This window comes from Streptomyces sp. NPDC002838 (genome assembly GCF_040295365.1).
Classification (GTDB): domain Bacteria; phylum Actinomycetota; class Actinomycetes; order Streptomycetales; family Streptomycetaceae; genus Streptomyces.
In genome coordinates, this window is record NZ_JBEOVF010000001.1 from 156470 (window position 1) to 211592 (window position 55123).

At 70.9% G+C, this 55123-nt stretch carries 55 protein-coding genes and 3 pseudogenes (1 of these 58 only partly in view); 32 read left to right on the forward strand and 26 right to left on the reverse strand.

All coding sequences use genetic code 11. From position 1 onward, the window contains the following. The first annotated feature begins 37 nt into the window (after positions 1-37). Entirely contained in the window at positions 38-673 is a 636-nt protein-coding gene (eda, locus tag ABT063_RS00715) for a bifunctional 4-hydroxy-2-oxoglutarate aldolase/2-dehydro-3-deoxy-phosphogluconate aldolase (RefSeq protein ID WP_351054880.1), read from the forward strand. On the opposite strand, the gene ABT063_RS00720 is transcribed toward eda, so the two are convergent. From ABT063_RS00720 to ABT063_RS00730, 3 genes are read right to left on the reverse strand one after another with little or no spacing between them, the layout of a single operon-like run. Next, complete coding sequence (locus ABT063_RS00720; protein WP_351054881.1) at positions 648-1994, reverse strand: bifunctional RNase H/acid phosphatase; 1347 nt, start codon at positions 1992-1994, stop codon at positions 648-650. The genes eda and ABT063_RS00720 overlap by 26 nt on opposite strands. 12 nt (positions 1995-2006) lie before the next feature. After that, a complete protein-coding gene (locus tag ABT063_RS00725) occupies positions 2007-2750 on the reverse strand; it encodes a zinc ribbon domain-containing protein (protein WP_351055223.1) in 744 nt (247 codons plus the stop codon). Next, positions 2747-3610 (reverse strand): Nif3-like dinuclear metal center hexameric protein, encoded by an 864-nt coding sequence (locus tag ABT063_RS00730; protein ID WP_351054882.1) that lies wholly within the window; start codon positions 3608-3610, stop codon positions 2747-2749. The genes ABT063_RS00725 and ABT063_RS00730 overlap by 4 nt, the downstream gene beginning before the upstream one ends. Positions 3611-3797: 187 nt before the next feature. Between ABT063_RS00730 and ABT063_RS00735 the strand changes: the two genes are divergently transcribed. Together ABT063_RS00735 and ABT063_RS00740 are read left to right on the forward strand one after the other, a co-directional pair. After that, positions 3798-5018, forward strand: a complete 1221-nt coding sequence (locus ABT063_RS00735; RefSeq protein ID WP_351054883.1) for a hypothetical protein — start codon at positions 3798-3800, stop codon at positions 5016-5018. A 96-nt stretch (positions 5019-5114) separates the two neighbouring features. Then, positions 5115-5270 (forward strand): hypothetical protein, encoded by a 156-nt coding sequence (locus ABT063_RS00740; RefSeq protein ID WP_351054884.1) that lies wholly within the window; start codon positions 5115-5117, stop codon positions 5268-5270. Positions 5271-5333: 63 nt separating this feature from the next. Here ABT063_RS00740 and ABT063_RS00745 read toward each other — a convergent pair whose 3' ends face one another. From ABT063_RS00745 to chsH3, 3 genes are all read right to left on the reverse strand, one after another. Continuing rightward, positions 5334-6272, reverse strand: a complete 939-nt coding sequence (locus ABT063_RS00745; RefSeq protein WP_351054885.1) for a 3-oxoacyl-ACP reductase — start codon at positions 6270-6272, stop codon at positions 5334-5336. 9 nt (positions 6273-6281) lie between these two features. Beyond that, positions 6282-7358 (reverse strand): Zn-dependent alcohol dehydrogenase, encoded by a 1077-nt coding sequence (locus tag ABT063_RS00750; protein ID WP_351054886.1) that lies wholly within the window; start codon positions 7356-7358, stop codon positions 6282-6284. Positions 7359-7419: 61 nt separating this feature from the next. Continuing rightward, positions 7420-8277: an enoyl-CoA hydratase ChsH3 gene (chsH3, locus tag ABT063_RS00755; RefSeq protein WP_351054887.1), complete on the reverse strand. Its 858-nt coding sequence runs from the start codon at positions 8275-8277 to the stop codon at positions 7420-7422. A gap of 377 nt (positions 8278-8654) precedes the next feature. Here chsH3 and ABT063_RS00760 point away from each other — a divergent pair. Continuing rightward, positions 8655-8840: pseudogene (locus ABT063_RS00760) on the forward strand (response regulator transcription factor); the annotation flags it as partial. Positions 8841-8864: 24 nt separating this feature from the next. Here the strand turns inward: ABT063_RS00760 and ABT063_RS00765 are convergent. The 3 genes from ABT063_RS00765 to ABT063_RS00775 are packed head-to-tail and all read right to left on the reverse strand — an operon-like array spanning position 8865 to position 11701. Continuing rightward, the gene (locus tag ABT063_RS00765; RefSeq protein WP_351054888.1) at positions 8865-9680 is read right to left on the reverse strand and encodes a hypothetical protein; all 816 of its coding nucleotides are present in this window, start codon (positions 9678-9680) and stop codon (positions 8865-8867) included. Then, the gene (locus ABT063_RS00770; RefSeq protein WP_351054889.1) at positions 9680-10219 is read right to left on the reverse strand and encodes a SigE family RNA polymerase sigma factor; all 540 of its coding nucleotides are present in this window, start codon (positions 10217-10219) and stop codon (positions 9680-9682) included. The genes ABT063_RS00765 and ABT063_RS00770 overlap by 1 nt, the downstream gene beginning before the upstream one ends. 51 nt (positions 10220-10270) lie before the next feature. After that, positions 10271-11701 carry an MFS transporter gene (locus ABT063_RS00775; protein WP_351054890.1) on the reverse strand — a complete coding sequence of 477 codons (1431 nt, stop codon included), beginning with the start codon at positions 11699-11701 and terminating at the stop codon, positions 10271-10273. A gap of 243 nt (positions 11702-11944) precedes the next feature. Between ABT063_RS00775 and ABT063_RS00780 the strand changes: the two genes are divergently transcribed. The 10 genes from ABT063_RS00780 to ABT063_RS00825 all read left to right on the forward strand — a co-directional run bounded on the left by ABT063_RS00780 (position 11945) and on the right by ABT063_RS00825 (position 21426). Next, entirely contained in the window at positions 11945-13687 is a 1743-nt protein-coding gene (locus tag ABT063_RS00780; protein WP_351054891.1) for an MFS transporter, read from the forward strand. Positions 13688-13855: 168 nt separating this feature from the next. Next, a complete protein-coding gene (locus ABT063_RS00785; protein WP_351054892.1) occupies positions 13856-14839 on the forward strand; it encodes a helix-turn-helix domain-containing protein in 984 nt (327 codons plus the stop codon). Positions 14840-14955: 116 nt separating this feature from the next. Then, positions 14956-15444, forward strand: coding sequence for an RICIN domain-containing protein (locus ABT063_RS00790; protein ID WP_351054893.1), 489 nt, complete (start codon positions 14956-14958; stop codon positions 15442-15444). A gap of 68 nt (positions 15445-15512) precedes the next feature. Continuing rightward, positions 15513-16025, forward strand: a complete 513-nt coding sequence (locus ABT063_RS00795) for an RICIN domain-containing protein (RefSeq protein WP_351054894.1) — start codon at positions 15513-15515, stop codon at positions 16023-16025. After that, complete coding sequence (locus tag ABT063_RS00800) at positions 16013-17161, forward strand: sialidase family protein (RefSeq protein WP_351054895.1); 1149 nt, start codon at positions 16013-16015, stop codon at positions 17159-17161. The genes ABT063_RS00795 and ABT063_RS00800 overlap by 13 nt, the downstream gene beginning before the upstream one ends. 105 nt (positions 17162-17266) lie before the next feature. Further along, positions 17267-17917, forward strand: coding sequence for a class I SAM-dependent methyltransferase (locus ABT063_RS00805; protein WP_351054896.1), 651 nt, complete (start codon positions 17267-17269; stop codon positions 17915-17917). Between the two features lie 22 nt (positions 17918-17939). Continuing rightward, positions 17940-18902, forward strand: a complete 963-nt coding sequence (locus ABT063_RS00810) for an N-acetylmuramoyl-L-alanine amidase (protein ID WP_351054897.1) — start codon at positions 17940-17942, stop codon at positions 18900-18902. Between the two features lie 164 nt (positions 18903-19066). Further along, positions 19067-19891 carry a hypothetical protein gene (locus tag ABT063_RS00815; RefSeq protein WP_351054898.1) on the forward strand — a complete coding sequence of 275 codons (825 nt, stop codon included), beginning with the start codon at positions 19067-19069 and terminating at the stop codon, positions 19889-19891. Positions 19892-20021: 130 nt separating this feature from the next. After that, entirely contained in the window at positions 20022-21032 is a 1011-nt protein-coding gene (locus tag ABT063_RS00820; protein WP_351054899.1) for an LLM class F420-dependent oxidoreductase, read from the forward strand. Positions 21033-21132: 100 nt separating this feature from the next. After that, on the forward strand, positions 21133-21426 hold the full coding sequence (locus ABT063_RS00825; RefSeq protein WP_351054900.1) for a hypothetical protein: 294 nt from the start codon (positions 21133-21135) through the stop codon (positions 21424-21426). 4 nt (positions 21427-21430) lie between these two features. Here the strand turns inward: ABT063_RS00825 and ABT063_RS00830 are convergent, their stop codons facing one another. The 3 genes from ABT063_RS00830 to ABT063_RS00840 are packed head-to-tail and all read right to left on the reverse strand — an operon-like array spanning position 21431 to position 24656. Continuing rightward, positions 21431-22501, reverse strand: a complete 1071-nt coding sequence (locus ABT063_RS00830) for a prenyltransferase/squalene oxidase repeat-containing protein (RefSeq protein WP_351054901.1) — start codon at positions 22499-22501, stop codon at positions 21431-21433. Then, positions 22498-23232 (reverse strand): class I SAM-dependent methyltransferase, encoded by a 735-nt coding sequence (locus tag ABT063_RS00835; RefSeq protein WP_351054902.1) that lies wholly within the window; start codon positions 23230-23232, stop codon positions 22498-22500. The genes ABT063_RS00830 and ABT063_RS00835 overlap by 4 nt, the downstream gene beginning before the upstream one ends. Further along, positions 23226-24656: a glycosyltransferase family 4 protein gene (locus ABT063_RS00840; protein ID WP_351054903.1), complete on the reverse strand. Its 1431-nt coding sequence runs from the start codon at positions 24654-24656 to the stop codon at positions 23226-23228. The genes ABT063_RS00835 and ABT063_RS00840 overlap by 7 nt, the downstream gene beginning before the upstream one ends. 234 nt (positions 24657-24890) lie before the next feature. On the opposite strand from ABT063_RS00840, the gene ABT063_RS00845 reads away from it, so the two are divergent. Next, a complete protein-coding gene (locus ABT063_RS00845) occupies positions 24891-25562 on the forward strand; it encodes a TetR family transcriptional regulator (RefSeq protein ID WP_351054904.1) in 672 nt (223 codons plus the stop codon). Between the two features lie 301 nt (positions 25563-25863). Here the strand turns inward: ABT063_RS00845 and ABT063_RS00850 are convergent, their stop codons facing one another. Beyond that, positions 25864-26097, reverse strand: coding sequence for a ferredoxin (locus ABT063_RS00850; RefSeq protein WP_351054905.1), 234 nt, complete (start codon positions 26095-26097; stop codon positions 25864-25866). A gap of 3 nt (positions 26098-26100) precedes the next feature. Next, positions 26101-27576 (reverse strand): aldehyde dehydrogenase, encoded by a 1476-nt coding sequence (locus ABT063_RS00855; RefSeq protein WP_351054906.1) that lies wholly within the window; start codon positions 27574-27576, stop codon positions 26101-26103. A gap of 188 nt (positions 27577-27764) precedes the next feature. On the opposite strand from ABT063_RS00855, the gene ABT063_RS00860 reads away from it, so the two are divergent. Then, positions 27765-28790, forward strand: coding sequence for a Strvi_7410 family MBL fold metallo-hydrolase (locus ABT063_RS00860; protein ID WP_351054907.1), 1026 nt, complete (start codon positions 27765-27767; stop codon positions 28788-28790). Positions 28791-28900: 110 nt separating this feature from the next. After that, on the forward strand, positions 28901-29242 hold the full coding sequence (locus tag ABT063_RS00865) for a hypothetical protein (protein WP_351055247.1): 342 nt from the start codon (positions 28901-28903) through the stop codon (positions 29240-29242). 21 nt (positions 29243-29263) lie between these two features. Here ABT063_RS00865 and ABT063_RS00870 read toward each other — a convergent pair. Beyond that, positions 29264-29916 (reverse strand): annotated as a pseudogene (locus ABT063_RS00870) (phosphotransferase); the annotation flags it as partial. Between the two features lie 309 nt (positions 29917-30225). Between ABT063_RS00870 and ABT063_RS00875 the strand changes: the two are divergent. From ABT063_RS00875 to ABT063_RS00900, 6 genes are all read left to right on the forward strand, one after another. After that, a complete protein-coding gene (locus ABT063_RS00875) occupies positions 30226-31446 on the forward strand; it encodes an SCO2321 family membrane protein (RefSeq protein ID WP_351054908.1) in 1221 nt (406 codons plus the stop codon). Next, the gene (locus ABT063_RS00880; protein WP_502990726.1) at positions 31443-32072 is read left to right on the forward strand and encodes an SCO2322 family protein; all 630 of its coding nucleotides are present in this window, start codon (positions 31443-31445) and stop codon (positions 32070-32072) included. Before ABT063_RS00875 ends, ABT063_RS00880 begins: the two co-directional genes overlap by 4 nt. Then, on the forward strand, positions 32062-33207 hold the full coding sequence (locus tag ABT063_RS00885; protein WP_351054909.1) for an energy-coupling factor transporter transmembrane component T: 1146 nt from the start codon (positions 32062-32064) through the stop codon (positions 33205-33207). The genes ABT063_RS00880 and ABT063_RS00885 overlap by 11 nt, the downstream gene beginning before the upstream one ends. Next, a complete protein-coding gene (locus ABT063_RS00890) occupies positions 33204-34907 on the forward strand; it encodes an ABC transporter ATP-binding protein (protein ID WP_351054910.1) in 1704 nt (567 codons plus the stop codon). The genes ABT063_RS00885 and ABT063_RS00890 overlap by 4 nt, the downstream gene beginning before the upstream one ends. Further along, complete coding sequence (locus ABT063_RS00895) at positions 34904-35728, forward strand: ECF transporter S component (RefSeq protein ID WP_351054911.1); 825 nt, start codon at positions 34904-34906, stop codon at positions 35726-35728. Before ABT063_RS00890 ends, ABT063_RS00895 begins: the two co-directional genes overlap by 4 nt. A gap of 349 nt (positions 35729-36077) precedes the next feature. After that, positions 36078-36512, forward strand: coding sequence for an aggregation-promoting factor C-terminal-like domain-containing protein (locus ABT063_RS00900; protein WP_351055225.1), 435 nt, complete (start codon positions 36078-36080; stop codon positions 36510-36512). Between the two features lie 107 nt (positions 36513-36619). Here ABT063_RS00900 and ABT063_RS00905 read toward each other — a convergent pair whose 3' ends face one another. From ABT063_RS00905 to ABT063_RS00920, 4 genes are all read right to left on the reverse strand, one after another. Continuing rightward, complete coding sequence (locus ABT063_RS00905; protein ID WP_351054912.1) at positions 36620-37474, reverse strand: carbohydrate ABC transporter permease; 855 nt, start codon at positions 37472-37474, stop codon at positions 36620-36622. Between the two features lie 2 nt (positions 37475-37476). Further along, positions 37477-38466, reverse strand: coding sequence for a carbohydrate ABC transporter permease (locus ABT063_RS00910; RefSeq protein WP_351054913.1), 990 nt, complete (start codon positions 38464-38466; stop codon positions 37477-37479). A gap of 278 nt (positions 38467-38744) precedes the next feature. Beyond that, entirely contained in the window at positions 38745-40088 is a 1344-nt protein-coding gene (locus tag ABT063_RS00915; protein WP_351054914.1) for an ABC transporter substrate-binding protein, read from the reverse strand. Between the two features lie 101 nt (positions 40089-40189). Continuing rightward, entirely contained in the window at positions 40190-41209 is a 1020-nt protein-coding gene (locus ABT063_RS00920; RefSeq protein ID WP_351054915.1) for a LacI family DNA-binding transcriptional regulator, read from the reverse strand. A 182-nt stretch (positions 41210-41391) separates the two neighbouring features. Between ABT063_RS00920 and ABT063_RS00925 the strand changes: the two genes are divergently transcribed. From ABT063_RS00925 to ABT063_RS00935, 3 genes are all read left to right on the forward strand, one after another. After that, positions 41392-42744, forward strand: a complete 1353-nt coding sequence (locus ABT063_RS00925) for a glycoside hydrolase family protein (protein ID WP_351054916.1) — start codon at positions 41392-41394, stop codon at positions 42742-42744. Between the two features lie 42 nt (positions 42745-42786). Then, positions 42787-43176 carry a VOC family protein gene (locus ABT063_RS00930; protein ID WP_351054917.1) on the forward strand — a complete coding sequence of 130 codons (390 nt, stop codon included), beginning with the start codon at positions 42787-42789 and terminating at the stop codon, positions 43174-43176. Positions 43177-43267: 91 nt separating this feature from the next. After that, complete coding sequence (locus ABT063_RS00935) at positions 43268-44458, forward strand: serine hydrolase domain-containing protein (protein WP_351054918.1); 1191 nt, start codon at positions 43268-43270, stop codon at positions 44456-44458. 5 nt (positions 44459-44463) lie between these two features. Here the strand turns inward: ABT063_RS00935 and ABT063_RS00940 are convergent, their stop codons facing one another. After that, the gene (locus ABT063_RS00940) at positions 44464-44895 is read right to left on the reverse strand and encodes an ATP-binding protein (RefSeq protein WP_502990727.1); all 432 of its coding nucleotides are present in this window, start codon (positions 44893-44895) and stop codon (positions 44464-44466) included. A 92-nt stretch (positions 44896-44987) separates the two neighbouring features. Here ABT063_RS00940 and ABT063_RS00945 point away from each other — a divergent pair, with 92 nt between their 5' ends. Together ABT063_RS00945 and ABT063_RS00950 are read left to right on the forward strand one after the other, a co-directional pair. Further along, positions 44988-45836 (forward strand): helix-turn-helix domain-containing protein, encoded by an 849-nt coding sequence (locus tag ABT063_RS00945; RefSeq protein WP_351054919.1) that lies wholly within the window; start codon positions 44988-44990, stop codon positions 45834-45836. After that, positions 45796-46077, forward strand: a complete 282-nt coding sequence (locus ABT063_RS00950; RefSeq protein ID WP_351054920.1) for a DUF397 domain-containing protein — start codon at positions 45796-45798, stop codon at positions 46075-46077. Before ABT063_RS00945 ends, ABT063_RS00950 begins: the two co-directional genes overlap by 41 nt. On the opposite strand, the gene ABT063_RS00955 is transcribed toward ABT063_RS00950, so the two are convergent. Further along, on the reverse strand, positions 46061-47230 hold the full coding sequence (locus ABT063_RS00955; RefSeq protein ID WP_351054921.1) for a steroid 3-ketoacyl-CoA thiolase: 1170 nt from the start codon (positions 47228-47230) through the stop codon (positions 46061-46063). The genes ABT063_RS00950 and ABT063_RS00955 overlap by 17 nt on opposite strands. A gap of 251 nt (positions 47231-47481) precedes the next feature. Between ABT063_RS00955 and ABT063_RS00960 the strand changes: the two genes are divergently transcribed. Continuing rightward, positions 47482-48717, forward strand: a complete 1236-nt coding sequence (locus ABT063_RS00960; protein ID WP_351054922.1) for a cytochrome P450 — start codon at positions 47482-47484, stop codon at positions 48715-48717. Here ABT063_RS00960 and ABT063_RS00965 read toward each other — a convergent pair. After that, the gene (locus tag ABT063_RS00965) at positions 48697-50757 is read right to left on the reverse strand and encodes a bifunctional glycosyltransferase 87/phosphatase PAP2 family protein (protein ID WP_351054923.1); all 2061 of its coding nucleotides are present in this window, start codon (positions 50755-50757) and stop codon (positions 48697-48699) included. The genes ABT063_RS00960 and ABT063_RS00965 overlap by 21 nt on opposite strands. Positions 50758-51082: 325 nt before the next feature. Between ABT063_RS00965 and ABT063_RS00970 the strand changes: the two genes are divergently transcribed. Further along, positions 51083-51754 (forward strand): O-methyltransferase, encoded by a 672-nt coding sequence (locus ABT063_RS00970; RefSeq protein WP_351054924.1) that lies wholly within the window; start codon positions 51083-51085, stop codon positions 51752-51754. Between the two features lie 47 nt (positions 51755-51801). On the opposite strand, the gene ABT063_RS00975 is transcribed toward ABT063_RS00970, so the two are convergent. Next, positions 51802-52194 carry a hypothetical protein gene (locus ABT063_RS00975; RefSeq protein WP_351054925.1) on the reverse strand — a complete coding sequence of 131 codons (393 nt, stop codon included), beginning with the start codon at positions 52192-52194 and terminating at the stop codon, positions 51802-51804. Positions 52195-52274: 80 nt separating this feature from the next. Here ABT063_RS00975 and ABT063_RS00980 point away from each other — a divergent pair, with 80 nt between their 5' ends. Continuing rightward, complete coding sequence (locus ABT063_RS00980; protein WP_351054926.1) at positions 52275-52685, forward strand: DnaJ family domain-containing protein; 411 nt, start codon at positions 52275-52277, stop codon at positions 52683-52685. 54 nt (positions 52686-52739) lie between these two features. Here ABT063_RS00980 and ABT063_RS00985 read toward each other — a convergent pair whose 3' ends face one another. Continuing rightward, a complete protein-coding gene (locus ABT063_RS00985) occupies positions 52740-53369 on the reverse strand; it encodes a hypothetical protein (protein WP_351054927.1) in 630 nt (209 codons plus the stop codon). A 5-nt stretch (positions 53370-53374) separates the two neighbouring features. Then, a complete protein-coding gene (locus tag ABT063_RS00990) occupies positions 53375-54079 on the reverse strand; it encodes a hypothetical protein (protein ID WP_351054928.1) in 705 nt (234 codons plus the stop codon). Between the two features lie 224 nt (positions 54080-54303). Between ABT063_RS00990 and ABT063_RS00995 the strand changes: the two are divergent. Beyond that, positions 54304-54663, forward strand: a pseudogene (locus ABT063_RS00995) (GNAT family N-acetyltransferase); the annotation flags it as partial. Here ABT063_RS00995 and ABT063_RS01000 read toward each other — a convergent pair. Continuing rightward, a protein-coding gene (locus tag ABT063_RS01000; protein WP_502990728.1) for an MDR family MFS transporter crosses the window boundary here: on the reverse strand, positions 54656-55123 show its final stretch. The gene runs 1593 nt beyond the window's last position; only the last 468 of its 2061 coding nucleotides appear in the window; its start codon lies off the right edge, out of view; it ends in the stop codon at positions 54656-54658. The pseudogene ABT063_RS00995 and the gene ABT063_RS01000 sit on opposite strands and share 8 nt — an antisense overlap.

Here is a 55123-nt window from a genome sequence, read left to right on the forward strand (position 1 = left end):
TTTGCGCAGGCTGCGCACCGGCGGGCAGGATAAGGCCATGACCTCATCCCTGCTCGATCTCGCTCCCGTCCTCCCCGTGGTCGTCGTCGAGGACGTCGCCGACGCCGTGCCGCTCGCCCGGGCGCTGGTCGCGGGCGGGCTGCCCGCGATCGAGGTGACCTTGCGGACGCCGGCCGCGGTGGACGCGATCCGGGCGATCGCGGCGGAGGTCCCGGACGCGGTGGTCGGTGCGGGCACGGTCGTCACGCCGGCGCAGGTGAGCGAGGTCGTGGCGGCGGGCGCGCGTTTTCTGGTCAGCCCGGGCTGGACGGACGTACTGCTGAAGGCGATGCGGGCGTCCGGGGTGCCGTTCCTGCCGGGGGTGTCGACCACGTCGGAGGTCGTGGCGCTGCTTGAGCGCGGGGTGCGGGAGATGAAGTTCTTCCCGGCCGAGGCGGCGGGCGGTACGGCGTATCTGAAGTCGCTGGCCGGGCCGCTGCCGCAGGCCCGTTTCTGCCCGACCGGGGGCATCGGACCGGACTCCGCGCCGGAGTACCTGGCGCTGCCCAACGTCGCCTGTGTGGGCGGGACCTGGATGCTGCCCAGGGACGCGGTGGCCGACCGCGACTGGGGGCGCGTCGAGGCGCTGGCCCGGGCGGCTGCCGGGCTCAGCGCAGGTGGGACGTGTCGTTGAAGAGGCGGACGCTGGCGTTGCCGTCCGCGTAGTACGCCACCGCCGACAGCGAGGCGGCCGACAGCTCCATGCGGAACAGGGACTCCGGCGGGGCGCCGAGGGCGAGACGTACGAACGTCTTGATCGGGGTGACGTGGGTGACGAGGAGGACCGTGCGGCCCGCGTACGCCGCGATCAGTTTGTCGCGGGTGGCGGCGATGCGGGTGGCCGTGGCGGTGAAGCTCTCGCCGCCGCCGGTGGGCTGGGCGTCCGGGTCGGCCAGCCACTTGGTCAGGTCGTCGGGGTGGCGTTCGCGCACCTCGGCGAAGGTGAGCCCCTCCCAGGCGCCGAAGTCGGTCTCGCGCAGGCCGTCGTCGAGGGTGACCTCGAGGCCGAGACGGGCGGCGACGATGCCGGCGGTTTCGCGGGTACGGGCGAGGGGGGAGGCGACGACGTGCTGGACGGTGCCGCGCCGGGCCAGCACCGCGGCGACCCGCTCGGCCTGCTCCCGGCCGGCGTCGGAGAGGGAGGGGTCGGTGCCGCCACTGCCCGAGAACCGCTTCTGCGGGGTCAGCGGGGTCTCTCCGTGCCGGAGCAGTACGAAGGTCGCGGGCGCGCCCATGTCGGCGGGCGCCCAACCGGGTGAGGCGACGGTACGGGCGGCGCGCACATCGGCGTCGGCCTTGGCGGCGGGAGCGGAGGGAGCGGGCAGGTCCGGCGCTGCCGCCTGCCCCGCCTCAGCCGCGCTGGTCGCCGTGTCCCGGCCGTCCGCCAAGGCCTGGCCACCCGCCAAGGCCGCCCGCGCCCGTGCCGCGCCTGCCGTGGCGTCGCCCGGAGGGCCCGAGGCCTGAGGGTCGGACGGCTCGGGAGTCGCGGTCCTCGCGGCGCGCGCGTCCAGTTCCGCCCTGGACTGCGACGCCGACCACTGCTCCCCCCGCTTCCCCGCGTCCATCGCCTCGTTGGCGAGGCGGTCCGCGTGCTTGTTCTGCTCGCGGGGGATCCACTCGTACGTGACCCGGTCCGGCGGGAACACCCGGGCCGCCTCCGCCGCCAGGGGCTTCATGTCGGGGTGTTTGATCTTCCAGCGGCCCGTCATCTGCTCGACGACGAGCTTGGAGTCCATGCGGACGCGGACCGTGGCGGAGGGGTCCAGTTCGTGGGCGGCGCGCAGGCCGGCGAGCAGGCCCCGGTACTCGGCCACGTTGTTCGTGGCGACGCCGAGGTACTCGGCCGCCTCGACCAGGGTCTCCCCCGTCGTCGCGTCGAGCACCACGGAGCCGTAGCCGGCGGGCCCCGGGTTGCCCCGCGACCCGCCGTCCGCCTCGACGATGAACTCCCGCACCGCGTACGCCCCTTACAGGCCGGACTCGGAGGTCCGCACCAGAATGCGACGGCAGTTCTCGCAGCGGACGACCGTGTCGGGCGCCGCCGCGCGGATCTCGTTGATGTCGGTGATCGCCAGCTCCTGGCGGCAGCCCTGGCAGGTGCGCTGGTACAGCTTGGCCGCGCCGATGCCGCCCTGCTGCTCGCGCAGCTTCTCGTAGAGCTTGAGCAGGTCGGCGGGGATGGCCCCCGCGATGACCTCGCGCTCCTTCGTCACCGAATCCGCCTCGCCGTCCAGCGACTCGAAGGCCGCGTCACGGCGGGCCGTGGCGTCGTCGATCTTCGACTGGACGGAGCCGACCCGCTCGGTCAGCTCGGCGACCCGCTCCTGCGCGGACTCGCGGCGCTCCATGACCTCCAGGACGACGTCCTCCAGGTCGCCCTGCCGCTTGGCGAGCGAGGCGATCTCGCGCTGGAGGTTCTCCAGGTCCTTGGGGGACGTGATGGCTCCCGAGTCCAGGCGCTGCTGGTCGCGGGAGGCGCGCTGGCGCACCTGGTCCACGTCCTGCTCGGCCTTGGTCTGCTCGCGGGCGCAGTCGCTCTCCTCGGTCTGCGCGGCCACCAGGAGGTCGCGCAGTTGAGTCAGATCTTTCGTCAGCGACTCGATCTCGGCGTGCTCGGGCAACGACCTCCGCTTGTGCGCGAGCTGCTGCAGGCGCACGTCGAGGTCCTGGACGTCGAGGAGTCGGATCTGGTCTGCGGGCGCGGCGTTCAGTTGGGGGCTCCAGATGAATCAGAAGGGGTGGAGGCCGCGTGGGCGGTCCAGGGGTCGGTGACCGTCTTCGAGACGTGGACCCTCAGGTCCCATCCGTTCCGGTCGGAGATCTCGTCGAGCTGGGCGGCGGCCAGCTCGCACCAGGGCCATTCGGTGGCCCAGTGCGCCGCGTCGAGCAGCGCGAGAGGCCTGGGGGCGATGGCCGCCGTGAACTCTGAGGCCGGATGGTGGCGCAGGTCCGCGGTGAGGAAGGCGTCGACGCCGGCCGCGCGGACGTCGTCGAACAGGCTGTCGCCGGAGCCGCCGCTGACGGCGACCGTGTGGACGGTCGCCTCGGGGTCGCCGGCCACGCGGATGCCCTGCGCGGTGGCGGGCAGCCGCTGGGCGGCGCGGGCGGCGAGTTCGCGGACGCTCAACGGGTGGTCAAGTTCGCAGATCCGGCCCAGGCCGCGGCGGCCCTCCGGGTCGGTCGGGTCCGGCACCAGCGGTCGTACGACACGAAGGTCCAGGGCCCCGGCCAGCGCGTCGCTGACGCCCGGGTCGGCCGTGTCCGCGTTCGTGTGAGCCACGTGCAGCGCGATGTCGTTCTTGATCAGCGTGTGCACCACACGGCCCTTGAAGGTGGAGGCCGCGACCGTCGTCGTACCGCGCAGATAGAGCGGATGGTGGGTGACCAGCAGGTCGGCGCCCAGCTTGACCGCCTCGTCGACGATCTCCTGGACCGGGTCGACTGCGAACAGGACCCGGGAGACCTCCTGGTCGGGGTCGCCCACGACGGTGCCGACCGCGTCCCAGGACTCGGCCCGCTCGGCCGGCCACAGGTTCTCCAGCGCGGTGATGACTTCAGACAGACGGGGCACGAACAAAAGGCTACCTGGCCGTTCTCCCCCACTGAACCGGCCCGCTGCCCCTCGCCCCGCCCAGCACACTCGCCCCGGTTTCCTCAGGCGAATCGTTCCTGGGCCACCCTTATGTGTGAAGTGGCCTTCGGCCGGTCCCCCGTCTGTGCGTACGAAAACTAGCTTCGTCGCTGGAGGTGACCGCACGATGACAGCCTGTGCCATCGAGCCTGCCGCGGGAGACGAGGACGACCGGACCGCGCGACCGGGCTGCACCATCACCGCGGACGGAGCCTACGCCGCCCGCCTCGCGCCCGCCGGCGACTGCTGGTTCCCGGAGCGCTGGACGCTGGACGGCCCCGAGCCGTACGCGGTGCCACTGCCCGGCCACCAGCCGGAGGAGCCCGGCACCGAGGTGCAGCCGATGGGCGACGGACGGGTCCTCATCCGGCGGCTCACGGACGGCAGGCACCACTTCTCACTGCTCTACCCGACCGGCCCCGGCACGGGCGAGCTGCCGCTCGGCGCGGTCGAGTGCCCGGACGAGGGCACCCGGCTGCGGCTGCTGCCGCCCGCGCCGGGCGGCGACACGGCGTACGCCCTCGCCGTGGGCCGGCATTCCAGCGCGGTATGGCTGGTGGCGGGCGGAGCCTTCGGGCCCGAGCACCTCGCCGAGGTCCCGGGTCGCTGCTCGGGCGGGGTGTGGCTGGACCGTACGGGGCGGATGCTGGCGCTCGACCGGGAGGCCGGCGGCCGGACCAAGACGGTCGTGGTGGACCTGGAACGCGGCGGCGAGGTCTCGCCCCTGTTGCAGATCGCGGCCGACAGCGACGACCGGCTGCTGCTCGCCGACCCCGACAGCGGACTGCTGCTGATCCGCTCGGACGCGCCGTCGCCGGGGCAGGACCGGGTGGGCTGGGGCGTACTGGGCAGCACGCTGCCGGTGCGCTTCCCGGAGTGCCTGCGCCCGGCACACTGCCGTGTCACGCCGTTCGCGATCCAGCCGGGGCAGGTGCTGACGCCGGAGCACTGCGGGGTGGCCCTGCGCGTCGATGGCCCGCTCGGCAGCTGGGTCGGGGTGTGGCGGCCCGCCGAGCGGCAGATGCGCCATCTCCCCGCGCCGGAGGGGTGGTTGGCGGGCGCCGGGTTGTGGACCGAGGACGGGGTGCTCCAACTGCCGTACGCCACGGCCGAGGTGCCGTGCGGGGTGGCTCGGATGACGGTGCCGGCCGTTGCGGCTGCACAGCGTGCGTCAGTACCAAGGGAGCCGAGGGAGTCAAGGGAGGCGAGGGAACAGGATGAATCAGATGAAGTGGATGAATCAGATGGTGAAGCCGATGATCCCGATGAACCGGACCCTCCGGCTCCCGTAGCGCCCCGCCCGATGCCGTTGCAGCAAGCACCCCTGGCACGTCTTGTAACGAAGTAGTGCCGGTTGGCGTGGCCACCTGGATTCGGCCTGTGGGGTGCCGGTTAAACTCGCCCGGCTGTTAGAAAGATCATGTTGACGGGGTGAACCTTTCCGATGAGCGACACAAGCACCATGGAGCCGCTGCCCACCGAGTCCCAGGAAGACGCCGGCCGCGGCCGGCACCGGGGTCCGGTCTCGGACCACGACGGCGAGACGGCCCCTCGTGGCCGTCACCGCAAGCCGGTCGAGGACACCGAGGCGGCTGCCTGACGGTATGCCGAAGGGGCCCGCGTGTCAGCCGACGCGCGGGCCCCTTCCGTATGCCTGCCGTGACTACTGCCTCTTGAGCCCCAGCACCTCCGCCGCCGCGAACGTCTCCCCCGGCGGCCGCTGCGCGAAGTGCGGCGTGAGTACGGCGTCCAGCTCGTCGTACGTGAACGTCTCCTGCTTGCTGTCGAACTTGGCCTGCACCCGCGGCCGTTCGACGACCGCCACCATGCCGCCGTGCACGACGAGCACCTGCCCGTTGACCCGCTCGGCGGCGGGCGAGGCCAAGTAGCCGACGAGCGGCGCGACATGCTCGGGGGCCAGCGGGTCCAGCCCCTCCACCGGCCGCTCGAAGCCCGCGAAGACGTCCTCGGTCATACGGGTGCGGGCGCGCGGGCAGATGGCGTTCGCCGTCACGCCGTACTTGGCGAGGGCGAGGGCCGTCGACGTCGTGAGCCCGACGATTCCGCCCTTCGCCGCCGCGTAGTTGGGCTGTCCGGCGGATCCCGCGAGGAACGCCTCGGACGAGGTGTTCACGATCCGCCCGTACACCGGCCCGCCGGCCGCCTTGGACCGCTCGCGCCAGTGTGCGGCCGCGAAGTGGGTGGTGTTGAAGTGGCCCTTGAGGTGGACGCGGATCACCGCGTCCCACTCTTCCTCCGTCATGGAGAAGACCATCCGGTCGCGCAGGATGCCGGCGTTGTTGACCAGGATGTCGAGTCGACCGAACTCTGTTGTCGCCAACTCCAACAGACGCGCCGCCTGTTGGAAGTCGGCGACGTCCCCGGTGTGGGCGAGGGCCGTGCCGCCCGCCGCCCGGATCTCGGCGGCGACCTGCTCGGCGGGGGCGGCGGAGGACTCGCCCGAGCCGTCCCGGCCGGGCTGCCCGTAGTCGTTGACGACGACGGCCGCGCCGAGCCGGGCCAGCTCCAGTGCCTCGGCCCGCCCGAGTCCGCGTCCGGCACCGGTGACGATCGCGGCGCGTCCTTCAAGTGGCAGTGACATACAGGGCCCTCAGATCTCGATGCACGTACGCAGCGAGGTCCCCGTACGCATCTGGTCGAGGGCCTCGTTGATCTCGGTCAGCGGCACCCGGTGCGTGATCAGGCCCGCCAGGTCGACGCGGCCCGCCCGCCACAGGGCGATGGTCCGCTCGTAGGAGCGCAGCACGTCCCCGCCGCCGTACATGGACGGCAGGATCCGTTTCTCGTCGAAGAACAGCTCGAACATGTTGAGCTGGAGGAAGTCGTCCATGGCACCCGCGCCGACGATGACGAGCGTGCCGCCGCGCCGGGTGTTCTCGTACGCCGTCCGGGCGGTGGCCGACCTGCCGACGACCTCGAAGACGTAGTCGAAGCCCTCGCCGCCGGTGAGCTGTTGCTTGGCGTCGGGCAGTTCGTCGGGCGAGACCGCCTTCGTCGCGCCGAACTTCAGCGCGGACTCGCGGCGCGAGGCGACCGGGTCGACGGCGACGATCTCGGCGGCCCCCTTGAGCCTGGCGCCCTGGACGGCGGAGATGCCGACGCCTCCGCAGCCGATGACGGCGACCGACGAACCGGCCTCGACGTCCGCGGTGTTGAGCGCGGCGCCAAGTCCGGTGGTCACCCCGCAGCCGATGAGGGCGGCGATGTCGAAGGGCACGTCGTCGGGGATCGGCACCGCGCACCCGGCGTCGACGACGACCTCCTCGGCGAAGGTGCCGGTGCCGGCGAAGCCGAAGACCTCACCGCCGGGGCGCTTGAAGTTGGGGGTACCGGCGTTCATGAACCCGGCCAGGCACAGCTGGGTCTGTCCGCGCTTGCAGGCGGGACAGGCTCCGCAGGCGGGCAGCCAGCACACGACCACCCGGTCGCCGGGCTTCAAGTGGCTCACACCCTCGCCCACTTCGAGGATCTCGCCCGCTCCCTCGTGACCGGGCACGAACGGCGCCGGCTGCGGCAGTACGCCGCCCATCGCGGACAGGTCCGAGTGGCACAGCCCGGTGGCCCGCACCCGGATCCTCGCCCTGCCGGGGCCGAAGCCCACCGCCTCGACGTCGTCGAAGACCTCCAGTTTGTCCTGGCCGATCTCGTTCAGTACGGCTGCGCGCATGGTGCGGCTCCCCTCAGGCGTATCGCCGGTCGTTGCGCCGGTCTCAGGAGTGTCAGGAGTGTCAGGAGTGTTCGACGATGGTGTCGGCGAGGACGGGTGCGTCCTCCCGATCGACGGCGGTCACGGCCACCCGGTCCCGGCCCTCCCCGCGCCACATGCGGATACGGAGCGTCTCCCCCGGATAGACGACCCCGGCGAAGCGTGTGCCGTAGGACCGCACCCGCGTCACATCGCCGCCGAGCAGCGTGTCGACGACCGCCTTGAGCGTCATGCCGTAGGTGCACAGCCCGTGCAGGATGGGCCGCTCGAAACCGGCGAGCTTGGCGAACTCCGGGTCGGCGTGCAGGGGGTTGTAGTCGCCGGAGAGGCGGTAGAGCAGGGCCTGGTCCTCGCGGATCGGCCGCTCGACGACCCGGTCGGGCTCGCCGGCGGGCGGTTCGAGACGCGCGGACGGCCCGCGGTCGCCGCCCCAGCCGCCCTCTCCCCGTACGAAGATCTGAGCGTCGTTGGTCCACAACGGGCCCCCCTCGTCGGCGACTTCGGTGCGCATCACGAGGACGGCCGCCTTGCCCTTGTCGTACACGGCGGCGATGCGGGAGGTCGCGGTCGCCGTGCCCTCGGCCGGGATGGGGCGGTGCAGGGTCAGGCTCTGGCCGCCGTGCAGGACGCGGGCGAGGTCGACGTCGACGCCGGGCATGGACAGGCCGCTGATCACTCCGGGCGAGCCGGCACCCGCGACGGTGGCGAAGCTCGGCAGGACGTGCAGCCGGGATTCCAGGGTGTAGCGCAGCTCGTCGGGGTCGGTGGCGGGGACGCCGGCGCCGATGCCGAGGTGGTAGAGCTGGACGTCCTTCTGACTCCAGGCGATCTCGCCGGTACGGGGCTCTGCGGCCATGGCCTTGGCTGCGTCGATGGGCATGGGGCTCCTGATCGCTGGATCGCTCGATCGCTTGATCGCTCAGAGACCTCGGTACGGCCGTCCGCACCGTCGGCCGCACCGAGGTCGACACGGGCCGACCTAGAACGCGTTCCAGTCCGGCGCCCCCTGTATAGCCCAGCGCTCGACAGTTGTGAAGACTCCTGACGGAGTGTCAGGTCGTCGGTGTCGGGTCGGTGCGCCGTGACATTTGTCCTGCCGGAGTCCGTACACGCGCATCTGCCGGGCGGGAAGGCGGGTGCGTAGCGTCGTATCCATGCCCGAGCGACGGAACATTCCCCTCCCACCCGGGCCCGCCCCCACCGGTTTCAGCCTGCTGCCGTGGCTGCTCATGGGCATGGGCGCGTTCTCCAACCTCTTCCTCGGCCCGCGAGTGCGACGTCCTCAAGGCCTCCGCGGACGGCGCGACCGTCGCCGACATCGCCGCCAAGCTCCGCCTGTCGGAGTCCACGGTCCGCAACTACCTCTCCTCCGCCATCGGCAAGACGGGCACCCGCAACCGCATGGAGGCGATGCGGGAGGCCCGGCAGCAGGGGTGGCTCTAGCCAGGTCGGCCCACCCTCTCTTCCCTACTTCGTCACCTTCACCGACTCGTACTCCGTCCCCTTCGGCGCCAGGCACACGAACCAGTTCACCGGAGAGCCCTCGACCGTGCGGATCGCCGGGATGTCCGTGCTGACCTCCTCGTTCGGCGGCGGCTTGGTCACCTCGGTGGTCGTGCCGTTCTTCCAGGTGCACGTGATCTGCTGGACGGTCTTGGCGACCTTGCCGATGACCAGGCGCTGAGGGTCGTCGGAATCGATCTTCAGGGGCATCGCCGCGGACTCGATGTCCGCGCGGGACATGGTGTCGTCCCCGCTGAACAGGCCCTGGAGCGCCATCGAGCCCTTGTCACCGTCGCTGTGGTGCACGAAGAACGCGCCCTTGCCGACCAGTTGGGACGCCTGGTTCGCCTCCGCGAGCTTGTACCCGTACTCGTGCATCGCATCGAGCTCGGCCTGCGCCTCCCCCTCGTCGCGAGGCGCAGGCCAGACGTCGACCAGGACCTCCCACGTCTTGCCGTTCTCCGCCCCGTCGGCCAGCCTTGTCCACTTGGCCTCGAACACGTTCGGCGACACGGTCACCGGCGGCTGCGTGGCCACCGCCCCCTTCCGCCCCCCGTCCCCGCCCGGCAGCCCCGCCACCGCGAGCGTCGCCGAGGAGCCGGCCAGTACCAGGGCCGTCGCCGCCGCCAGCGCCCAGCGCCGGGCCCTGCGGCGGCGGCCGCCGCGGATCACCGCCTGGTAGGGGGCTATGCCGATCTCGACCTCGTCCGCGGCGTCGGCCAGCAGGAGGGCGATGTCGCTGTTGGTCATGTCGTGGTTCGCCTTCCGGTCCGCGCTCATCAGGTCCGCCCTCCGCTCGTCACCATCTCCGCCAGGCCCGGTATGGCGCGGAGTTTCGCGATCCCCTTCGCCGCGTTGCTCTTCACCGCGCCGACCGAACACCCCATCGCCTCGGCGGTCTGGGTCTCGGTCAGGTCCTCCCAGTACCGCAGGACCACCGCCTCCCGCTGCCGCGCGGGCAATTGGGCGAGCGCCTTCAGCAGGACGCCCCGGTCGTCGGCCTGGGAGATGCGGTCACCGGTGTCGGCGACCTCGCGCACGAGTCCCGAGTCGTCCTTGGGCGCCAGGAACTCCCTGAGTTTTCTGCGGTGCTTGCGCGCGTGCGCGTTGATCATCACGCGCCGTACATACGCCTCCGGCTCGTCCGCCGAGCCGACCCTGCGCCAGGCCACATAGACCTGTTCGAGCGTCGACTGGACCAGGTCCTCCGCGGCGTGCTGCTCCCCCGTGAGGAGAAATGCCGTCCGCATCAGCCGCGGCCAGCGGCCGGTGACAAAGCTCTGGAACTCCTGGTCCCGAGCCTCCTTGCGATCCCCCATGGGCACCTCCTAGATGAACAAAGGAGTCCACGGACCGCCCGGACCGTTGCCTCAACTCGTGGAAATTTTCCGCGGCAGCCACACCAGCATCAGCACCACCCCGCCCGCCAGCACCCCGGCCCCCACCCGGAACACCAGCGCGTAGCCCTCCGTCAGGGCCTGCGGGCTGCGGTCGCCCCCGGTACGGGCCGCCGCGATGGTCGACATGACCGCCAGTCCCAGTGAACCGCCCATCGTGCGTGAGGTGTTGACCAGGCCGGACACCAGCCCGGCCTCCCCCGGCGCCGCCCCCGACGTGGCCAGCGCGGCGAGCGGTGTCCCCGCCAGGCCCGCGCCCAGCATCATCAGGATCCCCGGGAACATGATCGCCGTCAGAAAGGCCCCGTCCGCGCTCATCGTCGACTGCCAGCCGAAGCCGACGACCGCCACCACGGTCCCCAGCGCCGCCACGGCACGCGCCCCCAACACCCGCATGAGCCGCGGCGCGGCCTTCGAGCCGACGACCACGGCCAGGGAACTCGGCACCAGGGCGAGCCCGGCGTCCAGCGGCGAGTAGCCCAGCACGTTCTGCGCGTACAGCGTCATGAAGAACCACATGCAGAACATCGCGGAGCCGCTCAGGAACATCGCCACGTTCGCCGACGACACCGACCGCACCCGCAGCAGCCCGAGCGGCATCAACGGAGCCGCCGTACGGGCCTCGACGGCGAGGAAGCAGCCGACCAGCGCGAGACCGGCGAGCAGCGGCACCAGTGTGGCCCCGGCCGTCCATCCCGCGGCCTCGGTCTGGGAGATGCCGTACGCCAGGGTGGCGAGCCCGGCCGTCACCAGCACCGCGCCCGGCAGGTCCAGTCGCCGCCCGTCCCCCGCGCGGCTCTCCACCAGCCACACGACGGAGCCGAGCAGCACCACAGCCCCGACCGGCACGTTGATCAGCAGGACCCACCGCCACGACAGCGCATCCACCAGCAGGCCGCCGACGAGTCCACCGGCCGCGCCGCCGCCCGCCCCCACGGCCGTCCAGGTCGCGATGGCCCGTGCCCGGGCGGCGCCCTCCGGGACGGCGGACGTGAGGATCGTCAGCGTCGACGGGGCGAGCACCGCCGCGCCCAGCCCCTGAGCGCCCCGCGCCACCAGCAGCTGCCAGCCCTCCTGGGCCAGCCCGCCGCCGAGCGAGGCCAGCGTGAACAGGCCGAGTCCGACGAGGAACATCCGCTTGCGGCCGTAGAGGTCACCGGCCCGCCCGCCGAGCAGCATGAACCCGGCGAAGGCGATGGTGTAGGCGTTCACCACCCACTGCAGGCCCTGCTCGCTCAGGTGCAGGTCGGCCCGCATCGACGGCAGCGCCACGTTGACGACGGAGATGTCGAGCACGACGAGGAACTGTCCGGCGCACGCGAGCGCCACGACCACCCAGGTGGGAGGCGTGGCGGGACGACGGGACAGGCGGGCGACGTCAGCGGCTCCGAGCATGGATGTCATGCTCTCAACCAGCCGACGCTCCTGGCATCGGCATTTCGACGTAGGCCAGGCCCCGAGGCGTAGGCCATGGCCCCAGCCCCGGCCCTTCCCCAGCTGCCGGCCCTTCCCCAAGAGAAGACAAAGAATTCGTTAGTGGGCCGAAGCATCGGAATAGTTGCCCAGGCGCACGGGGTTCAAGCTGCACGTATCCCGCACGGCTCGCTCAACCAGCACGCCTCTCCCCAGGCCTGGAGGCCTCACTTCATGACGCACACGTCGACCGACCAGCCCGCACCCGGAGCGAGCGGAGCCGTCGTCCCGGTGCTCGCCTTCGCGGGCATCGTGGTCGCGGTGATGCAGACCCTGCTCGTCCCGGTCATCAAGGACTTGCCACAGCTGCTGGACACCTCCCCCAGCAACGCCACCTGGGTCCTGACCTCGACCCTGCTCTCGGGCGCCGTGGCCACGCCGATCATGGGCCGGCTGGGCGACCTGTACGGCAAGCGGCGCATGCTGATCGTCAGCCTCTCGGTGATGGTGGTCGGCGCACTGGTCAGCGCGTTCACCAGCGCCCTCCTCCCCATGATCGTCGGCCGTACGCTCCAGGGCTTCGCGATGGGCGCGATCCCCCTCGGCATCGGCCTGATGCGCGACATGCTGCCCCGCGAGAAGCTCGGCTCGGCGATGGCCCTGATGAGCTCCTCGATCGGCGTCGGCGGCGGCCTCGCCCTGCCCGCAGCGGCCCTGGTCGCGCAGCACACCGACTGGCACGCCCTCTTCTACGGCGCCGCGGGCATCGGCGCCCTCGCCATCGCCCTCACCCTCCTCGTCGTACCGGAGTCCCCGATGCGCGCGAAGGGCTCCTTCGACGTCCTGGGCGCCCTCGGCCTCTCCACCGGTCTCGTGCTCTTCCTGCTGCCGATCACCAAGGGCAGCGACTGGGGCTGGACCTCCGCCACCACACTCGGCCTGTTCGCCGCGTCCGCCGTCGTACTCCTCCTGTGGGGCGTGATGGAGCTGCGGGTCAAGGCCCCGCTGGTGGACCTGCGCACCACGGCCCGCCCGGCCGTCCTCTTCACCAACCTCGCCTCGATCATGGTCGGGGTCAGCTTCTACGTCGTCTCCCTCGTCCTTCCGCAGCTCCTCCAGCTGCCCAAGGCCACCGGCTACGGCCTCGGCCAGTCGATGGTTGTCGCCGGCCTGCTGGTGGCGCCGCTCGGCCTGACCATGATGTTCACGGCGCCCGTCTACGCCCGGCTGTCGGCGAAGTACGGCCCCAAGGTCACCCTGATCCTCGGCCTGCTGATCATCGCGATCGGCTACGGCGCCGGCCTGGGCCTGATGAGCGCCGCCTGGCAGAGCCTCGTCATCGCGGTGCTCCTGGGCGCGGGCATCGGCCTCGCGTACTCCTCCCTCCCCGCGCTGATCGTCGGCGCGGTCCCGGCATCGGAGACGGGCGCGGCCAACGGCCTCAACACCCTGATGCGGTCCATCGGTACGTCGGTGTCGAGCGCCGTGGTCGGCATGGTCCTCGCCAACACCGCGAACAACGTCAACGGCGTCGCGGTCCCGACCATGCACGGCTTCCGGGTCTCCTTCCTGATCGCGACGGGCGCGGTGGCGGTCGGCCTGCTGCTGGCCCTCTTCCTGCCCGGCCGACGCCCGGCGACCAAGCCGCAGCTGCGCGCGAGCAGCGAGGAGGACGCCAATCTGCAGCGCGCCGAGGAGGCGCTGCGCGGCTTCCGCGGCCGCGTCCTGGACGCCACCGGGACCCCGGTCGCCCGCGCGAAGGTCACGCTGATCGACCCCCGGGGCCGGCAGGCGGGCGCGACGCTCTCCGCCGAGGACGGCAGTTATGCCCTCACCGTCCCGGCCCAGGGCCCGTACGTCCTGGCCGCCCGCGCCACGGGCCACGCCCCGCTGGCCTCCGCGGCGACCCACGCGGGCGACGATCGCGCGGTCGACATGGACCTTTCACTGCCGGGCGAAACGGTCTCCATACCCTGAACAATCCGAGGAGATCTCTTCCCCTGGAATCCACCCGGCGTTCACGATGAGCAGGGTTCGCCGACGCACCATCCCTCCCTGTGATCTCCGCCTCCGCCGATCTCCGTGTGAGCGGAGATCGGCGGAACGCGTCTGACGGGGATTCAGGACGGTGTGGGGCGGGGCGGGATGAACGGGACTGTGTTCCGGTGCGAGGACGTGCCGGCGGACGACAGACTCGCCTACTGGCGGGAACGGGTCGGCCGAACCGCGGCGACCCTCGACGTCACCAGTGACTACGCCGCCGACTACCGGGCGGAACTGCGACTGCTGGAACTGGGACCGGTCACCGTCTGGTCGGCGACGTTCCTGCCGACGCGGTTCCTGCGCGACGCCCAGATGGTGCGGCAGTCCGACCCCGAGATCTTCCACCTGAGGCTGATCCTCGGGGGCGAGCTGGCCTTCGACCACGGCGGCCGGACCGACACCTTCGGCCCGAGCGACCTGTACCTGGCCGACAGTTCGCGGCCGGGCGACCTGCGGTCGTACGACGACGGGGAAGGCGGCTTGCTCACGGCAGTGGGCGTCGAGGTCCCCAAGGTGCTGCTGCCGGTGCCCCCGCACCGGGAGTTGCTGGGCAGACGGCTGTCGGCACGGGAGGGAATCGGCGCCCTGCTGAAGGACTTCCTCACCGGCCTGGACCGGCAGGCCGACACCGTGCGGCCGTCCGACGCGGCGCGCCTGGGGACGGTCCTTCTCGACCTGCTCTCGGCCTGGATCGCCCAGGTGCTGGAGACGGAGCCCGCACTGCCGCCGGAGACCCGCAACCGCGCCATGGCGCAAGGCATCCGGGCGTTCATCCGGCAGAACCTGCACGATCCGGAGCTGACACCGCCCGTGATCGCCGCGGCGCACCACATCTCCCTCAGCTATCTGCACCGCATCTTCCAGGAACAGGCGCAGGGCGAGACGGTCGCGGCCTGGATCCGCCGACAGCGACTGGAGGGCGCCCGCCGCGACCTCGCGGACCCCGCTCTGCGCGGCACGCCGATCCACGCCATCGCCGCCCGCTGGGGCCTTCCGCGTGCCTCGGACTTCTCCCGCGCCTTCCGCACCGCCTACGGGATTTCGCCCAAGGAACACCGGCTCCAGGCGTTGTCCGTACGGGAGTAGACGCACCGCCAAGTCCCAGTGGACTCATTGCTAACGACACTCACAACGATCACTCGCATGCTGATCAGGCAGTCGCCCGACAGGAAAACCCACGAAACACAGAGGGGCCTACTGGCATGTCCATAAAGATGATCACGCGAGTCTCCGCAGCGGTCGCCTCGGCGGTCTGCGCCCTGGCCTTCTCCACGCCGGCCGACGCGGCGGCCATCTACGCCAGGTTCGACAACGTCGGAACCGGAAAGTGCCTGGCCGTCCCCAACGCGAGCAAGACGGCCGGCACCGGCCTGATCCAGTGGACCTGCGGCTCCGGCAGCGAGCAGCAGTGGAAGATCGAGGAAGTGCCGGGCGGCGCGGTCAAGATCACGAACGAGAACAGCCAGATGTGCCTTGCCATGCCCAACGCCAGTACGGCCAACGGCACCCAGGTCATCCAGTGGCCCTGTAACGGCAGCTCGGAGCAGCGCTGGATCCACGACAGCATCAACCGCCTGCGGAACGTGAACAGCGACAGATGCCTGGCCGTCGCCAACAGCAGCACGACCAACGGCACCGAGGTCATCCAGTGGACCTGCACCACGAACACCGACCAGCAGTGGGCCTGGTAAGACCCCACCGGGGCGACCCTCCTGGCGAGGGTCGCCCTTCGTTGTCGAGCAGTTGAGGAATCTCCAGAATGCGAAGACACCTCGTCGCCGCGGCGGCCGTCGCCGTGGTGAGCGCGCCCGTGCTGACGGGCTCGCCCCTGACCGGCTCGGCGCCGACGGCCGAGGCCGCCGAAACCGCCGTCCACGCCCGCCTCTACAACCAGGGCACCGGCTTCTGTCTGGCCAACCCCGGCTCCAGCACGACCAACGGCACCGTGATGATCCAGTGGTCGTGCAGCTACAGCGACAGCAACTACTGGACGCTCCAGCCGGTGACCGGCGGCTACCACGTGATCAACAAGGCGAGCGGCAAGTGCCTGGCCATCCCCAGCGGGAGTACGACGCCCGGCGTCAAGGCCATCCAGTGGGGTTGCGGCACCGAAGCCGGCGACGAGCAGGTCTGGGTCCACGACGACCGCGACCGGCTCAAGAACGCGAAGACCGGCCTGTGCCTCGCCATCCCCAACACCAGTACGACCGTCGGCACGGAGGCCATGCAGTGGGGCTGCAACGAGAACAAGGACCAGCAATGGCTGTGGTGACCCGCGGACGTGCCCGGACCGCGCTCCTGACCGCACTCGTCCTCGCCGTCCTGACCGGTGTTCTCCTGCCGGGCCCGGCCTCCGCCGAGGGCACGTCGGGCGAAGCGAGCGCCTACATCAACACGGCGACCGAGGGCGACGGCCCCCGCACTCCCGACATCATCGGCACCAGCGCGAACAACGCGGTCGTGGCCTGGCGGGAGGGCATCGTCCCGGGCAAGGTCGACCAGGGTTACATCCGGTACTCGTACACCACCGACGGCGGCGTGAACTGGAGCCGTCCCAAGATCCTGGCCCAGGAGACCAGCGAGTACTCCTGGCACTACGTCGTCCTCTACCAGGCGGGCCACGAACTCTTCGCCTACCTCGGCCGGACCAAGACCTCGATCACCAACAACAACGGCCTCCCGATCGACGCCGTCGTGGTCAAGCGGAGCACCGACGAGGGGCACACCTGGCAGGACTACCCCACCACCATTCCGTACGACGACCCGGACACCACGGGCGTCGACGAGGGCTTCGCCAACCTCATCATCGCCGGTCGCCCGGTCCAGCTGGCGGGCGGCAAGCACGTCATCCCGTTCTGGGCCTCGGGCCGGGAGAACGGGGTGCTGATCTCCTCGGACCTGAAGACCTGGACGGCCGGTGGCGTCGTACCGGATCCGAACGACCTCGACGGCGGCGAACCCCAGATCGCCGTCTCGCAGGACGATCCGAACAAGCTGGTCATGGTCGCCCGCAGCGCCGCGAGCCGGACCCGCGCGGCGACGGCCACGAGTTCCGACGGCGGTCAGACCTGGACGCCCTTCATGCTCGACTCCAACCTGCCGAGCTACGACGTCAAGGTCCAGTTCACCAAGGACAGCAACGGGCAGTACCTGTCCATCCACAACACCGCCAAGGACCGTAAGGTCCTCAACTACAAGGTCAAGCGCCCCGGCGCGGCCTGGAGCGCCGGCAAGTTCTTCGCCGACGGCCCGGCGGCCGACGAGGACAAGACGCCGGTCGGCACGGGTGCGGGCTGGGACACGTATGCAATGGCCGACGAGTACGCCCCGGGCAAGTTCTATGTCGCCTGGGAGTTCGACACCTCTCGGATCAAGGTGAACAAGCTCGACACCTCCGACGCGCCCTGATCCATGATCCATCGCCGCCGTACCCCCTGTCGCCCGCCGACCAGGAGGTACGGCAGCATGGGATGCCGAGACGCACGTACGACTGCTTTCGGAAAGGCAGGCGCCATGCCCGCGGCACCCAAGCCCGAGATCCTGGCCGCGTTCGAGGCGGCGAAGGGATTCATGCCGGTGGACGAGGGCCTCGCCCTGTACGCGGCGGCCGTCGAGGCGGGCAGCCTCGGTCTCCCCCTCCTGGAGGTCGGCACGTACTGCGGCCGCTCCACGATCCTGCTCGCCGACGCGGCTCGAGAGGCCGGGGTCACCGCGCTCACCGTCGACCACCACCGCGGCAGCGAGGAGCAACAGCCGGGCTGGGAGTACCACGACCCGGAGACGGTCGACCCCGAGATCGGCCTGATGGACACGCTGCCCACGTTCCGCCGCACGCTGCACCGCGCCGGGCTGGAGGAACACGTCGTCGCCCTGGTCGGCCGCTCGCCGCAGGTGGCGAAGGTCTGGAGCACTCCCCTGGGGCTCGTCTTCATCGACGGCGGCCACACCGACGAGCACGCGAACGCCGACTACGAGGGGTGGGCGCCCCACGTGGCCGAGGGCGGGCTGCTGGTCATCCACGACGTGTTCCCGGACCCGGCGGACGAGTTCACCGGCCAGGCCCCGTACCGCGTCTACCTCAGGGCTCTCGCCTCCGGTGCGTTCACGGAGGTCTCGGTGACCGACTCGCTGCGCGTCCTGCGGCGAACGGGGACGGGGGTCTGAGGGCGCGGTTAGAGTCGCTGTCGTGTCGTACGCAGGCCCGGATTTCGAACCGCCCCAGCCCCGCCGTCCCCGGCGCCGTCCGCTGACCGTCGCCCTCGCCGCGCTCGTGCCGGGCGCGTTGCTGGGGTGGCTGGTGTTCGAGGCGGTCGGCGGAACAGGCGGATCGGGCGGATCGGGCGGAGAGACAGGCGCGGCGGTCGGCACCGCCACCGCGCAGTCGAGCACCCCGGCCACCTCCCCCACCGACGACGGCAAGCAGCCGCGCACCTCCGAGAAGCCGACACCCTCTCCCTCGGCCCCCGCCGCCTCCGGCCCCCTCAAGGGCAAGGTGATCGTCATCGACCCGGGTCACAACCCGGGCAACTTCCAGCACACGGCCGAGATCAACCGCAAGGTGGACATCGGAACGAACCGGAAGGAATGCGACACAACAGGTACATCCACCAACTCCGGTTACACAGAGGCCAAGTTCACCCTCGACGTGGCCCACCGCATGCGTGCTCTGCTGGAGAAGCAGGGCGCCACGGTGAAGCTGACCCAGGACAACGACCGGCCCTACGGCCCGTGCGTGGACGAGCGCGCCCGGATCGGCAACGCGGCGCACGCGGACGCCGTCGTCTCGGTCCACGCGGACGGCTCGGGAGCGGGCAACCGCGGCTTCCACGTCATCCTTCCCGGCAGCGTGCACGCGGGCGCCGCCGACACCCGCCCGATCGTCGCCCCTTCGCGCGACCTCGGCGAGCGCATCGCGGGCAACTTCGTGCGCGTCACGGGCAGCGCGCCCTCCAACTACGTCGGCGACGGCACCGGACTGGACACCCGCACGGATTTGGGCGGTCTCAATCTGTCAACGGTTCCCAAGGTGTTCATCGAGTGCGGCAACATGCGCGATAGCAAGGACGCGGCACTACTGACCAGCGGCGCCTGGCGGCAGAAAGCGGCGCAAGGGATCTCTGAGGGAATCGTGAGTTTCCTGCGCGGGTAGTGATCAGCGCACGGATCCGGGCGGACACCCTGTTCTGGCGGACGATAGTGTCGTCCCTACGATGAGGGGCCACCCCCGCGCTTCACACCGGGGCCCGAGGGCGACATGGTGAGAGCGGCGCCTCCAGCGATGCCGACGATGAGACGATTGACGAAGGACACGAAGTGAATATCCGCTCCCTCACTCGAGGCGACGGCGTGGTGATCGGAGCAGCGGTATTGCTGTTCATCGCGTCATTCCTCGACCTCTACTCGCTCGACGGTGCTCCCGACAGCCTCGACCTCCCCAGCCTGTGGGCAAGCGGCCCGGTCCTGCTCAGTGTCGTTCTGGCGGGGATCATCGGCGCCGCGCTCGTCGTGGTCTCTCGGGGCCTGCCGCAGATGCCGAAGGTGGCGGGGCTCGACCTCGGACAGTTCGGCGTCGCCTTCACGGTGTTCGCCGCGTGGAGCGCGCTGGGCAACATCTTCGACCCGGCCGGGGGTGCCGACAACTTCGAGACGTCCGGCCCCGGCCCCAACGCCGGCATCGGCCTGATCCTCGCCCTCGTCGCCACCCTGGTCATGGCCGCCGCCGCCATCGCCACCCCTCTGGTCCCGGCACTCAAGGGCGCCCTCGTCCCCGCCCCCAAGCCCCCCACTCCCCAGCCCTACGGCGCCCAGCCCCAGGGTGGTTACGGCTACCCCGGCGCCCAGCAGCAGCCGTACGGCGGTCAGCCGCAGCCGGGGCAGCCCTTCGGGGCCCAGCCGGGCGGCCAGCCGCAGCAGGCTCCGCAGGCGCAGCCGCCGGCCGCGGACTTCTCGCCGTTCTGGTTCGCCGTGCCGGTGCCGCGGCCGCTGTTCGCGGAGGACGGTTCGCCGACGCCGATCGCCGAACTCGCCCCCGGCACCTGGTACCTCGCGGTCGAGCAGCGCGGTCCGGCGCTCGTCGCGCAGACGCAGGACGGTCGTCGTGGCGTGCTGCAGGACACGACGGGGATCCAGCGCGGCTGAGGCCCAGCCACCTGTCTTCGCCGAACGGCCCCTCGCCCTTCCGGGCGGGGGGCCGTTGTCGTACAGTCGCGTCGCAGCCCGGAACCGATAACTGACACACCATCAGTGACGTCCGACACCTGGAGGCGCCATGCGGCTAGGGCTCGCCCTCGGCTACTGGGGTCGCGGCCCCTCCGCGGACCACGTGCCGCTGGCACTGGAGGCGGAGCGGCTCGGCTACGACTCCGTGTGGACCGCGGAGTCGTGGGGCTCGGACGCGTTCACGCCGCTCGCCTGGATCGCGGCCCAGACGTCCCGCATCAAACTGGGTACGGCGGTTGCGCAGATGGCCGCCCGCTCGCCGACCACCACCGCCATGCACGCGCTCACCCTGGACCACCTCTCCGGCGGACGCGTGATGCTCGGGCTCGGTCTGTCGGGTCCGCAGGTGGTCGAGGGCTGGTACGGACGGCCGTTCCCGAAGTCGCCGCTGACCGCGACCCGGGAGTACGTCGACGTCGTACGGCAGGTGCTGCGGCGCGAGGCGCCGGTGGAGCTCGCCGGCCGTTTCCACGCCCACCCCTACCGCGGCCCGGACGCTACCGGCCTCGGCAAGCCCCTCAAGCCGATCACGCATCCGCTCCGCCCCGACCTGCCGATCCTGCTGGGCGCCGAAGGGCCGAAGAACGTCGCGCAGACGACCCGGATCGCGGACGGCTGGCTGCCGTTGTACTGGTCGCCGACCCGGCCCGAGGTGTACGAGGCTTCACTCGCCGGTGCTCCCGAAGGCTTCCTCGTCGCCCCCATGGCCCAGGTGCGGGTCTGCGACGACGTCGGCGAAGGGCTCCTGCCGGTCAAGACGATGCTCGGCTTCTACATCGGCGGAATGGGCCACGCGGCACGGAACTTCCACGCCGACCTGATGGCGCGCATGGGGTACGAAGAGGAGGCCCGGCGGATCCAGGAACTGTTCCTGTCCGGCCGCAAGGAAGAGGCCGTGCTCGCCGTCCCCGACGCCTTCGCGGACGAGATCTCGCTGGTCGGGCCGCGCGAACGCATCGCCGAGCGGCTGGAGTTGTGGCGCAAGGGGCCGGTGACGGACCTGTTGGCGCTGGCGCCGGACCGGCACACCCTGCGCGTCCTCGCGGAACTCAACTCCTGACCGACTGCTTGATCTTGCAGCTGCCGCCCGTCGGAGCCCACGCGCCGCGGGAACGAACCCGTTCGGGTTTCATCCACGGTTGAGGGGCAACCCGATGGACATGTCCCCTCATTATCGCAACGGTGCCAATCAGGCCGGCACGATCATCGCGGTCGTCGCCGACATCATGGCCCTCATCCTGGGCCTGTGGATCCTGATGTACCTGCTGGACGCGAACCGCGCGAACGACTTCGTGCAGTTCATCCACGACGCGGCCCGCTGGCTGGCGGGCTGGTCCCACGACCTGTTCACGTTCGACGAAGCCTGGGCGCGGGTCGTGGCCGGATACGGCCTGGCCGCGATCGTGTACCTGTTCGTGGGGCACGCGATCGCCAACCGCGTGCACCGGCACTGAGCGGTCAGTCGCAGCACTCCGGGTCGAGGCCGCGGGGCAGGCGATCGCCGCCGAAGACCGTGCAGGTCGCCTCGTGGCCACCGAGTGCTGCCACGGCCAGGAGGAGGGAGCCGGCCGTCCAGGTGGTCAGCTCCCGGGGCCAGATGGCCTCGTCCTCGAACACGTAGCCCGTCCAGTACAGGCCGGACTCCGCGTCCCGCAGGTGCTGGATCGACTGGAGGATGTCCAGGGCCCGGTCGGACTCGCCCATCGCCCAGAGGGCGATGGCGAGTTCGGCCGACTCCCCGCCCGTCACCCACGGGTTGGGGACGACGCAGCGCACCCCGAGGCCGGGTACGACGAAGCGGTCCCAGTCCGCCTCTATGCGGGACTTGGCCTCCGCGCCGGTGAGCGCGCCCCCCAGCACCGGGTAGTACCAGTCCATCGAGTAGCGGTCCTTGTCGAGGAACCGCTCCGGGTGGCGCCGGATCGCGTGCCGCAGCGCCCCCACCGCCAACTCCCAGTCCGGCTGCGGCTCTTCGCGCTGGTCGGCGATGGCGAGCGCGCAGCACAGCGCGTGGTGGATCGAGGAGGAGCCGGTCAGCAGCGCGTCCGCGGTGGCCGTGCCGTCGTCCTCGCTCTTCCAGCCGATCTGTCCGCCCGGCTGCTGGAGGCGCAGGACGCATTCGATCGCCGCGTGGACCGTCGGCCACATGCGGTCGAGGAACGTGTCGTCGCCGGTGGAGAGGTAGTGGTGCCAGACGCCCACGGCTATGTAGGCGACGAAGTTCGTCTCGCGGCCCCGGTCGGTGACGTCGTCGAAGTCCCCGTCGGCGTACGCCGCGTACCAGGAGCCGTCCTCGTTCTGGTGCCTCGCCAGCCAGGCGTACGCCCGCTCGGCGGCCTCGTGCTCGCCGGCCGCGTCCAGCGCCATCGCGGCCTCGGTGTGGTCCCACGGGTCCAGGTGGTGTCCCCGGAACCACGGGATCGCGCCGTCCTCCCGCTGCACGGCGAGGATCCCGGCGACGGTGGCGGCAGCCTGCCCGGCGGTGAGGACCCCGGGCAGGACGAGGTGTTCTGTCCGGGGGGTGGTCACTTGGCGTCCACCCGAGGCAAATGCGGCTTGGTCGCGTACGCCACGAAGCTCTTGCCTATCAGTGGGTTCAGCGCCTGCTCGGCGACCCGCGTGGCCAGCGGCTTCTTCATGATGTCCCAGACCAGCAGCTTGTGGTACGCCCGCACCGGCAGCGCCTTGTCGTTGTCGACGCCGAACGCGCACTTCAGCCACCAGTAGGGCGAGTGGAGGGCGTGGGCGTGGTGCGTGCCGTACGGTTTCAGCCCGGCCTCGCGGATCCTCGCCAGGAGCTCGTCCGCCTTGTAGATGCGGATGTGGCCGCCCTCGACCTCGTGGTAGGCGCCGGACAGCGTCCAGCAGACCTTCTCGGGGCCGTAGCGCGGGACGGTGATCGCGATGCGGCCGCCGGGCTTCAACACCCGTACCATCTCGGCGAGTACGCCCTTGTCGTCCGGGATGTGCTCCATCACCTCGGAGATGATCACGACGTCGAAGGACTCGTCGGGGAAGGGCAGCGCGAGGGCATCGCCCTCCATGGCCGTCGCGGTGGCGCCCTCGGGGGCCTCCCCCGCCTCCTTCATCGCCGCGAACCACTTCGCGACCTCGCGGATCTCCTCGCCGTTCTGGTCCAACGCCACCACCTGCGCGCCGCGCCGGTAGCACTCGAACGCGTGCCGGCCGGCACCACAGCCGAGATCCAGAACACGGTCCCCCGGGGCGAGCGGGAACCGGGAGAAGTCGACGGTCAGCACGTGGCCCTGCTTTCGGGATGGTCTTCCGGGGTGGAGGCGGCAATGGGTGCCGTTGCCGGGGTGATCGGTGGTACCGCTGTGACTGGTTGTACGGACGCTCCTGCGGGCGCGGATGGTTGAACGGCCGAGCGGGCGATCTCCTCGCGGTACCGGGCGACCGTCCCTTCGGCGGCCCGCGCCCAGGTGAACCGCTCCAGCACCCGCTCGCGCCCCGCCGCGCCGAGCCGTCCGCGCAACTCCGCGTCACCCAGCAGCCGGCCCAGCCCGGCGGCCAGCGCGCCCGCGTCACCCGGCGGTACCGCCAGGCACGTCTCCCCGTCGCGCCCCGCGACCTCCGGGATCGCGCCGCCGGTCGTGGCCAGCAGCGGGGTTCCGGTGGCCATGGCTTCCGCCGCCGGCAGCGAGAAGCCCTCGTACAGGGACGGCACGCAGGCGACCTGGGCCGAGCGGACCAGGTCGACCAGTTCGGCGTCCGAGATGCCCTTGACGAACTCGACGGCGCCCTGGAGGCCGTAGCGCTCGAGAGCCTGGGCGACGGGCCCCTCGTCGGGTCGCTTGCCGACGACGACGAGGTGGGCGTCGGGGTGTTCGGTGCGGACCTTCGCCAGTGCCTCGACCAGGAAGACCAGGCCCTTGAGCGGTACGTCGGCGCTGGACGTCGTGACGATACGGCCCGGGACCTGCCGTATGGACTCGTCCGGCGAGAAGAGGTCCGTGTCGGCGCCGATGTGGACGACGTGGATGCGGTCCTGCCGTACGCCGAGATGGTCGACGATCTCCTGGCGGGACGTGCCGGAGACGGTGAGCACGGAGGGCAGGCGGCGGGCGACGCGCTTCTGCATGCGGGTGAAGGCGTACCACCGCCGTATGGACATCCGCCGCCGCAGGCCCTCCGCCGCGTCCAGCTCCAACCGGCGGTCCACGGTGATGGGGTGGTGGATGGTGGTGACGAGCGGGGCGCCGACATCGCCCAACAACCCGTATCCGAGTGTCTGGTTGTCGTGGACGACGTCGAACTCGCCGCGCCGATCGCGCAGATGGCGGCGGGCCCGGAGCGAGAACGTCAGCGGCTCCGGGAAGCCGCCCGTCCACATCGTCGCCACTTCCAGCGCGTCGACCCAGTCGCGGTACTCGTCGCGCTTCGGGGTGCGGAAGGGGTCGGGGTGGCGGTAGAGGTCGAGGCTGGGCAGCTCGGTCAGGCTCAGGCCGTCGTAGCCCTCGTCGAGGACGGGGTAGGGCTGGGAGCCGATGACCTCGACGCGGTGGCCGAGGCGGGCCAGCTCGCGGGAGAGGTGCCGTACGTAGACCCCCTGGCCCCCGCAGAACGGGTTCCCTTTGTAGGTGAGGAGTGCGATTCGGAGCGGTCGCTCGCCGTCGGCGGCCAGGTCCTCGGAGGACCCCGCCTGACTGGCCTCAGCGGTCACTCTGGGCCCCCTTCTCCCTGCTCTGTCCCGCGAGATTACGCCGGGACGCTAATCTAGAACAAGTTTCAGACTTGATCGTTCAAGAGGCTCTGAATCTACCGGCAGGTAAGGCCGCTGTGAGCGGTGGATCGGGTGATTCACGCCACGGCGGACGTCCTGCCATGCTGGATGATCCATGCTGTGTAATCGGACGCCTTACCGACTGTCACGGCTGACTGTCACGGAACGGGATCCATGCCTGCGGAAGCCAAGGCCGACAAGGGGGACAAGGTGGTCAAGGTGGACGCCAGTACCTCACACCCCGCCTCCCCGCCCCTCACCGAGCGGCAGGAGGCGCGCCGCCGCCGCATCCTGCACGCGTGCGCACAACTGGCCAGCCGGGGCGGTTTCGACGCGGTGCAGATGCGGGAGGTCGCGGAGGTCTCACAGGTCGCCCTCGGCACCCTCTACCGCTACTTCCCGTCCAAGATCCATCTGCTGGTCGCCACGATGCAGGACCAGCTGGAGCACATGCACGGCACGCTGCGCAAGAAGCCGCCGTCGGGCGAGACGGCGGCGGAGCGGGTGGCGGAGACCCTGATGCGGGCCTTCCGCGCGCTGCAGCGCGAGCCGCATCTGGCGGACGCGATGGTCCGCGCCCTGACCTTCGCCGACCGCAGCGTCTCGCCCGAGGTCGACCAGGTCTCCCGCCAGACCACGGCGATCATCCTGGACGCGATGGGCTTGGAGAACCCCACCCCCGACCAGCTCTCCGCGGTCCGCGTCATCGAGCACACCTGGCACTCGGCCCTGATCACGTGGCTGTCGGGGCGCGCCTCCATCGCCCAGGTGAAGATCGACATCGAGACGGTGTGCCGGTTGATCGACCTGACGGATCCGGACACGCAGGGCCCGGACGGGCCGTAGGCACAAGAAAGACCTACGAGACGGGTTCCCTTCGCCGGCATTACCCGGATCAGGTAACTGGGGGTCGCCTTCCGGTCTTCCAGCCTCTCGGCCTTCCGACTTTCCGGCCTCTCAGCCCGACCGTCGCTGTCGGCCCCGGCGGATGCCGAAGCATCTCGCCGAAGTCGGCTACTCCGGTCGAACTCCCTCACTCGTCCCGTAGGCACTTCCCATAATAGGACATTCGCCCCGGTATGGAATCCCCCGAATGCTGATTTTTTAGGATCTCCTGGGGCTCCTACCCCTCCGGCTACCCCTCCGGCTACTCCTCCGGGGGAAACACCGGCTCCCCGCTCCCCAGCAGCGTGATCATGATGGCCTCCACCGGGCAGGCCTCCGCCGCCGCCAGGACCTTCTCGTTGGCGTCGGTCTCCGGCTCGGCGGGGTGGGACTGGCGTCCCGCGTCGAGCCGGAAACCGTCCGGGGCGTGGTGGACACAGCTCGCGGAGCCGATGCACAGGGAGCGGTCGACCTCGACCTGCCAGCGGTCGCCCACGCGCTACACCTCCCCGCCGGCCGGCAGATGGATCATCTTGTGCTCCAGGTACTCGCCGTAGCCTTCCGGCCCGAACTCCCTCCCCAGCCCGGAGTTCTTGTAGCCGCCGAAGGGGCCGAGCATGTCGAGACTGAAGGTGTTGACGGAGTACGTGCCGGTACGGACCCGGCGGGCGATCTCGATGCCGTGCTCGACGTCGGCGGTCCACACGCTGCCGCTCAGCCCGTAGTCGGAGTCGTTCGCGATCTTCACGGCCTCGGACTCGTCGCCGTACGGGAGCAGGCAGATCACCGGCCCGAAGATCTCCTCCCGGGCGATGCGCATCGAGTTGTCGACGTCGCCGAAGAGCGTCGGCTCCACGTACCAGCCCCGATCGAGCCCCGGCGGGCGCCCGCCGCCCGTGAGGATCTTGGCGCCCTCCTCCTGGCCGATGCGGATGTAGTCCAGGTTGCGCCGCTGCTGCCGCTGCGCCACCAGCGGGCCGACCTGCGTCGCCGGGTCCAGCGGGTCGCCGACGACCAGGGCGCCGGCCGCCGCCGCGAAGGCCTCGGCGAACTCGTCGTAGCGGGAGCGGGGCAGCAGGATGCGGGTCTGGGCCACGCAGGCCTGGCCGTTGTTCATCCAGGCCGCGGAGACGATGCCGGGGACGGAGGTCTCCAGGTCCGCGTCCGGCAGGACCACCGCCGCCGACTTGCCGCCCAGCTCCAGCGTCACGCGCGTCAGATTGCGGGCGGCCACCTCCATCACGCGCTTGCCGGCCGCCACCGAGCCGGTGAAGGAGATCTTGTCGACGCCCGGGTGCCCGACGAGGTACTCGCTGACCTCGCGATCGGCGGGCAGGATCGACAGCACGCCCTCCGGCAGCCCGGCCTCCTGCGCGATCTCGCCGAGGATGTACGCGTCCAGGGGCGATTCGGGCGACGGCTTGAGGATCACCGTGCAGCCGGTGAGCAGCGCCGGCGCGAGTTTGGCGGCGGCCACGAACTGCGGGACGTTCCAGGGGGCGACGGCCGCGACGACCCCGACCGGCTCGCGGCGCACGAGGATGCGCCCGAGGACTCCGTCGCGTGTCTCCTCGTAGGTGAAGTCCCGCGCGACCGTGATCGCCGCGTCCCACACCATCATCGCGCCGAGCGCCTGCGCGAGGACGCTCCAGGAGTACGGCGACCCGTTCTCGGAGGAGATGACGCGGGCGATCTCATCGTGCCGGGCGGCGATCCCGTCCTTGATCCGGGTGACGACCTCGATCCGCTCGTCGAGGGTCATGCGAGGCCAGGGCCCCTCGTCGAACGCCGCGCGCGCCGCGGCGACAGCCCGGTCCACGTCCGCCGTCGAGGCGTGCGGCACGCGTCCGATGACCTCTTCGGTGTGCGGCGAGATCACCTCGATGACGTCCTTGCCCACGGGGTCGGTCAACTCCCCGCCGATGAACAGCTGTCCGTGCTCTATGGGTTCTAGGGGTTCCACGAGTTCGGCCATGGCGACTGCCTCCCCGGAGCTACCGTCTCTGACGGTTCATCAGATACGGAACTGATACCAGTTCCACTCGGAGGAGTCCACGGGCCTCACACGTCGGGTTCCACGGGACGGATGACTCGGGCTCTCATCGAAACCCGTTCTAGTTATAGTGGCCGGAGCGTGGTCTGAACGCGGCGATTGGGGAGCCCATGGCGCAGGTGTACGACCACGGCGGCGGCGTCCGTTCCGTCCAGGTCCCCATCCCGGACAACCCCCTCGGCCACACCCTCGTCCACGTCGTCGACACCGACCGGGGACCGGTACTGATCGACACCGGCTGGGACGACCCGGCCTCCTGGGACACCCTCGCCGAGGGGCTGGCGGCCTGCGGCACCTCGGTCGGCGAGATCCACGGCGTGGTCATCACCCACCACCACCCCGACCACCATGGCCTGTCCGGCCGGGTGCGCGAGGCGTCCGGGGCGTGGATCGCGATGCACGCGGCGGACGGGGCGATCGTACGGCGGACCCGCTCGACCCGCCCCCAGCGCTGGTTCACCTATATGACGGCCAAGCTGGAAGCCGCCGGCGCCCCCGAGGAACACGTGGCGCCCCTGCGCTCCGCCCGCTCCCATACCCTGCCCGGCCTGGCCCCGGCCCTGCCGGACCGCGAGATCGTCCCCGGCGAACTCCTCGATCTGCCCGGCCGCCGACTGCGCGCGATCTGGACCCCGGGCCACACACCCGGCCACGTCTGCCTGCACCTGGAGGAGGAGCACCCGGCCCGACTCCCGGGCCACGGCCGCCTGTTCTCCGGTGACCATCTCCTCCCCGAGATCACCCCGCACATCGGCCTGTACGAGGATCCGGACGACGCCACCGTCACCGACCCCCTCGGCGACTACCTCGACTCCCTGGAACGCGTCGGCCGCCTCGCCCCCGCCGAGGTGCTCCCCGCCCACCAGCACGCGTTCACCGACGCGCCCGCCCGCGTACGGGAGTTGCTGGCCCACCACGAGGACCGCCTCACCGGCCTCCTCTCCCTCCTGGCCGAGCCCCTCACCCCCTGGCAGCTCGCCGTGCGCATGGAATGGAACCGTCCCTGGGACCAAATCCCGTACGGATCGAAGAACATCGCCGTCTCGGAGGCCGAGGCGCATCTGCGGCGACTGGTGAAACTGGGGCGGGCGGAGGCGGTGGCGGGGAGCGAGCCGGTGACGTACGTGGCGGTGTAAAGAGGTTGGCGTAACAAATCGCGCGCACCCGATCACTCACTGTTTAGCTGGCGCCGAGGCCGTCCATCACGGCGCCCTCTCCGGCCCTGCTCGAAGGAGAGAAGAACAGCATGAGGATCGTGAGCACCACCACCCTGAAACGAGCCGCCGTTCCGTCCCTGGCCGCGGGTCTCCTCCTGGCCGCGTTCGCCGCCCCCGCCGCGGCCCAGGCTCCGGCCGACTCCACGGCGACCCGCGTCGACAACACCGTCACGGTCACCACCCGGCTCGCGACGACGCCGAATCCCGTCCGTATGCGCGTCAACTCCGGTGGCAGTCTGATCATCGAGGACTCTTCGGGTATCACACCGGGTCCGGGCTGCACCCGCTTCGGCACGGGCAACACCGCCGTCGACTGCGGCCCCGCGAGCACCGTCACCCGGCTCTCCGTCTCCCTGCGCGACAAGGCGTGAACGGCGACGGTCCACCCGCCAACCCGCGTACGTCCGGACCAACTCCTCTGCGTTACCCAGGAGTTCGATCTCGCGTCGGCTCATCGTCGAATTGACGGCCCGCCGTCGGCGCGCCTCGGCCAGGCCCTCCCCCGTGAGGTCGGAGGGGTCGGCGAGCAGCGCGGCCAGCAGCGCGCGGGCCGTTCCGGCGAGTGCCTCGGCGGAGACTGCGACCTGGGCCAGGATCACCGCTGACATGCCCCAGTCCAGGCCCGGGTCGCCCTCCTCGGTGTTGGACCAGTCGATCACGTAGGCGCCGTCGGGCGTGAGGATCACGTTGTCCGGATGCAGGTCGAGGTGGAGTACGCGTCCGGTGGAGGAGTGACGGGCGGGAATGGCGTGAGCCGTCGCAGCAGACCGGCGAGGACGTCGCCCGCCTCACGCGCGTCGATCCGTCCCGCGCCGAGCGCCTCCAGCATCGTCGGCCCCGACAGCCGCTCCATCACCAGTTCGGTGCGCGTGGAGGCGGAGAGCCGTACCCGGGGCGCGGGGTAGCCGTGTCGGCGCACGTGCTCCATCACCGCGCCCTCGGCGAGCGCGTCCCCCCACCCTTCCCGGTCGCGGCGCAGCACCCACGCCTCGTCGATCTCGTACACGTCGGCGGAGCGGCCGGAGCCGAGCAGTCTCCCCGTCATGGATTCCCCGTCAACGGACATGGCCCGAACGTACCCGCACGCACCGGCGGCCCTCAGCCGCTTCCTTACGGGCGAGTAGAGTAGCCGCGTCGTCATCGCACCCGTACGGGGGGAAGCCGGTGCAATTCCGGCGCTGACCCGCAACCGTGAACCACCACGTGGTGAGCCGGACTGCCCCGGACGGATCGTGAACGGCTCACGCGCACCGGCAACCGGCCGGTGTGCGGCACCGTCGAGGTCTACGGAGCCGAGCCGCCCGGGGTGTCCCGTGCTGCCCGGCTCCCTCGCAGGGAGAGGCACCCGCCGATCATGAACGTCCGCCGCAGCGCCGCGGCCCTGGCCGCCGCCACCGCCGTGATCGGCGCCGCCGCCGCGCCCGCCGTCGCCACCGACCCGTCCCCGTCCGCGTCGCGGGCCTTCTCCTCCGCGCTGTACGGCAGCACGGACCCGACGTACGACGGTGTCTGGCGTCAGTCCCTCGCCCTGCTCGCCCAGCACACCGTCGGGGTGAAACCCCCGGCCGAGTCCGTGGACTGGCTGGCCGGGCAGCAGTGCGCGAACGGCGCCTTCGCGCCCTACCGCGCCGACCCCTCCAAGGCGTGCGGCGCCAAGCTCATGGCCGACACGAACAACACGGCCGCCGCCGTCCAGGCCCTCGCCGCGCTCGGCGGCCACGACGCCGCCGCCGACAAGGCCGTCGCCTGGCTGAAGTCCGTGCAGAACAAGGACGGCGGCTGGGGCTACGCGCCCGGCGGCGCCAGCGACACGAACTCGACCTCCGTCGTCATCGGCGCGCTGACCGCCGTAGGGGAGGAGCCGGCGGACGTGCGCAAGGGTGAGCAGACGCCGTACGACGCCCTGCGGAAGCTCGCCCTGCCGTGCGACGGGGACGGCGCGGGTGCCTTCGCCTTCCAGCCGGACAAGAAGGGCAAGTTGGCCGCCAACGCCGACGCCACGGCGGCTGGTGTCCTCGGCGCGCTCGGCAAGGGCCTGGTCGTGCGGCCGGCGTCCGGCAAGCAGACGGACGCCGCGGCCTGCTCCGACGCCGGCTACCCCGCCCCGCAGCAGGCCGCGGCCAACGGTGCCGCCTACCTCACGAAGGCCCTCGCCGAGGACGGTTACCTCAAGTCCGCCCTCCCCGGCTCCACCGACCAGCCCGACTACGGCAACACCGCGGACGCCGTCGTCGCGCTCGCCGCGCAGGGCCGGGCCGCGCAGGCCAAGGAGCCCCTGCGGTGGCTGGAGCAGAACTCCGCGACCTGGGCGGCGAAGAGCGGCCCCGCCGCCTACGCCCAGCTGATCTTCGCCGCCCACGCGACGGGCACGGACCCGCGCGACTTCGGCGGGGCGGACCTGGTGAAGCAGCTCAACGCGACGGGGCCCGCCCCCAAGACGGCGACCGACGACTCCGCCGCGGACACGGACGACTCCGACGGCAGCGACATCTGGTGGATGGTCGGCGCGGGCCTCGCCGCCGGCGCCGGCATCGGCTTCCTGATCAGCGGCCGCAACAAGAGGCGGAAGCCGTGATCCGCCGCCGTGCCGCCGCACTGCTGCTCCTGGTCCCGTTTCTCCTGGGGAGCGTGGGTCAGGCGCAGGCCGCCGGCTACCGCTACTGGTCCTTCTGGGAGCGCGACGGCAACCAGTGGACGTACGCGACGCAGGGCCCCTCGACCACCCGCCCTTCCGACGGCGACGTCCAGGGCTTCCGCTTCTCGGTGAGCGAGGACTCCGGCGACGCGACGAAGCCGCGCGGCACGGCGGACTTCACGACGATCTGCGCGAAGACGCCCGCGCGGGACGGCAGGAAGCGGGTGGCTCTGGTCATCGACTTCGGTACGGCAACGGACGCGCCGTCGGGCGCGACCCCACCGGCGGCCCGTACGGCGTGCGCGGCGATCGCCTCCGACGCGACGACGGCAGACGCGCTGGCTTCGGTCGCCAAGCCCCTCCGCTATGACGCCAACGCCCTGTTGTGCGCGATCGCGGGGTATCCGCGGACGGGGTGCGGGGAGCAGGTGCCGGCGGAGAGGAAGGATGCGGGCACGAAGGACGAAGACGGCTCGTCTCTGGGCCTGCTCGCAGGGGTGGCGGTCGTGGCAGTGCTGGGCGGGGCAGCGGTGTGGCAGGCAAGGCGGCGCAGGGATGCGCCGTAACGCCGACCGCGTCCGAGCCACGCCCGGCGCCCTTCCAGTGCCGGTGAGCGCGCCCACCCCAAGGCACCGGCCAAGGGCAACGACCCTGCACCCCGGCGCCTGGTGGCTCTGGTCCCTGAGCCTCGGCACCGCCGCCACCCGAACCACCAACCCCCTCCTCCTCACCCTCCTCATCACCACCTCCGCCTACGTCGTAGCCACCCACCGCCCCAACACCCCCACCGCCCGCTCCTACACCGCCTTCCTCAAACTCGCCCTGGCCGTCCTCCTCATCCGCCTCGCCTTCGCCGTGGTCCTCGGCTCCCCCATCCCCGGCACGCACGTGATAGCCACCCTCCCCGAAGTCCCCCTCCCCGGCTGGGCCCAAGGGATCCGCATCGGCGGCCGGGTCACCGCCGAAGGCCTCCTCTTCGCCCTCTACGACGGCCTGAAACTGGCCACGCTCCTCATCTGTGTAGGCGCCGCGAACGCCCTCGCGAACCCGTCCCGTCTCCTCAAGTCCCTCCCCGGAGCGCTCTACGAGATGGGCGTGGCCGTGGTCGTCGCCCTCACCTTCGCCCCCAACCTCATCGCCGACGTCCAACGCCTGCGCGCCGCCCGCCGCCTCCGCGGACGCCCCGACAAGGGCGTCCGCGGCCTCCTCCAGGTCGCTCTCCCGGTGCTGGAGGGCGCCCTCGAACGCTCCGTCGCCCTCGCCGCCGCGATGGACGCCCGCGGCTACGGCCGTACCGCCGACGTCCCCGCCCCCGTCCGCCGTACGACCGCCGCTCTCACGCTCGGCGGCCTGCTCGGCGTCTGCGCGGGAACGTACGGACTGCTGACCGCCGAGGGCGGCACGTACGGCCTCCCCGTCCTGCTCGCCGGACTCGCCGCCGCCCTCGCCGGACTGCACCTCGGCGGCCGCCGCTCCCCGCGCACCCGTTACCGCCCGGACCGCTGGGACGTCCGCGCCTGGCTGGTCACCGGTTCCGGCGTCGCGGTCGCCGTCCTGCTGACGCTCGCCTCCGTCCGCGACCCCGAGGCCCTGCACCCGGGCGTGGTCCCGCTCGTCGCCCCCACCCTCCCCCTGTGGCCCGCGGCGGCCGTACTCCTCGGCCTGCTGCCGACATTCATCGCCCCCAAGGAGCCGTCGTGATCCGCTTCGAGAACGTCTCCGTGACGTATGACGGCGACGGCGCCACCGAACCCACCGTCCAGGGCGTGGACTTCGAAGTCCCCGAAGGCGAACTCGTCCTCCTGGTCGGCCCGTCCGGCGTCGGCAAGTCCACCGTCCTCGGCGCGGTGAGCGGTCTCGTCCCGCACTTCACCGGCGGCACCCTGCGCGGCCGGGTCACGGTCGCCGGCCGGGACACGCGCACGCACAAGCCGCGCGAACTCGCCGACGTCGTGGGGACGGTCGGCCAGGACCCGCTCTCCCACTTCGTCACCGACACCGTCGAGGACGAACTCGCCTACGGCATGGAGTCCTTGGGCCTTCCTCCCGAGGTGATGCGGCGCCGCGTCGAGGAGACGCTCGACCTCCTGGGCCTCGCCGACCTGCGCGACCGCCCCATCGCCACGCTCTCCGGCGGCCAGCAGCAGCGGGTCGCGATCGGCTCGGTCCTCACCCCGCACCCGCGGGTCCTCGTCCTCGACGAGCCGACCTCCGCGCTGGACCCGGCGGCCGCGGAGGAGGTCCTCGCGGTCCTCCAGCGCCTCGTCCACGACCTCGGTACGACGGTCCTCCTGGCCGAACACCGCCTGGAACGCGTCATCCAGTACGCCGACCAGGTCGCCCTTCTGCCGTCGCCCGGGGCGGCTCCGGTCCTCGGCACCCCGGCCGAGATCATGGCCGTATCACAGGTGTACCCGCCGGTGGTGGGCCTGGGCCGCCTGGCGGACTGGTCCCCACTGCCCCTGACGGTCCGGGACGCGCGGCGCCGGGCGGGAGACCTGCGGGAGAGGCTGACCGGTCGGGAACGGCTGACCGGTCGAGAGGAAACGCACAGCGCACCGGCCGCCGCGCCGGCACTGCCCTCTCCCCGTCCGGCCCATGCCTCCCTCTGGCGTCTCCGCAAGAAGCCCGCAGCCGCCCCAACTCCCGCTTCCCCGGCCGAAGTCCGCTCCCTCGCCGTCCGCCGTGCCCGCGTCCAGGCCCTGCGGCACGTCGACCTCACCGTCTCCCCCGGCGAGACGATCGCCCTCATGGGCCGCAACGGCGCCGGCAAGTCCACGCTGCTCTCCGCGCTCGTCGGCCTGGTGGAACCCTCCGCCGGATCGGTCCGGGTCGGCGGAGCGGTACCGCACCGCACGTCCCCGCGTGACCTCGTACGCCGCGTGGGTCTCGTCCCCCAGGAGCCGCGGGACCTGCTGTACGCCGACACGGTCGCCGCCGAGTGCGCGGCGGCCGACCGGGACGCGGGGGCCGAACCCGGCACGTGCCGGGCCCTGGTCCGCGGCCTCCTCCCCGGCATCACCGACGACACCCACCCCCGCGACCTCTCCGAGGGCCAGCGCCTCGCGCTCGCCCTGGCTGTCGTCCTGACGGCCCGCCCTCCCCTCCTGCTCCTCGACGAGCCGACCCGGGGCCTGGACTACGCGGCGAAGGCCCGCCTGGTCGCCGTCCTGCGTGACCTGGCGGCCGAGGGGCACGCGATCGTGCTGGCCACGCACGACGTCGAGCTGGCCGCCGAACTCGCCCACCGCGTGGTCCTGCTGGCCGACGGAGAGGTGATCGCCGACGGTCCGACGGCGGACGTCGTGGTCGCCTCCCCGTCCTTCGCCCCGCAGGTCACCAAGATCCTGGCGCCGCAGCAGTGGCTGACGGTGGCACAGGTACGGGAGGCGCTCGCATGACAACCGTTCCCCAGGCGCGTGCCGTCCGCCTGGGCCCCCGCTCCGTAGCCGCGCTCGTCCTGGTGAGCGCGGTGGGCGTGGCCGCCCTGGGGTGGCCGTTCCTCGCCCCGCCCGCCTCCCAGGTCAGCGCGCACGCGCAGGACGCCCCCTGGCTCTTCGCGGGCCTGCTGGTCCTCCTGGTGGCGGTCGTGGCCGCGACGATCTCCGAATCCGGCCTCGGCCCGAAGGCGGTGGCGATGGTCGGCGTGCTGGCGGCCACCGGTGCCGCCCTGCGCCCCATCGGTGCCGGGACCGCCGGCATCGAGCCCATGTTCTTCCTGATGGTGTTGAGCGGACGGGTCCTCGGCCCCGGCTTCGGCTTCGTGCTCGGCTCGGTCACGATGTTCGCGTCGGCGCTGCTCACGGGCGGGGTGGGTCCGTGGATGCCGTTCCAGATGCTGGCGATGGGCTGGTTCACGATGGGCGCGGGCCTGCTGCCGGGCCCGGACCGCCTGCGCGGCCGGGGTGAGCTGGGGCTGCTGGCCGCGTACGGCTTTCTGGCGGCCTTCGCCTACGGCACGGTGATGAACCTGGCGGGCTGGCCCTTCATGGGCACACTCGCCTCGAACATCGCCTTCGACCCGGAGGCGTCACCCCTCGCCAACCTGGCCCGCTTCTTCCTCTACTGCCTGGCCACCTCACTCGGCTGGGACCTGGGCCGGGCCCTCGTGACCGTCGTCCTGACCTTCTTCCTCGGCCCGCCGCTCCTCCGGGCGCTGCGCCGGGCCACTCGCCGGGCGGCCTTCGAGACGCCGGTCACTTTTGACGCCCCCCGTGCGTGAGACACCGTGCGCCGGCTGTTGCACAACCGCGCTTCAACGGTGAACCACCCCACATGACCCACGTCACCTACGAGGCAGGTTCGTAGCCGCACAGCCCTGACATGTACGCGGACCCACCCCCTCTGACCTGCACTTTGAGAGCCAGATCACACGGGGCACCTTTCCCTCGGATGCGACCACAACTAGTAAAACCGGTCATTGCGGACGCCTGCCGAGCCTGCTTCTCTGGATGACGTCGCACGGCGCCGACGTGCCCTCAGGGCCGCGGCGCCATCGCATGCCCTCCCCGCCACGCACCGCGTGGTTCCGGCATGCCGCGCACACCCTGCCCCCGAAGAAAAGGTTCTCCGTGCCCGTCTCCCGCATCGTTCGTCGCATCGCCGCCCCGCTCGCCTCCCCGAAGAAGGCCCTCACCACCGCCGCCGTGGCCGCCGCCACCGCCGGCATCGCCCTGACCGCGGCCCCCGCCCAGGCGGCCACCACGGTCTCCTCGGCCACAGAGGCGAAGGCGATCGCGCACAAACTGATCCCGGACACCGCGCAGTACAAGGCCTTCAGCAACATCGTCGAGCACGAGAGCGGCTGGGACGTGGACGCCCAGAACGCCTCCTCCGGCGCCTACGGCCTGGTCCAGGCCCTGCCCGGCTCCAAGATGGCCGCGGCCGGCTCCGACTGGAAGACCAATGCCGAGACCCAGATCAAGTGGGGCCTCGACTACATGAAGTCCCGCTACGGCAGCCCGACCGGCGCCTGGGCGTTCTGGCAGGCCAACGGCTGGTACTGAGCGCGCGCCTTGACGGCGACCGCTCCCAGCCCCCTTGACGCGAAGGCGGCGGCCCCCGATCCCCGGGGCCGCCGCCTTCGCCGTAGGTCCTCCAGCCCTTCAGCCCTTCAGCCCTTGACGGCCGAGCTGGCGACGCCCTGGACGAACCATCGCTGGAAGAACGCGAACACGATCAGTACGGGCAGGACCAGCAGAACGCCGAAGGCGAGGATCTGTCCCCAGTCCGGGGGCTGTTGGCCCTGGAAGACGCTCATCTCCAGCGGCAGCGGGCGGACCGACGGATCGGACACCATCAGCACCGGCCACAGGAACGAGCCCCACTGGATGAGAAAGGTCAGGATCGCGACCGAGGCGAAGGCCGGCTTCGACATGGGGACGATGATCGCGAAGAAGGTGCGCCAGGGACCTGCGCCGTCGATCCGGGCCGCTTCCTCGATGCTCGGCGGGATCGTGCGGAAGAAGGTGTGGAACTGGTACACCGAGAAGGCGTTGGCGATGAACGGGAGCGCCAGGATGTAGAGGGTGTTGCGCTGGTCGTTGAACATGTAGAAGAGCGGCACGGCCACCGACTCGAACGGGACCAGCATCAGCAGCAGGACGAGCGTGAAGACGGCGTTCCGGCCGCGCCACTTCAGCCGGGACAGCCCGTAGGCCGCCATGGAGTTGACGAACAGGCCGCCGGTGACGACCACGAACGCCAGCAGCAGCGAGACGCCCATGAAGCGCCAGAAGTAGCCGGTGCTGTCGGAGTTGAGGCTGTCGAGGACGGCTGTGTAGTTGTCGAAGGACAGGTGGGTGGGCAGGAAGCCGGACAGGCCGTTCAGCACTTCGCCCGACGGCTTGAGGCTGCCGAGGAACAGATAGAGGACGGGCAGCGCGAAGATGAACGCCAGCACGGACAGGACGGCGTAGTCGAGGAAGCGGCGCAGAGGCGTGCGGGTGAGGCCCGGGTTCGTGCTCATGGTCAGTCCTCGTTGTCGGGCCGGACGACGCGGCGCTGGATGAGGGTCAGGGCAACGACGATCAGGAAGAAGACGACGGTGATCGCGGATGCCTGGCCGACGTTGTTCTGGTCGAAGGCGGTGGTGACGGCCTGGTACATCACGGTGCGGGTGGCGTCCTCGTTGAGGCCGCCGCCGTCGATGAGGACATAGACCTGGTCGAAGACCCGGAAGGACAGCACCGAGGTGAGCATGGCGACGAAGACGAGGGTGCCGCGGATGCCGGGCAGGGTGACGTGGCGGAACTGCTGCCAGCGCGAGGCGCGGTCGAGCTGGGCGGCCTCGTAGAGCTCGCCCGGTATCTGCTGGAGGCCGGCGAGCAGGATGACCATCTGGAAGCCGACGCCCTGCCAGATGGACAGCACGATGATCGAGGCCATGGCGGTGGCGGAGTCGCCGAGCCAGTCGAAGGCGCCCCAGTTGCCGAAACTCACCGCGTCCAGCGCCGAGTTGAGCATGCCCTGGTCGCTGCGGGCGAGGATGAGCCGCCAGATCACGGCGACCAGCGCCATCGGGAAGACGACCGGCATGAAGAAGAAGGACCGGAACAGGCCGATCGCCTTGAGCTTGCGGTTGAGCAGGATCGCCAGCCCGAGCGCCAGCGCCGTCTGCACCGGTACGACGACCACGGCGAAGGTCAGGTTGTTCAGCAGCGCCCGCAGGAACGGGCCGGACAGGTCGGGGTCGGTGAACAGCCGCCGGTACTGCTCCAGGCCGAAGAAGGTGGGCTCCAGCGGGGAGCCGAGGCGGACGTTGTAGAAGGAGAGGACGACGGCGTAGCCGAACGGGATGCCGACGAAGGCGATGAGTCCGGCGACGGCGGGCGTGGACATGAGCAGTCCGTGCAACCAGTCGCGGTTCTTGCGCACAGGGCGCGCGGGCTTGGCCGGTATCACGGGTGGGGCGTGTTCCGGGCCGGGGGGCGCGGCGAGCGCGGGTTCCATGGAATACATCCTGTTCTTGCGGGGAAGCCGGGGCGTTCACTCCTGAGAGGGAACCGCGTCCCTTTGCCATCGGGCCGCGTCCCAGCGTGGGGCCCTGTCGACGGTCCCGCACCACGCTGGTGGTGGATGCGACCCGTGGCCGTCCCGTCGCAGGGGGCAGCCGGGAGCGCGACGAGGTGTGAACGGACTGAGTCTCGGGCTCGGGCTGTTCACGGCCGAGGAGTTGACGGATGGGTCCTCTTCCCGGCAGGGGCGGGCGCGGCACGAGCCCGCCCCTGGCCGATGTCCTACGGGATCTCGTAGCCGGCGTTGTCGGAGAAGTCCTGGTCGATGGAGCGGGCGGCCTTGGACAGGGCGTCCTTGGAGTCGGCGCCGCCGTAGACGGAGTTGAGGGCCTCGCTGAACTTCGCGGTGACGGTGGGGTATCCGGCGGTCACCGGGCGGGTGACCGCGACGCAGGACTTGTTGATGTCGCTGTCACCGCAGGGCTTGGCGAGCTGGTCGGTGAAGAGCTGGAGCGGGCCGCCCTGCTTGTACAGGGGACTCGCGGCGAGCGCGCTCTTGGTGGCGGGCGGGGCGCCGTTGGCGGTCGTCATGGCGGTGACGTTGGTGTCGTTGAGCAGGTAGTCGAGGAAGGCGCCGGCGGCCTTGGCGTTCTTGCTGTCGGCGCCGATGCCCCAGGCCCAGGAGCCCTGGCCGGTCTTGGGGCCGTTGCCGAAGTCGGGCAGCGGCAGGACGACGAGGTCGTCGCCGAGGGCCTTGCTGTAGGTGGGGTACATCCAGTGGCCGACCCAGCTCAGGGCGACGCGGCCGTTGGCGAAGGCGTTGCCGTCGGTGTTGGGGTCGACGTACGTCTTCCAGGACTGGAAGGTCTTCAGCGCCGAGACCACGGCCGGGGTGTCGAGGGCGCCTTCCGCCTTGCCGTCCTTGAGGAGCGAGCCGCCGGCCGACCAGACGATGGGGGCGAAGCCGTAGGTGCCCCACTCGGTGGCGAGCCCGTTGTTCTCCTGGACGTCGAGGGTCTTGCCGTCGGAGTCCTTGGCCTTCAGGGCCTTGAGCGCGGCGGTGAACTCGTCGGCCGTCCAGTCGTCGGCCAGGCCGGTCGGGTACTTCACGCCGGCCGCGTCCAGCAGCTTCTTGTTGCCGTAGATGCCGAGCCCGGAGTCGTACATGCCGAGGCCGTAGTGCTTGCCGTCGATCTCGCCCTGGGACTTGCTCGCGTCCGTGGCGTTGGCCATGGTCTTGGAGGAGACGTAGTCGTCGATCGGGGCGAGCTTCTTGTTGTAGACGAAGTTCGCCATGGTCGGGCCGTCGAACTCCATCACGTCCGGCAGCTCGGAGGCGTCGGTGGCGGTGATGGTCTTGGTGTAGTCGTTGCCGGGTATCAGCTTCAGCTCGACCTTGATGTCACTCTGCGAGGAGTTGAAGGACTTCACCGCGGCCTGCACCGCGGCGTCCTCGCTCTTCTGCCCCTGGTGGGCCCAGACGCTGATGGTGCCCTTGCCGCTGCCGGCCTCCGCGGCGGCGTCGGTGCCGCCGCCCCCGCCGCAGGCGGCCAGTGCCGCCAGGGGCAGGGCGAGCGCCAGTCCCGTACTGGCTGTGCGGCGGAGCCTTCTGTTGGTCGAGCTCATGTCTGTGCCTCCGTGCTGTGGCGAGGGTTCGTGGTGCGGGAGTGCTGTGGGGGCGTGGGACTCGAAGTGGTTGGGTTGTTGCTGCGGGAGGTGGTGCGGGTTTACTGCGGCCCGCGCGGACTGGGCGGGGCGGTGGTCTCGCGCAGGACGAGGCGGATGGGCATCTGTACCTGCTCCGGCTGTTCCGCGTCCGGCTCGTCCAGTTGCCGCAGCAGCAGCCGGGCGGCCTCGGCGCCCTGGCCGGCGACGGGCTGGGCGACGGTGGTCAGGCCGACCACGTCGGCGAGTTCGTGGTCGTCGAAACCGACGACGGACACATCGTCCGGGACCCTCAGCCGGTGCCTGCGCAGGGCGCGCAGGGCACCCATCGCCATCTCGTCGGACTGCGCGAACACGGCGGTCGGCGGGCGGGAGGCGGCCAGCAGCTCCGTCATGGCGCGCTCGCCGCCCTCGACGGTGTAGTCGCCGTCCGCCTCCAGGGCCGGGTCGGGCTCGATCCCGGCGTCGGCCAGCACGTCCAGGTACGCCTGGCGCCGGTCGATGGGGGTGGTCCAGTGCAGCGGCCCGCTGGACCCGCTGATCATGCCGATCCGGCGGTGGCCGAGGTTCACCAGATGCCGTACGGCGCTCTCGGTGCCGGCCCGGTCGTCGATGCCGACGACGCTGAAGCCGGGCCGGGTGCCGCCGACCGTGGTGGCCAGCGGCACGCCCAGGGAGCGCAGTGCGGCGGACTCCTCCTCGTCGGGGATGAGCAGCGACAGCACCGCGTCGACCCGCTTGCGGACCGGCAGCCTGGTGAAGAAACGCTTGCGTGTCTCCGGCGAGCCCAGGTTGTACAGCAGGACGTCGTACCCGGCGGCGCTGAACTCCTTCTCGGCGGCGTCCAGCACGGTGCCGAAGAACCAGCGGCCCACGTACGGGACCAGAACACCGATGGTGTAGGTCCGGCCGCTGGCCAGGCTGGAGGCGGAGCGGGAGGCGGTGTAGCCGAGCCGGTCGGCGACGGCCTTGATCTGGCCCCGCACCTCGTCGGACACGCCCGGCCGGCCGCGCAGGGCGCGGGACACGGTGGACGCGGAGACGCCGGCGGCGCGGGCGACGTCGTTGATGCTGGCCGTCACGGCGCTGTTCCTCCCGTTGGTTTCACGTCGGTGTGATCTGTGGGTGACGTGACCGTAAACCCGGCCCACTTGTTGCGCAAGCGTTTGCGTTCAGATTTACTTGGGCCGATTCTCAAGTGAGACCGTTTTGGATCGATGGTCAGCGCACGCGTTTGGGCGCTGTGAGCCGACAGGAACTGCGCATGCGATACGCCCCGCCCGGCCTCTGCGTGAACGACTTCGCCCTCCTGCGCGACGAGGACGGCACGTACGCGGTGCTGCACCTACAGGGGCCCTGGACGGCCGAGTTCGACCATCTGCGGATGGAGACCTCTTTCGGCCGGGCCACCTCCACCGACCTGGTCGACTGGCAGCCACAGGGCCCCGTCTTCGGGACCGGGTTGCCCGGCCGTTTCGACCAGCAGGCGGTGTGGACCATGCACCCCGTCCGGCACGGCGGCGGAATGGCGATGTTCTACACCGGCGTGAGCGGGCTGACGCCGGGCGGCTGGCCGCTCCAGTCCGTCGGCCTCGCCCACTCCGACCGCACCGACGGAACCGGCTGGCGGCGGCACGGCACCGGACCGGTCGTCGAGGCGGACCCGCGCTGGTACCGCACCGGTGAACGCATGGGCTGGCGCGACCCGTTCGTCGTACGCGACGACGAGTCGGACGGCTGGGTCATGGTCGTCTGCGCCAGCGACGCCTCCCTCCCGGTCGAGGTCAGCGGCTGCGTCGCCCTGGCCACCTCCGACGACCTGGAGCACTGGACCGTCCACCCACCACTCATCTCCCCCGGCGACGTCGACGAGTTGGAGTGCCCGGTCCTGGAACGCCTCGACGACGGCGGCTGGTTGCTGCTCGGCTCCATCGGGGGCACCCGGGGTTTCGAGGCGTGGACCGCCCCTCGGTTGCGCGGTCCCTGGACGCGCCGCGGTCCTCTCGGGCCCACCGGGTCCTACGCTCCACGGGTCATCCCCGCCCCCGACGGCTCCCGCGTCGTCCTGCACACCACGCCCCGCCAGGTCGGGCTCACCGACACCGGGGAGCGCTGCCGCGGCATGCTCGCCCAGCCCAAGTCCCTTGTCGTGCGAGGTGATTCCGCGCCCCGCCTGGAATGGTGGTCCGGCCTGGACGCCTGGCTCGCCGAGGAGACGGACCGACCCGGCCCGCACGCGGTCGGCGACATCGGCATCACCGGGCCCGTCGAGATCACCCTGCGCACCGACACCCCGAACGGCGGCCGATCCGCCCTCGCCGTGGGCTGCGACGGCAAGAAGCTCTGGGTCACCGGCCCCGACGGCACCCGCCTCGGCGAGACCACCCTCACCGAGCCCGCCGCCACCCTGCGCATCCTCACCATCGGCGAATACGTCGAGGTCTACGCCGACAACGTCTTCGCCCTCACGACCCTGTGCTACTCCGGCCACGCCACCCCGTGGACGGCCGTCACCGACGGACGCGAACACACCGTCCCGGTCCGCCCGATCCGGCTGCCCGACCCCCACCGCGACGACGCCTCGGCCGTCTGGCCCGGACAGAAGGCCGAAGGTTAGGGTCCATTCCCACCGGCAGATGACATGCCTACCGTGTGGCCCATGGCGACGATCCGGCAGATCTCGTTGGGTGTGGACGACGACAAGCGGGCGGGGGAGTTCTGGCGCCGGGCGCTGGGATACGTGCGGCGGCCGCCGCGGTTCGAGGGGGATGACTGGATCGTCCTCGAACCGCGGCCGGGCGAGCCCGGTGTCGCCATCGCCATGGACGTGAGCGGGAGTCCCGTTGAGGACTTTCCGCGGATCCACTTCGATCTGGACGCGGGGGATCGCGATCTGGATGAGGAAGTGGGCCGTCTCGTGGCGCTCGGGGCGCGGCACGTGGACTGGCCGCACTATCCCGAGACCCTGCCGCCCGGTGGCCGGCCGTACGTCGTGCTGGCCGACCCGGAAGGCAACCGGTTCTGCGTCGAGGGGCGGCGGCGCCGTTGAACACCTGAGTCGCGTCCCCGGGTTCGATCAGGGGGCGTGTGGGGGACATCCCGGATGACCTGGGTGTGGCCTCGTCGGCAGCATGAGTCACATGACATCTCAGGCATCTCGGCGGCTTTCCCGGCGGTCGCTGGTTCGTGGTTCCGTGGCGGCGGGTGCGGTGCTGGTCGCGGCAGGCGGTACGGCGTCCCGTGCGGCGGCGGACGCCGCCAGGCCCAGCGGATCCATCGACTCACCTGACGGCCCGCTGTTGGACACCCGCGCCTTACGCGCCGCCATCTCCGGCCTCTCCCACCCGCCGTCCACCTCCGCCCAACTGCACGCCGCCCACGGCGCGGAGCACTGGTACGGAACCGAAGGCGTCGCCGACCTCACCACCGGGCGTGCCCCGCGCCCCGACGACAAGTTCCGCGCGGGCAGCGTCACCAAGGTGTTCGTCGCGACGGTCATCCTTCAGCTGTGGACCGAGCGGCGGCTGGAGCTCGGCGCTCCCCTCGGGCGGTATCTTCCGGGGTTGCTCCCGGCCGACTTCGCCCGCATCACCGTCGCCCAACTCCTCAACCACACCAGCGGACTGCCGGACCACCGGGGCATCCCGGACATGAGCACCCCGGAGGCGGCCCTGCGGCACCGGTTCGACCAGTGGACCCCGCCGGAGTGGGTGCGCACGGTGACGCACGACCCGCTGAAGTTCCGTCCGGGCACCAAGCAGGAGTACCGGGGCATCAACTACGTACTGCTCGCCCTGATCATCGAGAAGGTCACCGGAGAGCGCTACGGCGACGCGATCGCCGCCCGCCTCCTGCGCCCCCTGGGCCTGACCCGCACCCTGTTCCCCGGTGACGACCCCCGACTGCACGGGCCGCACGTGCACGGCTACCTGCGGATGACCGACGGATCGCTGCGCGACGCGACCGTCTACAACCCCTCCAGCACCTGGGGCGAGGGCGAGCTCGTCTCCACCGTCGACGATCTCGTCTGCTTCCAACAAGCCCTGTTCTCCGGCGCCTTGCTGCTGCCCCGGGCAATGAACAAGCTCTTCACCCTCCCCCCGTCCGACGTCCGCATGCTCGACGGCAGCCCCGCCCGCTACAGCATGGGCCTCCAAACGGGCACGGTGAACGGCGTGACGTTCTGGGGAAAGACCGGCGAGGTGTACGGCTACCGCACCCGCGTGTTGTCCACCCGCGACCAGCGCCTGAACTTCGTCCTCACCTACACCCCGACGCCCCTGAACACGGACGAGGACATCACCAACCGGGTCATAGCCGCCCTCACCTAGCCCAGTCACTCTCCGGACCTCAGGCACTCGAACCACACCGTCTTGCCACCTCCCGATCTCGGCTCCACCCCCCACTTGTCGGCCACCGCGTCGAGCAGCACGAGCCCGCGCCCGCCCTCCGCCTCCGTCGACAACTCGGCCGACAGGCAGGGCAGTTCGCGGGACCCGTCGGCCACCTCCACCCGAACCCCCTCCCCCGCCCCGAGCCGCAGCACCACCAGCACACAGCGCCGGTCGGGGACATGCCGTACGACGTTCGCGACCAGCTCGGTCATGCCCAGTTCCACGGCGGCGGACAGCTGCGGCAACCGCCACTCACCGAGCAGCGAGCGGACGATACGGCGGATGTGGCCGGCGGAGTGTTCGCCCACGGTGAGGCTCATCCGGTACTGGACAGGGGTGGGGCCCCAATGCGTGGGGGGAATGTATGCGTTCACGAGACGAGCGTGACCTCGTGTAACTACGCTGGGCTACCGAACAGACACAACTGGTTCAGCAGTGGACCGAGTTGCCCGAGAGGGGGCCTCGCGTGACCAACATCAACGCTCTCGATCCCGGCGCCTCGCCGCTCGATTACTACGGCTTCGAGCTGCGGCGACATCGGGAAGCCGCCGGGCTGACACAACGGCAGCTCGGGGACATCGTCAACTACACCGGCTCGATGGTCGGTCAGATCGAGACAGCGCGGAAGCTGCCGACGCCCGCGTTCAGCCAACGGGTGGACGCCGCGCTGGGGACCGGAGGGTTGCTCTTCCGACTCGTCGATCTCGTGATGCGGAGTCAACTTCCGGCCTGGTTTCAGCAAGTGGCCGAGTTGCAGGCGAGGGCCACTGAGATCTACTCCTTCGAGACGCACATGATCCACGGCCTCCTCCAGACCAAAGAGTACGCGCGTGCCGTCCTCGGGGCGCTGGATCAGACCAACCTCGACGACCGCACCGCCGTACGGCTGGCCCGCCAGAGCATCTTCGAGAAGGAGGAGCCACCGGTCTTCTGGGCCGTCCTCAGCGAGGCCGCGCTGCGTCAGGAGATCGGTGGCTGGGAGGTCATGCGAGGCCAACTGGCCCACCTGTTGACCTTCGAGGACAATCCCAGGATCAACATCCAGGTACTGCCGTTCTCGGCCGGAGCCCATGCGGGACTGACAGGCTCGTTCGACCTCTACCATTTCGCGAGCGATCCGACCATCGTCTACACGGAGGGGTACGGAAGCGCGCATCCGACGGCCAACCCGGACACCGTCAAGGACTGCTCACTCCGTTACGATCATCTCCAAGCCGCCGCGCTCTCCCTCAGGGAATCGGCGGAGCTGATCCGGCGCGTGATGGAGGAACGCTATGGAGAACAACGCGATTCTGACGGGGATCCAGTGGCGTAAGTCCAGCTACAGCAGCGACCAAGGCGGCAACTGCATCGAATGCGCACCACTCGGCCCACTGACCTGGCGCAAGTCGTCGTACAGCGGCGACCAGGGCGGCAGTTGCGTGGAGATCGCCGAAGCCCCCACCTCCACCATCGCCATCCGCGACTCGAAGAACCCGGCGGGACCGATCCTCACCCTCGACCCCGCCGCGTTCACCACCTTCGTCACGTGGACGACGACTACAGCCGCTGAATGATCGTCCCGGTGGCCAAGCCGCCACCGGCGCACATCGTCACCAGCGCGAACTCCTTGTCCGCGCGCTCCAGTTCATGCAAAGCGGTCGTGATGAGCCGGGCCCCCGTCGCTCCGACGGGGTGCCCGAGCGCGATCGCGCCCCCGTTCACATTCACCTTCGCCAGGTCCTGCTCGAAGACCTGCGCCCAGCTCAACACCACCGACGCGAACGCCTCGTTGATCTCGACGATGTCGATGTCCTTCAGGGACATGCCCGCCTTGCCGAGCACGGCGCGCGTCGCGTCGATCGGCCCGTCGAGGTGGAAGTGCGGGTCGGCGCCGACCAGCGCTTGAGCGACGATCCGCGCCCGGGGCCGCAGCTTCAGGGCACGGGCCATCCGTTTCGAGGCCCACATGATCGCTGCCGCGCCGTCGCTGATCTGCGACGAGTTGCCCGCCGTATGAACGGCCGTGGGCATGATCGGCTTCAACCTCGCCAGCGCTTCCATCGACGTGTCGCGCAGCCCCTCGTCCCGCTCCACCGACCGCCACATGCCCTGCCCGGCCCGCTGCTCCTCCTCCGTGGTCGGCACCTGGACGGCGAACGTCTCCCGCTTGAACCGCTCCTCGGACCAGGCGACGCCGGCCCGCTCCTGGGAAACCAACCCCAGCGAGTCGACGTTCTCCCGGGTCAGCCCCCGATGCCTCGCGATCCGCTCCGCCGCCTCGAACTGATTCGGCAGGTCCACATTCCACTCATCGGGGAACGGCTTCCCCGGACCGTGCTTCGACCCCGACCCGAGCGGCACCCGCGACATCGCCTCGACGCCGCACGAGATCCCCACGTCGATGACGCCCGCCGCGACCATGTTGGCGACCATGTGGGAGGCCTGCTGCGAGGAGCCGCACTGGGCGTCGACCGTCGTCGCGGCCGTCTCGTACGGCAGCCCGACCGCCAGCCAGGCGGTGCGCGCGGGGTTCATGGACTGTTCGCCGGCGTGGGTGACCGTGCCGCCGACGATCTGTTCGACGCAGTCGGCGGGGATGCCGGTGCGGCCGAGGAGTTCTCGGTAGGTCTCGCCCAGGAGATAGGCGGGGTGCAGGTTGGCGAGCGCGCCGCCGCGCTTGCCGATGGGGGTGCGTACGGCTTCGACGATCACGGGTTCCGCGGCCATGGGGAGTTCCTCTCCTCCGGTACCCGCGCGGCGCGGGGGCGTCCCGGCCCGGCCCGCCACGCGGAACTAGTACATGTTCTAGTTCCACCAGCAGTCTGCTGACCCGTCGCCCCCCACCGCAAGGGGCATGCAGTCAATTGGGCGCGCCGTACCCCTTGCTACTTATAGAACCCGTTACTACCTTCACGGCGACCTCATTCCTGATGGACCGTCAGAAGTCGTGCGGTCCAGACCCTCAGCTGGAGTCGCCGATGCCCTGTCCAGCTCTCCCCGACGGGTTCGACTTCACCGACCCCGATCTGCTGCAACACCGTGTTCCGCTGCCGGAGTTCGCCGAGCTGCGCCGGGCCGAACCGGTCCACTGGGTCCCCCAGCCGCCCAATCTCGCCGGCTTCCAGGACGAGGGGTACTGGGCCGTCACCCGGCACGCGGACGTCAAGTACGTCTCCACGCATCCGGAGTTGTTCTCCTCGTACCTCAACACGGCGATCATCCGCTTCAACGAGCACATCGAGCGCGACGCGATCGACGCGCAGCGGCTGATCCTGCTGAACATGGACCCGCCGGAGCACACCCGCGTCCGCCAGATCGTCCAGCGGGTCTTCACGCCACGCGCCATACGGGCGCTGGAGGACCGCCTGCGCGCCCGCGCCCACGCGATCGTCACCACCGCCCGCGCCCGCTCGGGCTCCTTCGACTTCGTCACCGAGGTCGCCTGCGAACTGCCCCTCCAGGCCATCGCCGAGCTCATCGGCATCCCGCAGGACGACCGGGCCAAGATCTTCGACTGGTCCAACAAGATGATCTCGTACGACGATCCGGAGTACGCGATCACCGAGGAGGTCGGCCAGGAGTCGGCCACCGAGCTCATCGCCTACGCCATGAACATGGCCGCCGACCGCAAGCAGTGCCCCGCGAAGGACATCGTGACGACGCTGGTGTCGGCGGAGGACGAGGGGAACCTCAACTCGGACGAGTTCGGCTTCTTCGTGCTGATGCTGGCCGTCGCGGGCAACGAGACCACCCGCAACGCCATCACCCACGGCATGCACGCCTTCCTCACCCACCCCGACCAGTGGGAGCTGTACAAGGCGGAGCGCCCGGCGACGACGGCGGAGGAGATCGTCCGCTGGGCGGCCCCCGTCAACTCCTTCCAGCGCACCGCCACCCAGGACACGGAACTGGGTGGCAAGCAGATCAAGAAGGGCGACCGGGTGGGGTTGTTCTACGCCTCCGCCAACCACGACCCGGAGGTCTTCGACAACCCGGACGCCTTCGACATCACCCGCGACCCCAACCCCCACCTCGGCTTCGGCGGCGGAGGCCCGCACTTCTGCCTCGGCAAGTCCCTGGCGGTCCTGGAGATCGACCTGATCTTCAACGCGATCGCCGACGCGATGCCCGGCCTGAAACCGACGGGCGATCCACGCCGCCTGCGCTCCGCGTGGATCAACGGCGTGAAGGAACTACAGGTCAGCGCGGGCTGACGTATCCGTGGGAACTCGGGCCGACGGCTTCCCGGCGCCGTCGGCCCGTCCGGTCGTGCTCGCCCGTGGCCCCTGGAACACATACGCCAGCCCGAATCCCGCCCCCACGACCATCGCCCCGCCCACCGCGTCCAGGATCCAGTGGTTGCCGGTCACCACGATCGCCGTGGCCGTGAAGAGGGGGTGCAGCAGGCCGAGGGACTTCATCCACCACTTCGGGGCGATGATCGCTATGACCAGGCCGCACCACAGGGACCAGCCGAAGTGCAGGGACGGCATCGCCGCGTACTGGTTGGTGAGGGCGGTCAGGGTGCCGTAGTCCGGCTTGGAGAAGTCCTGGACGCCGTGCACGGTGTCGATGATGCCGAGCGTCGGCATCAGGCGGGGCGGGGCGAGCGGGTAGAGCCAGAAGCCCACCAGGGCGAGCAGGGTGGTGAAGCCGAGGGCCGCGCGGGCCCAGCGGTAGTCGACCGGTCTGCGCCAGTACAGGACGGCGAGGACGCTCAGCGGGACGACGAAGTGGAAGGACTCGTAGTAGAAGTCGAAGAAGTCGCGGATCCAGTCGACCTTCACCACGGCGTGGTTGGCCCAGTGCTCGATGTCTATGTGGAGCCATCGCTCCATATCGAGGATCTGGTGGCCGTTCTCCTCCGCCCGCGCCCGGCCCTCCGAGTTGCTGCCGCCGGTCGCCGCGAGTCTCACCCGCTGGTAGGCGGCGTACGTGACGCGGATGAGGAGCAGTTCCAGCAGGAGGTTCGGGCGGGTGAGGACCCGGCGGAGGAAGGGCAGGAGCGGGACGTGCTTGAAGCGGGCGGGGACCGGTGCCGCGTACTCCGTCGGGATCGGCGACTGGTAGTGCGCCGAGGTGCGGGACAGGAACGGGATGAGTGTGGCGGCGGCCAGGGCCGCGAGCAGCACCACGTTGTCGCGCAGGGCGTACAGCGCCGGCATGTTCGGCAGCATCATCTTCGCCGGCAGCGTCATCACCAGGACGACGGCGACCGGCCACACGTACCGGTCGGAGGCCCGCTTGCCGACCCGGCCGACGACCGCGAGCAGCACCCACAGCAGCTGGTGCTGCCAGGTCGTCGGGGAGACGGCGATCGCGGCGCAGCCGGTGATCGCCACGGCGAGCAGGAGCTGTCCGTCGCCTGCGTAGCGCACGGCCCGGCGCAGGCCGAGGACCGCGACGGTCGCGCCGAGGAGGAGGAAGAGGGTGATCTCCAGGGGGCCGGACAGGCCGAGCCGGAGGAGGGCCCCGTGCAGTGACTGGTTGGCGAGGTCGTCGGCGGGGCCGCCGAGGCCGACGCCCGCCATGTGGTGCACCCAGTAGGTGTACGAGTCGTGGGGCATCGCCGACCAGGCGAGCGCGGTGCATCCGGCGAACGTGATGCCCGTGGCGAGGGAGGCCTTACGACGGCCGGTGAACCACAGCAGGGGCGCGAAGAGCAGCACGGTCGGCTGAAGAGCAGCCGCGAAGCCTATGAGCAGGCCGCTGGCCCGCTGGCCGCGTACGGCGAAGCAGCCGAGCAGCACGAGCAGGACCGGGATGATGCTGGTCTGCCCGAGCCAGAGGGTGTTGCGCACCGGCAGCGACAGCATGAGCAGGCTGACCGCGACGGGCGCGGCGAGCAGGGACGTCCGTCTGCTCACCGGCTGCGGCAGGGCGCGGGCGGCTATCAGGCCGAGGGCGACGACCAGCAGCAGCGTGCCGAAGGTCCAGCCCCAGCCGAGGGCCTGCTCGGCGGCTCTGGTCAGCGGTTTCATGACCAGTCCGCCGAAAGGGGTGCCGGTGAACCGCGTCGAGTCGTACAGCGAGCCGTTCACATGCAGGACGCCGTTCGGACCGACCCAGGTCTCCAGGTCGGTCAGCCGCTCCCCCCGGGGCGTACTGAGGACGACGGCCACCTGTCGTACGGCGAGGACGGCCGCGACCAGCCACAGGCCGAGCCGCGCCAGGCGCAGGCGTGCCTGGGTCGCTCCGACGGCCGTCGATCCGAAAGCCTCCGCCGGTCGCCCACTGTGCTCCGCATTCGCCACGCCTCGTCGGCCTCCCGCCCCGTTCGTCCCACGCGTCCCCCGCGTCGGTTTCCATTTACGAGCCCTAAGAGGCTCGCACCACCCCCGGAGAGGGACGCAGGCAACCCCCTCTTCACCTGACGTCCGTTCTCCTTTTATCCCGATGACGATAGTCGGATGGAGGTTCGGTTGCCTCCGCTGGGAGCGAGAAAGATCACGGCGGACGCCTGGGCCGAGCGGCTGAAAACGGTCGGCGGGAGGACACTGACAGGGAACCGGCACGCGTCTATATTCGTTAGCACAGCTAGTTAGCTTCTCTAACTAGACATACGAAAGGCACAGGTGCATGAGCGAGTCGCAGCTCTGGGACGACGTCGACGACTACTTCACCAACCACCTCGCCCGGGACGACGAGGCCCTGGAGGCGGCCCTGCGCGACAGCGAGGCGGCCGAGTTGCCGCGCGTCAATGTCACGGCACCCCAGGGCAAGTTCCTCCAGCTCCTGGCCCAGCTCCAGGGCGCCCGCGCCATCCTGGAGATCGGCACCCTCGGCGGCTACAGCACCATCTGGCTGGCCCGCGCCCTGCCCGCCGACGGCCGCCTGATCTCGCTGGAGTACAACCCCCGGCACGCCGAGGTCGCCACCCGCAACATCGCCCGCGCGGGCCTCGACAAGCTGGTCGAGGTGCGGGTGGGCGCGGCGCTGGAGTCGCTGCCGCAGCTGGCCGACGAGAACCCGGCCCCCTTCGACCTGGTCTTCATCGACGCCGACAAGGCCAACAACCCGCACTACGTGGAGTGGGCCCTCAAGCTGACCAGCGTGGGCAGCCTGATCGTCGTCGACAACGTGGTGCGGGGCGGCCGGGTCGCCGACGCGGACAGCACCGCGCCGGACATCCAGGGCACCCGGACCGCCATCGAGCTGATCGGCAAGCATCCGAGGCTGAGCGGTACGGCGATCCAGACGGTGGGCAGCAAGGGCTACGACGGCTTCGCGATGGCGCGGGTGCTGGCGTAGGACTGCGGTTCCGAGCCTCTGTCCGAGCCTGCTCCAGCCCTCGGTGGTCAGACCTCGTGGTAGAAGCCGACATTGACGCTGCGCGGGGCGGTGCGGTCCTGGATGACGATCTCGCCGCTGCCGCCCCGGAGCAGCGGGACGGTGCCGCCGTACGCGAGAGGCTGGGCGTACTCGCCGACGGTCAGCCGGACCTCGGAGGACGGATCGGGCTGGGAGCCCTGCAGCCAGGCGACCTGCCAGGTGCCGTCGGGGCCGCACAGGAACTCCAGGTGGACACGGGAGACGAACAGCCAGTCGTCGGGCGTGGCCAGCCGGCACACCGACTTGTCCCGGCCCACCCGCAGCACGGCGCCCGGGTCGCTGGGCGCGTCGGCCATGAGCATGCCGGCCGTGGCGCCCTCCTCAGCCGCGGAGACGGCGGCCATGGTGAGTTCGAGCACGTGCGCTCCTCCTGAAGTGTCCTTACTCAGCCGCCGAATGATAAATCGCCCGGCCTCAACGCGTCCGGCACAATGGCCTCATGACCGAGCGAAAGCCACCCGGAGTTCCGTTCGAGTCCTGGGTCGACCGGCAGATCCGTGAGGCGGAGGAGCGCGGCGCCTTCGACCGGCTGCCGGGCGCGGGCAAGCCGCTGCCGGGCGTCACCGACGCGCCGTACGACGAACTGTGGTGGATCAAGCGGAAGATGGCCCGCGAGGGCTGGTCGGTGCTGCCGCCCGCGCTGGCCCTGCGCAAGGAGGCGGAGGACGTGCTCGCGGCGGCCGTGCGGGCGCCCTCCGAGCGGATCGTCCGCAAACTCGTCGAGGACCTCAACGTCAAGATCCGCGACCATCTGGCCAAGCCGCCGCCCGGACCCCCGCTGGGTCTGAAGCCGTACGACGTCGAGGAGGTCGTACGGCAGTGGCGGGAGGGCCGGACGGCGGCGGAGTAGCGCTGCCTCGGTTGTCTCTCAGCTGTCTCAGCTGTCTCAGCTGTCTCGGCTGCTTCAGAGGCGCAGCAGCCGTTCCGCGAGCTCGCGGTAGTCCCGCAGCGCCAGGCGGAGTTGTTCGGTGTCGGCGGACGTCGCGGGCTTGCCCTCGACACCGCCCTCGGTGGTCTGCCAGGAATTGCGGAGGGTACGACGCCGCTGCGTCACGGCGTCGGTGAACCGGGACGCGGCCTCCTCCAGCACACGATCGGCCTCCTCGACGGCGTCCCGCGGCCCGTCCACGAACCCGGCGACCGTGTGCTGAAGCCGCAGCGCCAGCTTGTCGGACTCGTCGTGCGGGAGGAGCGGGCTGCCGGGGGCCTCGCGGGCGGGAGCGCGGGAGGCGCCTGAGCCCTCGCGGGCGGTGGCGCCGAGCGGGTGCGAGGGGCCCGCGCGGTCGGGGGTGCCCGCCAGTCCCGAGGTGCCCGACGCGTTCAGGGCACCGTCCCGGCCCGTGGCCGTCTCGCCGCGAGGCGCCGCCATCGCCGGGTCGCTCGTCGCGGGGCTGCCCGTCGCGGGGCTGCCCGTCGCGGGGCTGCTGCCCGTCGTCCGGTCACGGTCCTGTGCCGCGGGGGCTGTCGCGTTGCCCTTCGACCTGTCCTCGCGCGGGGTGCCCTCGGGGCCCGGACCCATCGTCGCGTCCGTCATGTCGCTCAACTCCCCTTCGCATGACGCCGGTTGAATCCCCACGGCATGTGGTGGCCGCGGGCGTGCGAGGGACCGCCGTTGGACCGTACGGCGGGCTTGACGACGGACGTCCGGGACTCCGCCCGGTGCCGGGCCGGGCTCACCAGGTCCTCGAACAGGGCCCGGGCCTCGACCATGGCCTCGCGCATCTCCTCAGTGCCGGCCCGGCCGTCGGCGGCCTGCCCTCCGTCCCCGCCCACGCCCACGCCCGCGTGGGCGACACGGTGCACGCGCCGATAGCCGTGCACATGGTCCGCGTGGTGCACGGACAGCGCGGCGAGTTGCTCCTCGTACTGCCCGCCGTCCGGGAAGCCCCGCGCACCGGCCAGCTCGGCGAGCAGCCGGTCCGCCTCGGCCACGGCCTCCCGCGGCGAGTCGACGAAGCGCTCCTGAGCGGCCGTCCAACGGGCCTCGTACTGCTCACGCTGCGCCGGTTCCAACGACCGCTCGCGCAGCGATCCGTGCCGGTCCACGCGCTCGGCGAGCTCGCGCTCGGCGGCCTTGGCGTCCCCGTCGTGCCGGGCCACGGCCCGGTCGTACTCGGGCCCGAAGCGTCGCTTCAGGTGCTGGCCGCCGGGCCCGCGCCGGGCCCGCAGGGTCATCAGGACAGCCGCGGCGATGACTACGAACGCCACGATCACGATCAGAATGATGATCACGCCAGTGGACATGAATGCCTTCCGGGTTCTCGACCCAACCGACTCTCCGTACGAGCCGGACGCCGACCGAGTAGCCCGGGCGGGCCCGCTCAAACGGTCCCCGAAATCCATACCGACGGCGTGTCGATCCGGCGCCGGCCCGATCGACACAAGGGTGGAGGCACAGAAAGGGTGCCCCGGATCGCCGGAATGAGGAGGACCGCCTGGCCCGTCGCCCCGGAACCCTTCGACTCCCCGAGCGGGAGATCGCCGCGGCCACCGGCGCCGAACTCGCCCCGCCGGGCGGTCAGTTGCTCGTCGCACGGTACGACGGCGAGCCGGCCGGCAGCGCGGGCGTACGGCTGCTGGACGCCACGACCGCCGAGCTCAAACGCGTGTACGTACGCGCGGACATGCGCGGCAAGGGCGGCGCCCCGCTCCTCGTCGCAGCGGCCGAGGGCGCGGCCCGCGCGCTCGGCGCCGAGCAGATGGTCCTCGACACCCGCAGCGACCTCGCGGAGGCCCGCGCCCTGTACGCGCGACTCGGCTACGAGGAGACGGAACCGTACAACGACCACCAGTACGCCGAGCACTGGTTCCGCAAGCGGCTCAGGTGAGGCGGGGCACCGTGCGCTCGTCGTGCGGGCGCTCCGCGATCGAGCCGCACAGCTCGGCGTTCAGCTCCTTCACCAACTGGACCAGGTCGGTGGGCCGGTCCGGGCCCCACCAGTCGCCGAGCAGTTTGGCCAGGGACTCCTCGCGGGTCTGTGCGAGGCGCTCGGCGACCTCGCGGCCCTGTTCGGTCAGGACGAGGTCGAGGCCCTCGCGGAGGGCGAGGTGCCGTTCCTCGACCTGGCGGGCGGCCTCCATGACGACGGTCAGCGGGACGGTGCTGTGCTCGGTGAGCACGGCCGGCTCGACCCGGCCGTGCTTCTTGATCCGCAGCAGCAACCAGCTCGCCGCGGGCAGGAGGTCGTAGCCCGCCCGCTCGGTGATCGTGCGGTAGATCTCGCGGCGGCCCTCCCGGGTGCCGAGCACGGACAGCGCCCGGCACACCTCGTCGTACGACGACCGCTC

What these genes read in the sequence shown, in the direction of transcription:
- ABT063_RS00750 (WP_351054886.1), bottom strand. Translation starts at nt 7,358, where the DNA reads ATGCGCGCAGCCGTACTGAACGAGATCGGCCAGGACAAACTGGAGGTC.
- ABT063_RS00860 (WP_351054907.1), top strand. Translation starts at nt 27,765, where the DNA reads ATGGCGCAGGTGTACGACCACGGCGGCGGCGTCCGTTCCGTCCAGGTC.
- ABT063_RS00930 (WP_351054917.1), top strand. Translation starts at nt 42,787, where the DNA reads ATGGCGACGATCCGGCAGATCTCGTTGGGTGTGGACGACGACAAGCGG.
- ABT063_RS00905 (WP_351054912.1), bottom strand. Translation starts at nt 37,474, where the DNA reads ATGAGCACGAACCCGGGCCTCACCCGCACGCCTCTGCGCCGCTTCCTC.
- ABT063_RS00735 (WP_351054883.1), top strand. Translation starts at nt 3,798, where the DNA reads ATGACAGCCTGTGCCATCGAGCCTGCCGCGGGAGACGAGGACGACCGG.
- ABT063_RS00910 (WP_351054913.1), bottom strand. Translation starts at nt 38,466, where the DNA reads ATGTATTCCATGGAACCCGCGCTCGCCGCGCCCCCCGGCCCGGAACAC.
- ABT063_RS00740 (WP_351054884.1), top strand. Translation starts at nt 5,115, where the DNA reads ATGAGCGACACAAGCACCATGGAGCCGCTGCCCACCGAGTCCCAGGAA.
- ABT063_RS00875 (WP_351054908.1), top strand. Translation starts at nt 30,226, where the DNA reads ATGAACGTCCGCCGCAGCGCCGCGGCCCTGGCCGCCGCCACCGCCGTG.
- ABT063_RS00820 (WP_351054899.1), top strand. Translation starts at nt 20,022, where the DNA reads ATGCGGCTAGGGCTCGCCCTCGGCTACTGGGGTCGCGGCCCCTCCGCG.
- ABT063_RS00845 (WP_351054904.1), top strand. Translation starts at nt 24,891, where the DNA reads ATGCCTGCGGAAGCCAAGGCCGACAAGGGGGACAAGGTGGTCAAGGTG.
- eda (WP_351054880.1), top strand. Translation starts at nt 38, where the DNA reads ATGACCTCATCCCTGCTCGATCTCGCTCCCGTCCTCCCCGTGGTCGTC.
- ABT063_RS00925 (WP_351054916.1), top strand. Translation starts at nt 41,392, where the DNA reads ATGCGATACGCCCCGCCCGGCCTCTGCGTGAACGACTTCGCCCTCCTG.
- ABT063_RS00950 (WP_351054920.1), top strand. Translation starts at nt 45,796, where the DNA reads ATGGAGAACAACGCGATTCTGACGGGGATCCAGTGGCGTAAGTCCAGC.
- ABT063_RS00985 (WP_351054927.1), bottom strand. Translation starts at nt 53,369, where the DNA reads ATGACGGACGCGACGATGGGTCCGGGCCCCGAGGGCACCCCGCGCGAG.
- ABT063_RS00770 (WP_351054889.1), bottom strand. Translation starts at nt 10,219, where the DNA reads ATGGGGGATCGCAAGGAGGCTCGGGACCAGGAGTTCCAGAGCTTTGTC.
- ABT063_RS00825 (WP_351054900.1), top strand. Translation starts at nt 21,133, where the DNA reads ATGTCCCCTCATTATCGCAACGGTGCCAATCAGGCCGGCACGATCATC.
- ABT063_RS00960 (WP_351054922.1), top strand. Translation starts at nt 47,482, where the DNA reads ATGCCCTGTCCAGCTCTCCCCGACGGGTTCGACTTCACCGACCCCGAT.
- ABT063_RS00970 (WP_351054924.1), top strand. Translation starts at nt 51,083, where the DNA reads ATGAGCGAGTCGCAGCTCTGGGACGACGTCGACGACTACTTCACCAAC.
- ABT063_RS00775 (WP_351054890.1), bottom strand. Translation starts at nt 11,701, where the DNA reads ATGACATCCATGCTCGGAGCCGCTGACGTCGCCCGCCTGTCCCGTCGT.
- ABT063_RS00955 (WP_351054921.1), bottom strand. Translation starts at nt 47,230, where the DNA reads ATGGCCGCGGAACCCGTGATCGTCGAAGCCGTACGCACCCCCATCGGC.
- chsH3 (WP_351054887.1), bottom strand. Translation starts at nt 8,277, where the DNA reads ATGCCCATCGACGCAGCCAAGGCCATGGCCGCAGAGCCCCGTACCGGC.
- ABT063_RS00855 (WP_351054906.1), bottom strand. Translation starts at nt 27,576, where the DNA reads ATGGCCGAACTCGTGGAACCCCTAGAACCCATAGAGCACGGACAGCTG.
- ABT063_RS00915 (WP_351054914.1), bottom strand. Translation starts at nt 40,088, where the DNA reads ATGAGCTCGACCAACAGAAGGCTCCGCCGCACAGCCAGTACGGGACTG.
- ABT063_RS00865 (WP_351055247.1), top strand. Translation starts at nt 28,901, where the DNA reads ATGAGGATCGTGAGCACCACCACCCTGAAACGAGCCGCCGTTCCGTCC.
- ABT063_RS00935 (WP_351054918.1), top strand. Translation starts at nt 43,268, where the DNA reads ATGACATCTCAGGCATCTCGGCGGCTTTCCCGGCGGTCGCTGGTTCGT.
- ABT063_RS00800 (WP_351054895.1), top strand. Translation starts at nt 16,013, where the DNA reads ATGGCTGTGGTGACCCGCGGACGTGCCCGGACCGCGCTCCTGACCGCA.
- ABT063_RS00805 (WP_351054896.1), top strand. Translation starts at nt 17,267, where the DNA reads ATGCCCGCGGCACCCAAGCCCGAGATCCTGGCCGCGTTCGAGGCGGCG.
- ABT063_RS00780 (WP_351054891.1), top strand. Translation starts at nt 11,945, where the DNA reads ATGACGCACACGTCGACCGACCAGCCCGCACCCGGAGCGAGCGGAGCC.
- ABT063_RS00785 (WP_351054892.1), top strand. Translation starts at nt 13,856, where the DNA reads ATGAACGGGACTGTGTTCCGGTGCGAGGACGTGCCGGCGGACGACAGA.
- ABT063_RS00895 (WP_351054911.1), top strand. Translation starts at nt 34,904, where the DNA reads ATGACAACCGTTCCCCAGGCGCGTGCCGTCCGCCTGGGCCCCCGCTCC.
- ABT063_RS00745 (WP_351054885.1), bottom strand. Translation starts at nt 6,272, where the DNA reads ATGTCACTGCCACTTGAAGGACGCGCCGCGATCGTCACCGGTGCCGGA.
- ABT063_RS00990 (WP_351054928.1), bottom strand. Translation starts at nt 54,079, where the DNA reads ATGTCCACTGGCGTGATCATCATTCTGATCGTGATCGTGGCGTTCGTA.
- ABT063_RS00790 (WP_351054893.1), top strand. Translation starts at nt 14,956, where the DNA reads ATGTCCATAAAGATGATCACGCGAGTCTCCGCAGCGGTCGCCTCGGCG.
- ABT063_RS00765 (WP_351054888.1), bottom strand. Translation starts at nt 9,680, where the DNA reads ATGAGCGCGGACCGGAAGGCGAACCACGACATGACCAACAGCGACATC.
- ABT063_RS00885 (WP_351054909.1), top strand. Translation starts at nt 32,062, where the DNA reads ATGCGCCGTAACGCCGACCGCGTCCGAGCCACGCCCGGCGCCCTTCCA.
- ABT063_RS00795 (WP_351054894.1), top strand. Translation starts at nt 15,513, where the DNA reads ATGCGAAGACACCTCGTCGCCGCGGCGGCCGTCGCCGTGGTGAGCGCG.
- ABT063_RS00980 (WP_351054926.1), top strand. Translation starts at nt 52,275, where the DNA reads ATGACCGAGCGAAAGCCACCCGGAGTTCCGTTCGAGTCCTGGGTCGAC.